At 61.3% G+C, this 46,961-nt stretch carries 39 protein-coding genes; 11 read left to right on the forward strand and 28 right to left on the reverse strand.

The genetic code is table 11. The annotated features are described in order from the left end of the window. On the reverse strand, nt 1-211 hold a 211-nt coding region (locus DFP86_RS19620), incomplete at its 3' end, for a flagellin N-terminal helical domain-containing protein (protein WP_481848705.1). 332 nt (nt 212-543) lie between these two features. Between DFP86_RS19620 and DFP86_RS11400 the strand changes: the two genes are divergently transcribed. Continuing rightward, on the forward strand, nt 544-1,782 hold the full coding sequence (locus DFP86_RS11400) for a glycosyltransferase family protein (RefSeq protein WP_133681273.1): 1,239 nt from the start codon (nt 544-546) through the stop codon (nt 1,780-1,782). Between the two features lie 66 nt (nt 1,783-1,848). Here DFP86_RS11400 and DFP86_RS11405 read toward each other — a convergent pair whose 3' ends face one another. The 15 genes from DFP86_RS11405 to DFP86_RS11475 form a co-directional block, all read right to left on the reverse strand. Next, complete coding sequence (locus DFP86_RS11405; RefSeq protein ID WP_133681278.1) at nt 1,849-6,369, reverse strand: glycosyltransferase; 4,521 nt, start codon at nt 6,367-6,369, stop codon at nt 1,849-1,851. A gap of 91 nt (nt 6,370-6,460) precedes the next feature. Then, nucleotides 6,461-7,852, reverse strand: a complete 1,392-nt coding sequence (locus DFP86_RS11410) for a radical SAM/SPASM domain-containing protein (RefSeq protein ID WP_133681280.1) — start codon at nt 7,850-7,852, stop codon at nt 6,461-6,463. A gap of 45 nt (nt 7,853-7,897) precedes the next feature. Continuing rightward, complete coding sequence (locus tag DFP86_RS11415) at nt 7,898-8,956, reverse strand: alpha-ketoacid dehydrogenase subunit beta (RefSeq protein ID WP_133681282.1); 1,059 nt, start codon at nt 8,954-8,956, stop codon at nt 7,898-7,900. After that, complete coding sequence (locus DFP86_RS11420) at nt 8,953-9,909, reverse strand: thiamine pyrophosphate-dependent dehydrogenase E1 component subunit alpha (RefSeq protein WP_133681284.1); 957 nt, start codon at nt 9,907-9,909, stop codon at nt 8,953-8,955. The genes DFP86_RS11415 and DFP86_RS11420 overlap by 4 nt, the downstream gene beginning before the upstream one ends. Before the next feature lie 10 nt (nt 9,910-9,919). After that, nucleotides 9,920-11,020: a radical SAM protein gene (locus tag DFP86_RS11425; RefSeq protein WP_133681286.1), complete on the reverse strand. Its 1,101-nt coding sequence runs from the start codon at nt 11,018-11,020 to the stop codon at nt 9,920-9,922. Nucleotides 11,021-11,038: 18 nt separating this feature from the next. After that, nucleotides 11,039-12,556: a PfkB family carbohydrate kinase gene (locus DFP86_RS11430; RefSeq protein ID WP_133681288.1), complete on the reverse strand. Its 1,518-nt coding sequence runs from the start codon at nt 12,554-12,556 to the stop codon at nt 11,039-11,041. Then, complete coding sequence (locus DFP86_RS11435; RefSeq protein WP_133681290.1) at nt 12,553-13,125, reverse strand: D-sedoheptulose-7-phosphate isomerase; 573 nt, start codon at nt 13,123-13,125, stop codon at nt 12,553-12,555. The genes DFP86_RS11430 and DFP86_RS11435 overlap by 4 nt, the downstream gene beginning before the upstream one ends. Then, nucleotides 13,122-14,114: an SDR family oxidoreductase gene (locus tag DFP86_RS11440; RefSeq protein ID WP_133681292.1), complete on the reverse strand. Its 993-nt coding sequence runs from the start codon at nt 14,112-14,114 to the stop codon at nt 13,122-13,124. The genes DFP86_RS11435 and DFP86_RS11440 overlap by 4 nt, the downstream gene beginning before the upstream one ends. Before the next feature lie 67 nt (nt 14,115-14,181). Next, nucleotides 14,182-14,919 carry an S-methyl-5'-thioinosine phosphorylase gene (locus DFP86_RS11445; RefSeq protein WP_133681294.1) on the reverse strand — a complete coding sequence of 246 codons (738 nt, stop codon included), beginning with the start codon at nt 14,917-14,919 and terminating at the stop codon, nt 14,182-14,184. A gap of 155 nt (nt 14,920-15,074) precedes the next feature. Beyond that, nucleotides 15,075-15,617: a hypoxanthine-guanine phosphoribosyltransferase gene (locus DFP86_RS11450; protein WP_133681296.1), complete on the reverse strand. Its 543-nt coding sequence runs from the start codon at nt 15,615-15,617 to the stop codon at nt 15,075-15,077. A gap of 65 nt (nt 15,618-15,682) precedes the next feature. Next, nucleotides 15,683-16,546 (reverse strand): UTP--glucose-1-phosphate uridylyltransferase GalU, encoded by an 864-nt coding sequence (gene galU / locus DFP86_RS11455; protein ID WP_133681298.1) that lies wholly within the window; start codon nt 16,544-16,546, stop codon nt 15,683-15,685. Between the two features lie 147 nt (nt 16,547-16,693). Further along, nucleotides 16,694-18,085, reverse strand: a complete 1,392-nt coding sequence (locus tag DFP86_RS11460) for a tetratricopeptide repeat protein (protein ID WP_133681300.1) — start codon at nt 18,083-18,085, stop codon at nt 16,694-16,696. Then, complete coding sequence (locus DFP86_RS11465; RefSeq protein ID WP_133681303.1) at nt 18,082-19,530, reverse strand: tetratricopeptide repeat protein; 1,449 nt, start codon at nt 19,528-19,530, stop codon at nt 18,082-18,084. Before DFP86_RS11465 ends, DFP86_RS11460 begins: the two co-directional genes overlap by 4 nt. Continuing rightward, nucleotides 19,527-21,662, reverse strand: a complete 2,136-nt coding sequence (ligA, locus tag DFP86_RS11470) for an NAD-dependent DNA ligase LigA (RefSeq protein WP_133681305.1) — start codon at nt 21,660-21,662, stop codon at nt 19,527-19,529. The genes DFP86_RS11465 and ligA overlap by 4 nt, the downstream gene beginning before the upstream one ends. Before the next feature lie 49 nt (nt 21,663-21,711). Next, entirely contained in the window at nt 21,712-22,854 is a 1,143-nt protein-coding gene (locus DFP86_RS11475; protein WP_133681307.1) for a cell division protein ZipA C-terminal FtsZ-binding domain-containing protein, read from the reverse strand. A 285-nt stretch (nt 22,855-23,139) separates the two neighbouring features. Between DFP86_RS11475 and DFP86_RS11480 the strand changes: the two genes are divergently transcribed. From DFP86_RS11480 to DFP86_RS11495, 4 genes are read left to right on the forward strand one after another with little or no spacing between them, the layout of a single operon-like run. Beyond that, nucleotides 23,140-23,607 (forward strand): MarR family winged helix-turn-helix transcriptional regulator, encoded by a 468-nt coding sequence (locus DFP86_RS11480; protein WP_133681309.1) that lies wholly within the window; start codon nt 23,140-23,142, stop codon nt 23,605-23,607. Further along, nucleotides 23,594-24,154, forward strand: a complete 561-nt coding sequence (locus DFP86_RS11485; protein WP_133681311.1) for a cytochrome b — start codon at nt 23,594-23,596, stop codon at nt 24,152-24,154. The genes DFP86_RS11480 and DFP86_RS11485 overlap by 14 nt, the downstream gene beginning before the upstream one ends. A gap of 2 nt (nt 24,155-24,156) precedes the next feature. Continuing rightward, entirely contained in the window at nt 24,157-24,702 is a 546-nt protein-coding gene (locus DFP86_RS11490; protein WP_133681314.1) for a YceI family protein, read from the forward strand. A 24-nt stretch (nt 24,703-24,726) separates the two neighbouring features. After that, nucleotides 24,727-25,293: a YceI family protein gene (locus DFP86_RS11495; RefSeq protein WP_133681316.1), complete on the forward strand. Its 567-nt coding sequence runs from the start codon at nt 24,727-24,729 to the stop codon at nt 25,291-25,293. Here DFP86_RS11495 and DFP86_RS11500 read toward each other — a convergent pair. Genes DFP86_RS11500 through smc form a run of 3 tightly spaced genes read right to left on the reverse strand, consistent with a single transcriptional unit; the run spans nt 25,287 to nt 30,887 of the window. After that, complete coding sequence (locus DFP86_RS11500; RefSeq protein WP_133681318.1) at nt 25,287-25,955, reverse strand: energy transducer TonB; 669 nt, start codon at nt 25,953-25,955, stop codon at nt 25,287-25,289. The genes DFP86_RS11495 and DFP86_RS11500 overlap by 7 nt on opposite strands. A gap of 5 nt (nt 25,956-25,960) precedes the next feature. Then, entirely contained in the window at nt 25,961-27,340 is a 1,380-nt protein-coding gene (locus DFP86_RS11505) for an MFS transporter (RefSeq protein WP_133681320.1), read from the reverse strand. Between the two features lie 55 nt (nt 27,341-27,395). Continuing rightward, on the reverse strand, nt 27,396-30,887 hold the full coding sequence (gene smc, locus DFP86_RS11510) for a chromosome segregation protein SMC (RefSeq protein WP_133681322.1): 3,492 nt from the start codon (nt 30,885-30,887) through the stop codon (nt 27,396-27,398). A 131-nt stretch (nt 30,888-31,018) separates the two neighbouring features. On the opposite strand from smc, the gene DFP86_RS11515 reads away from it, so the two are divergent. Then, the gene (locus DFP86_RS11515; RefSeq protein ID WP_133681324.1) at nt 31,019-31,579 is read left to right on the forward strand and encodes a YqgE/AlgH family protein; all 561 of its coding nucleotides are present in this window, start codon (nt 31,019-31,021) and stop codon (nt 31,577-31,579) included. Beyond that, nucleotides 31,572-32,000: a Holliday junction resolvase RuvX gene (gene ruvX, locus DFP86_RS11520; protein ID WP_133681326.1), complete on the forward strand. Its 429-nt coding sequence runs from the start codon at nt 31,572-31,574 to the stop codon at nt 31,998-32,000. The genes DFP86_RS11515 and ruvX overlap by 8 nt, the downstream gene beginning before the upstream one ends. A 19-nt stretch (nt 32,001-32,019) precedes the next feature. On the opposite strand, the gene ylqF is transcribed toward ruvX, so the two are convergent. The 6 genes from ylqF to DFP86_RS11550 form a co-directional block, all read right to left on the reverse strand. Further along, the gene (ylqF, locus tag DFP86_RS11525) at nt 32,020-32,952 is read right to left on the reverse strand and encodes a ribosome biogenesis GTPase YlqF (RefSeq protein WP_133681328.1); all 933 of its coding nucleotides are present in this window, start codon (nt 32,950-32,952) and stop codon (nt 32,020-32,022) included. A gap of 2 nt (nt 32,953-32,954) precedes the next feature. Beyond that, the gene (locus tag DFP86_RS11530; RefSeq protein WP_133681330.1) at nt 32,955-33,167 is read right to left on the reverse strand and encodes a DUF3820 family protein; all 213 of its coding nucleotides are present in this window, start codon (nt 33,165-33,167) and stop codon (nt 32,955-32,957) included. Nucleotides 33,168-33,462: 295 nt separating this feature from the next. Further along, nucleotides 33,463-34,098, reverse strand: a complete 636-nt coding sequence (locus DFP86_RS11535; protein WP_133681332.1) for a hypothetical protein — start codon at nt 34,096-34,098, stop codon at nt 33,463-33,465. A gap of 326 nt (nt 34,099-34,424) precedes the next feature. Next, nucleotides 34,425-36,047, reverse strand: coding sequence for an electron transfer flavoprotein-ubiquinone oxidoreductase (locus DFP86_RS11540; protein ID WP_133681365.1), 1,623 nt, complete (start codon nt 36,045-36,047; stop codon nt 34,425-34,427). Between the two features lie 161 nt (nt 36,048-36,208). Then, nucleotides 36,209-37,402 (reverse strand): CaiB/BaiF CoA transferase family protein, encoded by a 1,194-nt coding sequence (locus tag DFP86_RS11545; protein WP_133681334.1) that lies wholly within the window; start codon nt 37,400-37,402, stop codon nt 36,209-36,211. A 16-nt stretch (nt 37,403-37,418) separates the two neighbouring features. Then, nucleotides 37,419-38,606, reverse strand: a complete 1,188-nt coding sequence (locus tag DFP86_RS11550; RefSeq protein ID WP_133681337.1) for an acyl-CoA dehydrogenase — start codon at nt 38,604-38,606, stop codon at nt 37,419-37,421. Nucleotides 38,607-38,695: 89 nt separating this feature from the next. Here DFP86_RS11550 and DFP86_RS11555 point away from each other — a divergent pair, with 89 nt between their 5' ends. Then, nucleotides 38,696-39,496: an IclR family transcriptional regulator gene (locus DFP86_RS11555; protein ID WP_133681339.1), complete on the forward strand. Its 801-nt coding sequence runs from the start codon at nt 38,696-38,698 to the stop codon at nt 39,494-39,496. Nucleotides 39,497-39,503: 7 nt separating this feature from the next. Here the strand turns inward: DFP86_RS11555 and DFP86_RS11560 are convergent, their stop codons facing one another. Beyond that, nucleotides 39,504-39,938: a CBS domain-containing protein gene (locus DFP86_RS11560; protein ID WP_133681341.1), complete on the reverse strand. Its 435-nt coding sequence runs from the start codon at nt 39,936-39,938 to the stop codon at nt 39,504-39,506. An 80-nt stretch (nt 39,939-40,018) separates the two neighbouring features. Continuing rightward, a complete protein-coding gene (argB, locus tag DFP86_RS11565; protein WP_133681367.1) occupies nt 40,019-40,843 on the reverse strand; it encodes an acetylglutamate kinase in 825 nt (274 codons plus the stop codon). A gap of 198 nt (nt 40,844-41,041) precedes the next feature. Between argB and DFP86_RS11570 the strand changes: the two genes are divergently transcribed. The 3 genes from DFP86_RS11570 (at nt 41,042) to gabD (ending at nt 45,248) form a co-directional block, all read left to right on the forward strand. After that, nucleotides 41,042-42,373 (forward strand): TolC family outer membrane protein, encoded by a 1,332-nt coding sequence (locus DFP86_RS11570; RefSeq protein WP_133681369.1) that lies wholly within the window; start codon nt 41,042-41,044, stop codon nt 42,371-42,373. Nucleotides 42,374-42,515: 142 nt separating this feature from the next. Next, nucleotides 42,516-43,775 carry a 4-aminobutyrate--2-oxoglutarate transaminase gene (gabT, locus tag DFP86_RS11575; protein ID WP_133681343.1) on the forward strand — a complete coding sequence of 420 codons (1,260 nt, stop codon included), beginning with the start codon at nt 42,516-42,518 and terminating at the stop codon, nt 43,773-43,775. 12 nt (nt 43,776-43,787) lie between these two features. Beyond that, nucleotides 43,788-45,248 carry an NADP-dependent succinate-semialdehyde dehydrogenase gene (gene gabD / locus DFP86_RS11580; RefSeq protein ID WP_208108312.1) on the forward strand — a complete coding sequence of 487 codons (1,461 nt, stop codon included), beginning with the start codon at nt 43,788-43,790 and terminating at the stop codon, nt 45,246-45,248. Between the two features lie 62 nt (nt 45,249-45,310). Here gabD and DFP86_RS11585 read toward each other — a convergent pair whose 3' ends face one another. Next, nucleotides 45,311-46,708, reverse strand: coding sequence for a hypothetical protein (locus DFP86_RS11585; RefSeq protein WP_243729370.1), 1,398 nt, complete (start codon nt 46,706-46,708; stop codon nt 45,311-45,313). Nucleotides 46,709-46,961 lie beyond the last annotated feature (253 nt).

The following is a 46,961-nucleotide window of genomic DNA, read 5'->3' on the forward strand; positions in this document are numbered from 1 at the left end:
CGTCGTTGGCGTTGCGGATACCTTGGTTGTTACCGTTGATCTGCATGGTCATGGTTTGCGAAATCGCCATGCCGGCAGGATCGTCCGCGGCGCTGTTGATGCGCAGACCGGAAGACAAGCGTTGCAGCGAGGTCTTCAGGGAATCCGTCGAGTTCGACAGGTTGCGCTGCGCATTGAGCGATGCAATGTTGGTGTTTACATAGATAGCCATTTTGAGCCTCCATCCTGTCTGACGTATTCAGCGTGCTAGGTCGGTACGTGATGCTCGAATCGTTTCGAGCACCGCTTACCTCACTTATCGACAGGTGCGCGCGACACTTTAGAGTCGGTTTATGGTCTTTTTTCACCGATGAAGCGCTTCTATATGGGGGCCGCTTCGAGTACGATACCCGTTAAGCATTCTGCTGGTACTCGGTTCATGACTTCATCACGTCCTGAAGTCCGCGCAAGGGGGAAACAAGGTGCGCCGGCCCAGATCATCGATGCTCCCGCCGAGCACCTGCGGCTCGACGATATGTCTGTCTTTGTCAGCTAGGGTCCAACATGTCTGTCAATAAAATCGCATTGCTGGTGAATTTTCAGCACAACACTTATCTGTTCAATATCATGCGCGCCCTGTCGCAAGCCTTTCTGGACGAGGGCGTAGATACCCAGATCGTCGATTGCGGCAAAAAGCCGGAGGGTATCAAGGAACAACTGGAAAACCTCAAGCCGGATTTTATCTTCGAGATCAATCGCACTCGATGGCAGACGCAGGCGGCCATTCCCGAAGACATTCCGCATGTAGCTTGGATTCAGGATGCCTGGCGCGAGCCCAGAGGAGGCGAGCTGCCTCAGCTGCACTACACCGATCAGAATTTCGGCGGCAGCGAATTGATCTACACGCTGGTCGATCCCGAGTATTTCGGTTTCACCCATCATCTGGAGCAGGGGGTTTGGGGCCGCTTGCACACCGGGATCGACCCGCGCATCCATCACGCCAAACCCGAGGTCGAGGCGGTCTCCAACAGCGCGGCCATCTGCGGTTATATCCCCATGCCGTTGCATGTGATGAATACCGAGTTTCTACAGAATGCGATGGCCTGGAACAATGGCAAGAAAATGCGCGTCGACCAGATGGCCAACTTCATGCTCAACAAGGCCAAGGTTTCGGTCTGCCAGCATAGCTACCCGCAACTGCACCAACTGATGGTCGACGAGATCAATCGTTACCTGGATATCCAGATCACGGTCGAAGAGCACATCGCCTCAATGGATCGAATCCCCTACATACAGCTGCTGGACACCGAAATGCCGCGTATCAACGACCGGCTGGCGCTGGCCGGCGCCACGTTGGAGGCGGGGCTGGATCTGGAGATCTATGGCCACGAGTTCTGGCGCTACTGGCCAAAGTTCGCCTCCTATTACAAAACCAATCTACGCTGGGGTTCGGATCTCGCCGAGATTTATCGTCGCACGCAATTCAATGTACATAACGGTTGTTTCGGCATGCACTCCCGCGTATTGGAATGCATGGGTAGCGGCGGCAGCATCTTCGTCTGCACCGGCCGCTTCAACGACACCGAATACGACATCCGCCGTCATTTCACGCCGGGCGAACACTATGTCCCCTTCGACATCGAAACGGCTGCGGACACCTTCTCCCAGTGGCGTGGACAAGACAAAGCACTGCACGACATCGCCATGAATGCCGCGGAGCAGACCCGGCAGCACCACACTTGGCGTCATCGCGCCCAGGAGATTCTGTCCGACATGACCGCCGTACAGCACATGTACCAGTAAGCCGTGATTTGAAAAAAACCGGCCCGATGTTTTGCATCGGGCCGGTTTTTTTCGGATAGACGTGGATTATTTGCCGTAGGCGCGCAACCACTCTTCCAGATGGTCCTCCAGCATGTAGTGCTGTTTAACCCAGGCACGGAGCGCGTCGCCCTCGCGATAGGTCGCATCCAGATCGTGCACCCGCTCGCGGATGGCCTCGATCCAGGCTTCCGGCGTGTTCGGCACTCGCTTCACCGGCGCACCGTTGGTCTGATACGGCATGATGTCGCTAGCGATCACCGGCCAGCCCAACACGCCATACTCAAGCAGGCGTAGATTGCTCTTGCTCTCGTTGAACGCATTGATCTCCAGCGGCGCGACCGCCAAGTCGAGATTCATGCTGGCCACTGCCTGCGGATAATCCTTGAACGGCACGCTGGCGCGTTTTTCGCGGATGCAGTCGTCCACGCCTTCCGGCCACATGCCCATGAAGACCCAATCCACCTCGTCCGCGGTGGCGCGCACGACTTCCTGGATCAACTCCAAGTCGCCCTTGTGCTGTTGAGCGCCAACCCAACCGACGCGCGGTCGCCTTCCCACGCTGCGGTTGGTGGCCAGGTTCTCCCACTTGGCCTTCGACAGCCGATTGGGCACCACCTGGATATCGCCGATGAATTCGCTGGCGAACTCGGCCAACGGTGCAGTCGATACCACCAGGCGATCGGCCATCGACAGGCAAGTACGCAAGCGGCGGCGCGCATCGCGGAAGTTGGACTTGATTTGCTTGTAGAGCGAGCTCTTTTCCGGCAGATCGGTCAGCAGATCGTCGAGCGTCACGACACGTCGCTTATCGGCGAAGTACTTCTGGTAGTAGCGCATGGTTTCCAGGTGGGCATCGCTAATGCCGTTCTGCGACACCAGCACATCCGGGTTCATCCGCTCGATTTCCATCGGCTTGAGCATGCGGTTGCCGTTACGGATCGCGCGCACGGTGCAGACTTGAGCCAGACCGCCGACCGCCAATGCGGTGAGCGGCTCGACCACGCGATATTCGCCGCTGCCGCCAGGAATCGCCGTGGCCAGGATCTTGGGCCGCTCATTAAACGAGGGATCCCAAGTAAACGGAACAGCCTGCTCGATGGAGAGCGGCGTGCTCTGCAGGCTCAAATTGCGGTTATAGGCCGGATCGCGCGCCAACACCGACAGCCAGTTGTCCAGCATATACTCGTGCTCGCGCTTGCTGCGCTCGGCAAAACGTCCTTGCTCGACCGGATCCTTCAACTTGTCGTTGACACTCATACCATGGTGGTGAACCAGCACCGCGTAAGGGGTCCAAAGCATCTTGTAGCCGGCTTGCGCGGTACGCAGGCAGAACTCGACATCGTTAAACAGCACGCTGAGCTCTTCGTTCATGCCGCCAAGCTCGGTATAGACCTCGCGCCGCATCAGCAGGCAGGCGCCGGTCAACGCCGACAAATACATCTCGCACTGGTTACGGTTCATGTAACCCGGTTCGTCGAGCTTGCACTCCATGCCATAGTGGGTCGCCACATCCAGCAACAGCGGCCCCGTTCCGAGTGCGATCCCGCCATGCTGCACCATGCCGGTTTCCGGATACACCAACTTGGCGCCAACCATGCCGACCTCAGGGCGCTGGGCATGCATCAACATCCGCTCCAACCACTCGGGCTGCACGATCTCGATGTCGTTATTGAGCATCAGCACGTACTCGCCTTGCGCCATGCTGACGCCGAGGTTGCACTGCGCAGAGAAATTGAACGGGGCATCGTATTCGATGACTCGCACCCGTGCAGGCTCGCTGGCCTGAATTTCGCGATAGAAATCGATGACATCCGGGTCGACGCTTTGGTTGTCGATCACCAGGATTTCGAACTGCTGGTAGCGGGTCTTCGCCAGCAAAGTCTCGATACAAGGCTGCAGGAACTCCAGCTTGTCGCGGTTGGGGATAATGATCGAAACCAGCGGCGTACCGGCAATCGGATAGGCAACCTTGAAGGTGTCCTGCATGGCGCCTTCCTGCACCTCCGCCTCGCGGCCAAGCCGCGCCAGGTGGCTCGATACCGCCACGCGATGGGCAGCGCGAGAGAGATCGGTCTCTTGCTGTTTGGGCAAATGCACCAGCGGATAGGCCAGATGGCCCACGCTGGCCTCGCCGAACTGATCGGCCAGACGCAACAGTAGCTCGTAGCCTTCTTTGCCCGGGTAGGCGGCAAAGCCGCCGACACTCATGACCGACTGCTGGTTGAACCAGCATGCCGCTTCGATGTAGTCCCAGTTCAACAGATATTCGAGATTGAAATCCGGCTTGAACTGCGGATCGGCGTAGCACCCCGGCAACAACATGCTGTCGTGGTCGGAGTAGACGACGGACAGCTTGTCGTCTTGCTGCATATAGTCGGCCAGGCGCAGCAGGCAATCGGGCGACAATTCGCTGCCGGGAGGCAGCAAACCGATCCAATCGCCGGGCAAGTCGGTGACGATCGTATTCAGCGCCTGAGCCAGAACTTCCACGTCGCTCAGATTCTCGACCTGAATCCAGCCTAGTAGATCGGTACGGTTGAAAATCGGATCCGGGGCCGGGAAGTCCGCCAACACAACCAGTCGCCACGAACCGTAAAGTTGCTGCTGCAACGACTGGATCGTCCCGCCAAGCGCCTCGAGCCAAGGCCGGGTCACCTTCATGATCAGGGTAATCAACGGGCGGCGATGCCACTTGGTGACCATGCGTTCGGCCAAAATTTCGGCATCGACCTCGCGCAGCCCATGCGCATCCTGCCAGGCTTGATAGCTCATCGAGCCCAGCGAAGCCTGAATGGGATGCTCCGCCGCCAGCACGGCGGCACGGCCAACGCGCACCGCCGGCTCGCCCAGATCGTCGTAGCGCTCGTACAAACGGCGGAATAGATCGTGCAGATTGTCGAACTGCCGTCCGGTCTGATGACCGCCACGATCTTCCAGACGCTGCCGGACTTCGACCGTGTTGCGTTGAACGTGAACGAACGGCGCCACGCGAGACAGTCGGATCAGCAAATCCCAGTCTTCCAGCGCCAACAGCGATTCGTCGAACAAACCGATATGGTCGAGCAGTGCACGCGCATGACAGAACGTGTTGATCGGGATGTAGTTGCAGACCTGCAAACGCAGCTTGTCGTACTCTTCGTGCGCATAGGGAACATAACGCTTGCGCTCGATACGCCGGCCGCCCTCCAGCGACTCGGTGACATACTCCGCGGTGGTATAGACCACGGCGTTGGGCGTCAGTACCAACTGGTCGCGCAGCGTTTCCAGGTGATTGGCACGCATCAGATCGTCGTCGTCCAGGTAGACGACATAACGCCCGCGCGCCAGCTTCAGCGCGGCGTTGCGCGCACCCGACGGACCGCGGTTGGGCTGGCGCAGATAAGTGACGCGCTCGTCGCGGCCGATCCAGTCCAGCGTCGACTCCATCAGCGGGCCGCCATCGTTGACCAGCAAGATTTCGAAATCCTGACAGGTCTGTTCCAACACGCTAGCCAAGGCATTTTGCAGCAGCGCCGGACGCTGGAAGGTCGTCAGAACGACAGAGAACATCGGCCCGGTAGCCGCCTGTTGCGCTGCGCCCGAGAAATGCAGCGCCTGTCCGGCATCGAGCACCGCCTGCAGCACCGGGGGCATGACCGACGTCTGATCCCTCCGCAACAGCTGTTTGAAACGCTCGCAACACACCTTGAAACGTCGACGGATATGTTCATCGATCCACGGCGCCGCGGGATTGGCATGCTCGATGTAAAACAAAAATTTGCCGTACAACAGACTGAAGATTTGCGCCAACTGGCCGGCGCAACGCAAGCGCGTTTCTTCGGTCAGGTAGCGATCCAACAACTTCATATGCTCGGTGACAGCCACCCCGCTGGCGCTATAGTTATCGATGCCGGAGGCTTGGCGCGGGTGCTGGCGGAAAATCGAAATCTGTTCGTTGAGGAATGCGCCCCTTACCTCGTTGAGGCTGAGATACAGCATCAAGTCCCAGTCGGTGGCGCGGAAAAAGCGTTCGCCCTCGAACGTCCCCAAGGTGAGATCGAAGAACGACTCCCGCATCTTGACGGTGGCACGTCGAAACAACGTGGCGCCGATGTTGATATAGCAATCGAAACTCAGCAGAGGCGCAAATTCGTCGCGCGTGCCGATATAGCTCCGATCGAGCCAGCCCGGATGTTGCAACGTCAAGATCCGCCCATCGGCCGTCTCGATATTGTAACGACCGTAGGCATAGCCGCACTCCGGATGCTGATCCAGCGTTTCCTTCAGCTTAGCCAATACCCCTGGCACCAGATAATCGTCGGCGCCCAATACCAGAATGTAGTCGCCATGCGCGAGGCTAGCCGCGTAGTTGATATTGAGCCCTGCGCCCAAGTTCACCAGGTTACGATAGCCATGCACGCAGGAATGTGCGGCTTCGTAACGGGCAATGACTTCCGCCGTGTTGTCGGTCGACGCATCGTCGCACACCAGAATCTCGAGATCATCGATACCCTGCGCCAACACGCTATCGATCGCTGCGGGCAAATAGTCCGCGTAGTTATAGGCCGGAATGACGACGGAAATCATGCACCCTCCCGAGCGCGCGCTCTGAATTATTATTAGAACCTGGCGAAGCTCGAACGCATGGCCAGGTTCTTATGGTTCGGCTCTCGCCGATTTAAATGAAATTGATATGTTCTGGCGGATTCTTCAGATCCCACAGGAACTTGTTCACATAGTCCTGCCGACAGCCGACTGCGCAATCCTTGTGAACGTCCACCGACTCCGATACGTCCTTGTGCACGGCCCAGTACCGGTCGCCCATCACGATATCGAAGAACGACTGCTCATGCAGATCGCCGATATAGAACCGCTCTTTATTGAAGAACGGACCGCACGGATAAATCTTGCCGTTACCCGAAATCTGCAACAAGAACGGGGTTCCGTAGCAGACATCATATTTTCGGAAACCATCCTTGTACAAGGCGGATTCCGACGCGGCATTGATCTTGTTCCATTTGGCTTGCACCACATAACTGTCGGTGGAATAGCTTTCGGCTTCCTTCAGTACATCCTGGATCGTCAGGTAGTCTTCGTACTGAATACCGATTTCCTTGTATTCGGAATCGGAACAATGCTTGATGACGAAGTAGTCTACGCCTAGTTCGGCACCCAGTTTCGCTTCTTTCAGCACTTGATCGAAACATTCCGGAATCAACACCATCTGCAGGCCCAGCGTGCAGGGGTAATTGTTTTCCTTCTTGATGCGTACCAGCTCGCGGATCTTCTCCACCAGCTCGTCGAAGTTCTTCTCTTTGGACTGATGCACACGGCGGAAGCCGTCGCGATCGCCCGCCGACAAGTTGAAGCGGATCCAACTCATGTTTTTCAACAAATCGTGCGCACGATCCATGTCCAGCAATAGGCCGTTGGTCGCCATCGAGGTGTCGATGCCGACTTCGCGCGCGCGAACCACCGCGTCGTAGAGCGCCGGATTCAGGGTCGGTTCGCCATCGCCGATAAAGCCGATCGAACGCACGCCCAGGCGACCGCAGTCATCGATATAGTTCAACAGCGCATCGCGCTGGATCATCGTGCCCTGCGTCATATTCTGTACCACGGCATAGCAATAGATGCAGGCGGTATTGCAGAATTTGGTCAGGCCCATGTCGATGTGAATGGGTGCAAAACGCTCGCCGCGCTGCCAGGCTTGCAAGCGGTCCAGGTGATGCATCATCTTGTGGCCGTCGAAGCGGAAGCGCTGCGGCGGGTTACGGTAGCTCGGCCCGGTGAACTGGTTGGGCACGCTGGGCACTTCCTCGCCCTCGGTCAGGCGCATCACGCCGATCTGGTTGCCTTCGCTGACGAAGTGAATTTTCTGACCGGTCATCTTGTCGAGCTTGTAGCTGTCGATCTGCTGTTGCTCGTCGGTCAACGCCGCGCGGTTGACGATGACGTTGGACGTGCGCAGCTTGTGCCCCGGGTTGCGCTTAAGCGGCGCATCGTCCGGAATGGAGGTGGTGGTCTCGTAACCGAAGCGGTTAACATCCTTGTGCTTGTTGTCACTCATGATTCTGTCTCCTAGGACCCTTATCCGCATGCACGCGGCGTTAACTCAAAACGGCCCGCTAAACCAGACGCCCGGCACATCGTGGTGCGAGTGGCGCTGGGGCAGGAACTCCAGCGGCAAGCGGGACAGGCCCAACATCTTGCCGATACATTGAACGATTTCTTCCGCGCCCGGGTAGAACTGCCGGGTCAAGCCGTAACTGGTCGGTTCCGGGCAGTCCGGCAATGCCAGCCGAGCCGGCGCCGCTTTGAGCGCCCCCCAGCAATCCATACCCACGCGCGCCACAATCTCGCCGGCAATCGAGCCGGTCGCCGCACCGGTATCCAGTGCCAGCAATCGCCCGGTCCGACGCACCGAGGCGAAGACGGTATCCCAGTCGATCGGCTTGACGGTGCGCAGGTCGATCAGCTCGCAGTGAATGCCGATCTGCTCCAGCGCGCGACAAGCATGCAGCGCCTCCACCACCATATACGACGCCGCCACGATGGTGACCGCGTCGCCGGACTGCCGGACGGCTGCGCGACCCAGCGGTACGCGCACGTCGCCCTCTGGCACCTCGCCCTGGGCGAAGTGCAGCCAACGATGCTCGAGAAACACCACCGGGTCGTCGTCGAAAATCGACGACAGCAACAACCCTTTGGCATCGGCGGCATTGGATGGCATGACGACCTTCAGGCCGGGCACATGGGCGAACCAGGCTTGCAGATTCTGCGAATGGGTCGGCCCCTGCCCCCAGCCGCGCCCCATGATCAGTCGAATGGTCAGCGGTACGGCACGGCCGAAGGTGTAGTGCCACTTGGCGGCGTTGTTGACCAATTGATCCATCGCCAGCAGGAAGAAATCGAGACGCTGGTGGCACATCACCGGTCGCATGCCAGCCAAGGCGGCGCCGATGGCGATACCGGTCATGCCGTTTTCCGAAGTCGGGGTATCGAACACCCGGGCCGGGCCGAAGCGCTGCTGCAGACCGGCCGTGGTATTGAAAATCGCCTTGGGGTCGTCCACCCCCAGTCCGAACTTCAGCACCCGCTCGTCCTGGGCCATAGCCAGGTGCAAGGCCTCATTGATTGCCTGGGCGGCGTGGATGGTCGAATCGCGGCTCATGACGACAACTCCGTGCGATAGATTGCGTCGAACACAGTCGACTCGTCGGGATACGGCGCGGCAAGCGCCAATTCAAATGCCCGATCGATTTCGGCGCCGATCTCCGCGATCATGGCCTGGCGATCCGTGTCGGTGAGCGCCAGTTCGGCCGCCAGTCGCGGCAACGGATCGCGGTCCTGCCAGGCGGCAAGCTCGCCCGTCGGCCGATAGCCCAGATCGTCGTCGAAATGCGGCCCGCAATGTTCGCGCCAGCGATAGGTCATGCATTCGATAAAGCGCGGGCCGCCACCGGCGCGAATTTCCGCCGCCGCACGTTGTGCGACCGCCAACACCGCCTGAGCGTCGTTGCCGTCGACCTGCTCGGCCGGCACCCCAAGCGCCCGCGCCAGCGTGCACAGATCGCGCTCGGCCGGCTGGCGCTTGGACAGTGGGGAGTACACCGAATACAGGTTGTTCTCACAGACGAACAGCACCGGCAGATGACGTAGCGCGGCAAAGTTGGCGGCCTCGTAGAAGGCGCCCTCCTCGGTCGCGCCATCGCCGAGGAACACGCAGGTCAACGCCGACTCGCCGCGCAATTGCTGCGCCAGCGCCACGCCGACACCGACCGGAATGCTATTGCCGACGATCGCCGTGCTGGCCAGGAAGCCCGCCCGTTCGTCGCTCAGGTGCATCGAACCGCCGCGGCCGCCGCAACAGCCCGTCGACTTACCGTACAGTTCGGCGATCATCTTCTCCAGGTCGCCACCCTTGCCCAGGTAATGCGCGTGCGAGCGATGAGTGGACATCGCCCGATCGTCGGCCGAGAGCGCCAGCCCGAACGCCGCCGCCGGGGCCTCCTGTCCGATGGAGAGGTGCACCGGGCAGCGCATCTGTTGCTCCGGGTAGCGACGAGCGATTTCTTCTTCGACCATGCGGATTCGCAGCATGGCGCGATAAAGCGCGGTCTTCATTCTGCTCACCCTAGATGAAGTTGATGTGCGGCACGCTCTGGTTCATCAGCCGGTCGAGATAACGGTTGACTTCATCCATGCGGCAATTCTTGCGGCACTCGTGGATATCCAGTTGATGCCGCACGTAATGGAAGTTCTCGCGCCGTTTCTCGCCCTCCCAGATTTCCTGGAAGGTGTTCTGGTTGATGTTGCCGTATTCGAAGCGCTGATCGAGCAGATAGGCGCTGCAACCATAGACTCGGCCGTCGGCCATCACATAGCCCCACAGGAACGGGGTGGAATGGCATTTCTTGTAACGGGTTTCCGGGTCTTCCTGATACTTGCGCATGGTGTGGGCGCGAAACACCACCTGGAAGGTCTCGGTGCTCATCGGCTCCAACTGTTCGGCCAATGCCAGATAGCCCTGATAATTGACGTTCTCGTACTCGTGGGTTTCACTGAACAAATGCTGCGAATACGGTTTGATCACCAGATAATCGGCACCGATTTCGTCGCGGCAAATACGGGCCAACTCGACCATCTCGTGTGCGTTTTCCGGCAAGAGCAGCGTCTGCACGCCGATCACCGTATCCAGCCCATGCGCGCGCTTGTATTCGGAGGCCGCGCGCAGGTTATCGATGACGCGTTGAAAATCGCGATCGCGGGTGCGGTGGATGGCGGCATAGCTCTCTGCGCTGCCGGCATTGAGCGACACCTTGATCCACGACACTTTGTCGAGAGACTCCTCGACGAAGCGTTGGTTGAGCAGCACACCGTTGGTGGTAAACGCCACATCGATGCCGCTTGCTTTGGTCATCGCGACGATCTCGTTGATCTTCTTATGCAGCAGCGGCTCGCCCTCGCCGGCATACATAATGCTCTTGACCCCCAGCCGGCCCATTTCCGGCAAACGCTCGGCCAACATCGCCTCGTCGAGCATCACCGATTTGTAGCCGATATAGTCGACCGCGCAGAACGTGCAACGATGATTGCAGGCCCCGACCGGCGCCAACTCGAGATAGATGGGGTAGACCGACTTGGCCCGCTCCCATTCGTCGCCGACATCCAACAACTGCGCGACGCGCTTGGGGTGATAGATCAGCTTGTGGCTATCGATCAGAAACTTGTCCATGGCTCGGTCCTTCCCGCCCTACTTGAGCAACGTGGTGGCGTATTTAAAGAACAATACCGGGTCGACCGGCTCGCGGTTACATACGATCTGAACGTCCAATGCGGCGGAAATACTGCCGGCCAGTACGGCGACTTCGGGCGGCAAACCCGCGCCCAGGCAAGTGCCGGCCAGCGACAAAAAGGCATCGCCCGCACCGATGCGGTCGACCACTTTGGACGATAGCGCCGGGATCGACAGCATACGATCCTGACTAACCAGTAGCGCGCCCTGGCTGCCACGGGTAATGGCGGTCGCTTGAGCGGACAGGCGCCCGTTGAGCTCACCGGCAATCATGTCCAGCGGCGATAGGCGGTCGTGCGCCGCCAAACGCGCCTCGGGTTCGTTCAGGCACAGGAAATCGGCGCGCGGGTAACGGGTAATCACATGGTAGCCACGGTTGCCGCTATTGATCTGGGTGTTGACCGCCAGGAAGCGGGCATGCTGCGAAATAGCGTTGGCGATGTCGCGCGAGATCATGCCGTTACCGAAGTCGGGCACGATCACGGTATCGAATTCGGCCGCGTGCGCCGACAGCCATTGGCACACTTGCTGATCCAACGCACTGCGCTCTTGTTCCACACCGCCGAAATACACCTCGAACAACCGCTGCAGATCCTGGTCGACGAAGCGGCGCTTGATCAAGGTCTGTGCGGTCGGAAAATCGATATGCGGCAGACTGACGTTAGGTCGCAATTTCTCGGTGACGTATTCGCGCGTCCCAGGCTCCTTGCCCAGCGCCGTCAACAACGTGACCTGCTGGCAGAAGCCGGCCACGTGATTGGCGACGGCGATGGCGCCGCCGGCGAAGCGCTCCTCGGAGGCATAACGCACAGCCAAGGTATTTCCCTTGCCGGTCTGCCCCAAGGTGGAAACATAGTGATACTCGTCGATGATGGCGTCGCCGACCACCAGCACACGCTGCGACTTGAGATCCTTGATCCTGGCGATGAAGTCGTCGAGCGGAAACTGTTGCTTGAAGTCGGCCAAGAAAGCGCGCGCCTCGGACGAGAAGACATCGAAGTGGTTGTTCAGCAGGCTGGTGGAGCTGAAGGTGATTTCGTCGGTGAAATGCACGTCGCCGCCATGCTCGCGCACCGCGGCGACCTCGCGGGCGATATTGCCGGTCAGGTCGGTGGCCGCATCGATGTAATCGCTGCCCTTGATATACAGCGACGGCTGCAACGCGTGGATGACGTTGATCGCCGTCTCGGCCTGATTGATCGCCACATGATCGACGCAGGCTAACGCAGCCAGGTTCTCGGCGCGCAATTCCTCACCGAACACGGGCCGCCCGGGTCCCTTCCTCACGAAGGTATCCCCGGTCAGCGTCACCACCAGCACGTCGCCCAATTTACGCGCGCTTTGCAGGTGGCGAATGTGGCCGGTATGCATCAGGTCGAAAGTGCCGTGGCACAGCACGACACGGCGGCCCTGTTGCTTGAGCTGGGCGACAATGGCCGCCAGGTCGTCGAGAGAATGGATCTTGTGCTCGGTCATGTCCGCTCCGCCAGGCAATCGGCCACGTAATGCAACAGGAACAGGTGGGAAACTTCCACTTCACCGTAATCGCCGGACGGGCTCCAGAAATTGATGTCGCCCAACTCGGACAGCGGATTGCCTTCGGCAAAACCGCTCAGCGAGATCACCGAAGCGCCCGCCTCGCGCGCCGCGGCCACCGCCTGCAGGATGTTCGACGATTTTCCGGAGCTGCTGATGGCGACCAGCATGTCGCCCTTGCGGGCGTATTGCCGCACCAGGCGCGCATAGGCCTGGTCATAGCCGAAGTCGTTACTCATGCAGGTCATCAACGACGGCTCGTGCAGCACATGGGCGCGCAGTTTCCCTTTGTTGACCAGATCGTTCTGGATATGCGCCGCGACGGCGGCGCTACCGCCATTACCGATGATGAAAAGCGATCCGTCGGCATGTCGTAGCGTCACCAGCATATCGAGCAAGGTAGCGATCGCTTCGTCGGCAGATAGGACACGGCCGGCATGGCTGCTGCGGATGCCGGTCATGACGCCGGCGAAGCGTTCGCAAGCGCCGGACAGGGTTGCGCTATTCATGATTGAGCTCCCAGGTTGTCGAACCAGCTCTTGGTTGCCTGCTCGATGCTGGCCGGTGTCCACAGCGGGGCATCGCGCCAATCGTCGAGGCAGGCCAGCATATTGGCCACGCCCTGCTCCAGCGGCACTTCCGCCCGCCACCCCAGCAATCGCGTGATCTTGTCGGTATCGGCGAACGTGCAATCCGGCTCGCCAGGCCGTTTCGGGATATAGGTTTTCTCGCCGCCCAACAGGTCGACGAGTCGATTGACCTTGTAATGACCGCCACTACCGACATTCATGATCTCGCCGCTGATGTCGGAGGCGCCCGCCATCATGAAGGCGCGCGCCACGTCGGTGACGTAGGTGAAATCGCGGCTTTGTTCGCCGTCGCCCACCACGGTGAACGGCAGTCCCTTGAGTTTCTGCGCCAGGAAGACGCCGAATACCGCGCCATAGGTGCCGGCCGTGCGCGAACGCGGGCCATAGACGTTGAACAACCGCAGCGACACTACCGGCAGGTGATAGACCTTGCCCCAATGCAACACCAGCTCTTCGCCCATGGCCTTGGTCAGCGCGTAGGGGTATTCCGGTGCGATCGGCGCCGTTTCGGGCGTCGGATAGCACTCGGGGATCCCGTAGCAAGAGGACGAGGCGGCATAGACCAGGCGGCGCGCGCCATGCCGGCGCGCGGATTGCAGAACGTTCAGCGTGCCTTGTACATTGACGGAGAAGTAGGTTTCCGGATCGTCGATCGAGGGCACGATGTCGGCGCGACCGGCGAGATGAAACACTTGGTCGACCCCGGCGAAACAGGGCTCCAATGCCGCGCGGTCGCGGATATCCACCTGATGGAATTCGCAGCGTCCCCGCGCAAGCAGGGTATCGATATGAGCGCGTTTACCGGTTGACAGATCATCGACCAATACCACTTCGGCACCTTGCGCCAGCAGCATTTCCGCCAGATGACTACCGATGAAGCCGGCAGCGCCGGTGACAAGAGCTTTCATCTTCCACAACACCTGAATGAATAGTTGTTTTATCGGCCCGAAGCGTCGTTACTTGAGCCGGCCGGTCTCAGGACTGCAGCAAGCGCTGCAGGATACGCTCAACCGAACGCAGCGAACTATCCAGCACCGACGAGGCGCCGGAAAAGTCGACCTTGTGTTCGCTGTCGCCGCGGCCGGCCGCATAGTTGGCCACCACGGTCAACATGGCGTAAGGCAGATCCAGTTCGCGCGCCAATGCCGCTTCCGGCATGCCGGTCATGCCGACGATGTCGGCGCCATCGCGCTCCAACCGGTTGATCTCGGCGGTGCTTTCAAGTCTTGGTCCCTGGGTGCAGGCATAGATCCCGCCATCGACGATCTCGATGGCTTCCGCCTGTGCCGCTTTTTTTAGGCCAGCGCGCAGATCGGGACAATAGGGGTGCGTGAAATCGACATGCACCACCGGCTTGTCGAGGCCTTCGAAGAAGGTGTGCTCGCGCCCCGAGGTATAGTCGAGCAGATCGTCGGGCAGGACGATAGCGCCCGGCCTCATATCGGGACGGATGCCGCCCACCGCGCCGATGGCGACCACACCTTTGATGTTCTGTTGTTTGAGCGCCCAGATATTGGCGCGGAAATTGATTTCGTGCGGGGCCAACGAATGGCCGTAGCCATGTCTGGCAATGAATACCACGTTGCGGCCGCCGACCAGACCGAAGGTCAGTGCGCAGGAGGGGTCGCCATACGGCGTACGCACCACTTGGCGATGGGTGACTTCCAAGACCGACAGTTGCGCCAGACCGCTACCGCCAATGATTGCCAGCATGTTAGCCTCCCGTAATAAAGTATGTTCGGATACTAGCTATGGGAGTGTAACGGCTTTGACGGGCAAGGGATAGGGGAAAAGGGGCGGGGACGGAGGCCGGTTCCCGGCAGTCCTGAACGGACTTGCGCCGGAAACCGGAGGACGGGATACGCCGCTTACTTCAAGGCGTGAATCGCCGGCAGATTGCGCCAGGCGCCACGCACGTCCATGCCGTAACCGAACACATAACGGTCCGGCACGTCGATACCGACGAAATCGGCGAGGATCGGCTTTTCCTTGGCGATGATCTTATTGGCAAAAACGCCGCTGAAGAACGCCTTGGCGCCCATGTCCATCACCTTGTCGCGGATGGCCGCCATGGTATGGCCCTCATCCAGGATATCGTCCAACACCAGCACGACGCGGTCCTGTACTTCTTCCTTCGGCGCCTGTTTCCACACCAGCTCGCCGCCATGCGTCTTGTCGCCGTAGCGGGACACGTGCACATAATCGAAATCGAGCGGGAAATGCAGTCGCGGCAGCAACTGGCCGGTAAACACCACGGCACCGCCCATGACGGACAGCACCAGCGGATAGCTTTCCCCGAGTTTGGCGGTGATTTCCTCGGCCATGCGATCGACAGCGCTATCGACCTCTTCGGCGCTAAACAGAATGTCCGAGCTATTCAAAATGCCCAGGGCTTCGGCTACGTTTGCCATGCTGACTCCTTTACTTCAGACCCCCGCGCCGCAGGCAGGACGCAGAAGGATTGCAATGATTCGTTTTAGCGGCGGGCAAGATAGTCCGCAAATGCAACGCCCACCTCGTGATGCTTCAGACCATAGCTGACGGTCGCCTTCAGATAGCCGAGCTTGGAGCCGCAATCGTAGCGCACGCCGGCAAACGGCAGCGCCAGGATGTCTTGATCCTTGAGCAAGGCGGCGATGCCGTCGGTCAACTGGATCTCGCCGCCGGCACCCGGCTTGGTGTTGATCAGCTTGTCGAAGATTTGCGGGGTCAGGATGTAGCGTCCGACCACGGCGAGATTCGACGGCGCCTCTTCCGGACGCGGCTTTTCCACGATGCTGCTGACCAGAAGCCGGCCGCCGGCCTGCTCATTGACCTCGACGATACCGTAGGAGCCGGTTTCGGATGGCGCGACGGTTTCCACGCCCAGCACCGAGCTGCCGGTTTCGTCGTAGAGCTTGACCATCTGCTCCATCGCGCCCGGCTCGCCGTCGATCAGATCGTCGGCGAGAATCACGGCGAACGGTTCGTTGCCGACCACCGGCTGTGCGCACAGCACCGCATGACCAAGGCCCAACGCCTCGGGCTGGCGGGTATAGACGCAAGTGACCGAACTCGGAATGATGCCTTGCACCATATCCAAGAGCTTATGCTTGCTCTTGATTTCCAGTTCGGTTTCCAATTCGTAAGCCTTGTCGAAGTGGTCTTCGATCGAACGCTTGTTGCGGCCGGTGACGAAGATCAGCTCGGTAATGCCCGCGGCCACGGCCTCTTCGACGGCATACTGGATCAACGGTTTGTCGACCACAGGCAACATTTCCTTCGGGCTAGCCTTGGTGGCTGGTAGGAAGCGCGTGCCAAGACCGGCGACGGGAAACACTGCTTTGGTTATTTTCTTCATTGGCGTTAATAGCTTTCTGAATTTGACCGGCCGTATTCTAGCGTGCCGCTGTCGGCGGCTCTAGCGATTTACCGATTATTTGCTGTTTTTCCACGCGATTTGCCGCATTCCGGCATATTCCTTGCCGCGAGGCGACATGACATCGTTTTATGGCTTTTTCGCCAAGCCGCCGATCCATGCCGGCAACGCCGGCAACACGCTTTGCCAGTCGCGCGGAGCGTGCTGACGCAATAGCCGCATGCTCGGATACCACGGCATGGTCTCGCCCTCGGCCGGAAACAGGTTGCCGCCCTGTGCCGACATCAACACGATGGTCGGCACGCCCATGGCGCCGCCCAGGTGCGCGGCGGCGGTATCCACCGACACCAGGGCATCCATTTGAGCCAACAGCGCGGCGCTGTCCGCAAAATCCTCGATCCGCCCGGGCGAGCGCATCATGGCCTGCAAATCGACCGGCAGCGGATCGGCACCGTACTGCAGGTCGATCCAGTCGGCCGACATCGCCGATAGCAATTGGCGCAGGGCCGTTTCGGACAAGCTGCGATCCTGTCGATCGCGCTCGTCGGCCCCGACAGCGGCCTGTCCGGATTGCCAGACCACCCCGATACGCGGCCGGTGGTCGCGCGCGCCCAATCGAGCGGCCCATTGCTTCGTCAATGCGGCATCGGCCGCCAGATAGGGCAACCATGCCGGAAGCGTCTGTGGCGTGAGGTGAAAATGCAACGGCAGCGACATGAGAGAAAGATGATAGTCGGCAGCGGGCGGCGGCTCACTCGCGTCCACCACGCCGTCGACGCCATCTATACAGGCAAACAGGCGCAGCAATGCCGGACTGACACGCAACAGCAACCGGCAGCCCGGCAAGCCGGCTCGCAAGGCCGGCAGCAGACGCACCATCTGGATGGTGTCGCCCAAGCCCTGCTCGTTCCACAATAGCAGCGTCTTGCCGCCGAGCGGCTCGCCCCGCCAGGCAGGTACCGCCGCCTCGATTTGCTGGCGCTGCGCAGCCAACCTGGGCAAAGCCCAACGGGATTCGTACCAGCCGAAACCGCGCGCCCAATCGCCGGACTGGATCAGCGCGATCGCATAGTTGAAGGTCAGCGCGGCGGGCCGCTCCGGCGATGCCATGGCCCGGCGGTAGATTGCCAATGCTTCGGCCAACCGCCCCTGGGCCTTCTCAAGCAGACCCAGGTTGGTCAGCACCTCGGCATTGTCCGGCGCCAGCAGCAAGGCGTCATCCAGACATCGACGTGCCTCGTCGTAACGCAATTCGTCGCGGTACAGGTTACCTAGGTTGTTCAGTGCATCCAGGTAGTCGGGCTTGAGATCGAGGGCTTCGCGCAACAATTGCACGGCAAGCGCACGCTCGCCCAGCAGTTTGAGTAGCACCGCCAGGTTGTTGCGCACCTCCCACGAGCCTTGATTCAGGTCCAGCGCCTGGAGATAGTGTTCGAGTGCCGCAGAATAATCGCCGAGCGTATAGCATTGATTGCCGAGCTCGAAGCAGGCGAGCCAATCCGCGGCCGGGGGCGTGTTCATCGCGTGCCGGATTGACGCGACGCCAGCATGACCGCCACCTGGGCCAGCACCGCATCCCAATTGCCGTGCTCGGTCTGGCGCAGCACGCGGGCGCTCGGATACCACGGAGCGGTTTCCCCCTCGACACCGAAGAACGGTGCCCCCTCTTGCCGCATCAGCACCCAGACGGGGCAGCCCATGGCCCCCGCCAGGTGTGCGACGGCGGTATCCACACTGATCACCAAATCGAGATTGGCGATGATGGCGGCGCTATCGGCGAAATCGCGAATCACTGGCGCGAACAGCCGGTCGCGTAGCACCTCCGGCAATGGCTCGGGCTGCAGACAGACAAAGTCGGCCAACGGCAAAAGCGGTAATAACGCTTCCGCCTCGATCGACTTCTGTTGCCGCATGAGGTCACGCACACCCACGCCCCAAACACCGGATTGCCAGGCCAAGCCAACACGCAACCGGCCGGTTTGCCGGGCCGGCAACCGGGCAGACCATTGCGCGGCATCGGCAGATTGCGGCGTAAAGTAAGGCGCCAGCGGCAGGTTGTCGATGCGGGCGTCGAACACCTCGGGTAACGATGCCAACGGCAACTGCCAGTCGAACTCCGGTTGCGCGTCGGGCGCCAGCAGTTCGATATCGGCAAGGTCGGCGAACAGTCGATGCAGGCTGACCGGGCAGGAAAACAGCAAGCGCGCCGATGGATGCGCCGCGCGCAGGCGCGGAATAAAGCGTGCCATTTGCAAACAGTCGCCCAGACCCTGCTCGCTCCACAGCAGCAGCGTCTGCGCCTCAAGCGGCTCGCCCTGCCAGCGCGGGCCGGCAAAACTCGGCGTCAAAATGGTCCGCCAACGGGATTCGTACAACGGCCATGCTTCGGCATAGCGGCCAAGCATGAACAAAGGAATGGATTGGTTGTAGCTCGCCTCGTGGAAGTCGGACTGAAGCGCCAGCGCCTGGCGATAAGCGTCGATCGCATCCGGTAGGCGCAGGCTACCGGTCAGTGCGTTACCGAGATTGGTCCAGCGTGCCGGGCTCGCGCCAGCGAGCTCCATGGCGCGGATGTGGCAGGCGGCCGCATCGTCATAACGCCGCTGATGCTGCCGCACCAGCCCTAGATTGCTCCAGCCGTCGGCATGATCCGGCACGAGCTGCAGCGCCTGAATCAGCAGGCCCTCGGCCGCCCCCAACTGCCCCAATTCTTTCAACAGCGCAGCCAGATTGATCAATAGCCCCGGCGCTTTCGGCTGGCGGTCGAGCGCTTGGCAATAATCGTCCAGCGCCTGATCGAAGCGCCCCAACCGATGGTAGACCACCGCTCGGTTGGCCAGCGCTTCCCAGTCATCCGGTCGTTCGGCCAGGACGGCGTTGAAGTCCTTCAACGCGGCATCCCACAGCCCTTCCGCCACGTGTTGACAGCCTTGTTCGTATGCCGCATCTGCGCCAAGTAGGATCATGTGTCTTGCTCCAGTAAAGCCATCAGCCCTGCCTCGTCGAGGATTGTCACGCCAAGGGCCTGTGCTCGGTCGAGTTTACTGCCGGCCGCTTCGCCGGCCACCAGATAATCGGTCTTGCCTGACACGCTGCCGGCCACCTTGCCGCCGGCGGCTTCGATCAACGCTTTGGCTTCGTCTCGGCTTAGCGTCGGCAGTGTGCCGGTCAACACCAGCGTCTTGCCGGCCAACGAGCGCGGGCCGGTTTCCGGCGCCGCTTCCTGAGGCCAATGCACGCCGACGGCCAACAGCGCCTCCACCACCTCTCGATTGTGCGCTTCGGCGAAGAAGTCGAGAATCGACTCGGCCACAACCGGCCCCACGTCCGGCACGGCCATCAAAATATCGAGCGAGCGGGCACGCGCCAACGGATCGTCGATCCCCTCGGCCAGCGCGCACAGCGCGCCAAAATCGCCGATATGGCGCGCCAGATCGCGGGCGGTCGCTTCGCCGACATTACGGATGCCCAGCGCGTAGATAAAGCGTGCCAGCGTGGTGTGTTTACTGGCCTCGATGGCGGCCACCAGGTTGTCGGCGCTCTTTTGCCCCATGCGCTCCATCCCGGCCAACTCGGCCACCGCCAACCGATACAAATCGGCCAGGGTGCGCACCATACCGCGGTCGACCAACTGATCGATCAGCTTGTCGCCCAGCCCGTCGATATCCATCGCCCTGCGCGAGGCGAAGTGCCAGAGAGCCTGTTTGCGCTGAGCCGAGCAGAACAGGCCGCCCGTACAACGCGCGATGGCCTCCCCCTCCAACTTGGCGATATGCGAACCGCACACCGGGCAATGGGTCGGCAAGCGGTATGAGGGATACACCGGCTCCAACGTCGGCGAAAACAGATCGCGTCCCGCCGCCTCGCGCATGGGACGCTTTTCCAACACCACGGACACCACTTCCGGGATGACATCGCCGGCCCGGCGCACGATGACCGTGTCGCCGATACGCACGTCTTTGCGTAGCACCTCGTCCTGGTTGTGCAATGTGGCATTGGTGACGGTGACGCCGCCGACGAACACAGGCGCAAGCCGCGCCACCGGCGTGATGGCGCCCGTGCGACCAACCTGCTCCTCGACCGCTTCGACCACGGTCAGCGCCTCTTCCGCTGGAAATTTGTGGGCAATGGCAAAACGCGGCGCGCGCGCCACGAAGCCTAGCTGCTCTTGCTGATCGCGCCGGTTGACCTTGTACACCACGCCATCGATGTCGTAGGGCAGCTCGGCGCGACGCGCCAGGATCTCTTCGTAATAAACCACCAGTCCCGTCAACCCGCGCACCGCCGGTCGCAGGGCGTCCTCCACCACCGGCAGACCGAGCGTGGCGAGCCAGTTCATCTCGGCCTGATGCGTATCGGGCCATTCGGCACCCTCGATACGGGCGATGGCATAAGCAAAGAAGGACAGCCGGCGTTTGGCGGTGATGCGCGAATCCAACTGACGCAGACTACCGGCGGCGGCATTGCGCGGATTGGCGAAACGCTTCTCGCCGAGTGCGTCCTGCGCCTGATTCAACCGCTCGAAATCGGCTTTGAACATCAGTACCTCGCCGCGCACCTCCAGCAGGGACGGCAAGTTGTCGCCAGCAAGCCGCAGCGGCAGGCTGCGCACGGTACGCACATTCTCGGTGACGTTCTCGCCGGTGACCCCGTCGCCGCGCGTTGCCGCCTGCACCAAGACACCGTCGCGATACAACAGGCTGATGGCTAAGCCGTCGAACTTGGGCTCGACCGCGTACTCGACCGGCAATACCGCCAGTTCGCGTGCCACCCGTTCGTCGAATTGAGCCAATTCGGCATGCCGCTCGACCGGCGCTTCAAGCTGCATATCGGAGAAGACATTGTTGAGCGACAGCATCGGCACCGCATGGGCAACTTGCTCGAAGGCATCGAGCGGTGCGCCGCCGACGCGCCGAGTCGGCGAATCGTGCCGTTGCAGTTCCGGGTGGCGCGCCTCCAACGCCATGAGTTCGCGCAACAGGCGATCGTATTCGGCATCGGGCACCGTCGGCGCATCGAGTTCGTAATACTCACGTCCATAACGGTCAAGCAGAGCACGCAATTCGGCGGCGCGCTGGATATCGTCGGTCGGTGTCATATCGAATCGGAAAGGGTTCGGGGCCGGCGAATCGCCGGCCCCGCAAGTATCAGGCAAACAGGCGCAGGGCGGCGACACTGCCCGGGGCGATGCCGCGGTCGTCCATGCTGCCGTAGATGGTTTTCAGCTGATCGCGGATGCGGGCGAGGCCGACATCGGTCAGCAGTCGACGGTTGTCGTCGACCAGTTGGGCGTCGAACTCCTGTGCCAGTTGGCGGGCGAACTGGATGGCCCGGTCGAAAACCTCGACACCGCCAGCCACGCGCGGTACGTCGAACAGCAGACACAGGGCCGGGAAGCTGTTGTCGAGCAGAGTATGCAATGTGAACGGCATCTGATCGGCCGCCATCAGCGAGTAGAGTGTGTTGCCGGAATCCGCCAGGTAGTGGAAAGCGCCATCCGGTTCCAACTGCATGCCGTTGGATTCGACGAAACTACGCAGCCGTGTGCCTTCGATCGCCAGTCGTGGCGCGATATTGAGACCGATCAGCACATCGACGTCGGCGCAAAAGCGATCGAGTTCGCGTGCGGCGACCAGCTTCTGCTGACGTTGCGGGAAGCTCACCGCGGCGCCGTATTCCTCGGCGAAGTGCGATACCTGCTGGCAGAAGCTGGCAAGCTCCTGCTCGGTGACCGCGCCGCCGCGGTCGACCAATTGCAGGCCAATGTTGATTTGCTTGTAGCGGATGCCTGGCAGCACTTCGGCTGGCTTCCACAATCCCTTTTCGGTGCGTCCGATGACCTGCACGCGCTTAGCGACATTGAAGCGCGGCATGTTGACCAGCTCAAGCGGCTGGTGGAACACCACTTCGCAGATGAAATCCAGCGACGGATCGAGCATGGCCACCACCAGCGCCTGGTGGTCGGCCGAGTCCAGAGCGGCATCTTCATCCTTGACCGCGGAGGGCGCGTCGGGCGCAATCGGCGCAGCCTCGTCCTGCGGCAGCTCGACCTCGAAGGGCTCGGGCAGGTCGACGCGACCGGCATCGAGCAACACCGGCTCCAGACGATCGGCGCGCACGCCGTCACGCACGTTATTTTTCGGCACGGTCAATAACGGATCGTCCTGCGTGCGCACGAACGACTGGCGCATCCTGCGACGGAAGCGCCACTCTTGCACCACGTTAAAACCGTACACCAGGGCGACAATCGACCCGCCCAATACCAGTAAACCTATTTGCAATTCGCTCATCAGCCAGTCCGCAAGGGCGAATAAATCCGTGGGTAGTATAACGAATCGTCGATCAGGCGACACCTGTGTAGGCGAGAAACATTCGGAAAAGCCTTACATTTCGGCTTTTGCCAGCCGCACAGCTCAAAAAAGAGCACCAAATAGACGCCATTCTCAAGCATGCCACCAGCGATGGTTTCTAGTCGATACATTACTCATTATTTGTGCTAGATATTCATGCAGAGGGAATTTTGCAATTAGTTCTAATACGAACTATCATCGCTCAAAACAAAATATGGAGACCTCATGAGTCAATCGCCCCGCGAGCCCTTCTTACCAGTGATCCGACTTCTGGCCCAAACTTATCAGGCCTTCGAGCAATTCTCGGCCTTCCACGTGCGCCAGATGGGCCTGACTCCGCCGCAGTTCGACGTCGTCGCCACACTGGGCAATACCCGTGGCATGAGTTGCAAGGAACTTTCGGAAAAGACCTTGATCACCAAAGGCACACTGACCGGGGTGGTCGACCGGCTGTGCGATAAAGGCATCGTGCAACGCACAACGATGGAGCATGACCGTCGCAGTGTGTTCGTCGCACTGACCGCGCGCGGAGAAGCGCTGTTCGAGGAGGCCTTTCCGGCCCACCTGATGCACATGCGCCAAGCATTCACCGCCTTCGATAGCAAAGACTACGACCTTTGCGCCACCGAACTGAAGCGATTGCGCGACGCATTCACGGTCGCCATGGCAGAGGTGCCCGATGAAACCTGCTAATAATGCCCGTTATGCCGCACCGATGGTGCTGCTACATTGGTTAATGGCCATTCTGATCGTCACGGCCTTTGCCGTCGGCCTGAAGATCTGGAGCCTGCCACTGTCGCCGTTGCGGCTAAAACTCATCCTCGGCCACAAATCGGCCGGCATCGCCGTCTTGCTGCTCTTGGCGCTGCGCGTCATCGTCCGGCTCGCATCGCACGTTCCCCCCTTGCCCGCGCATATGTCGCCGATCGAGCAGCGCCTGGCGCATCTCGGTCACCTGGCCTTGTATGTCTTGATGCTGGCGGTGCCCTTGTCCGGCTGGGCCATGAGCTCCGCCTACGGTATTCCGGTGGTGTTCCTTGGCGTATTGCATCTGCCGGAATGGATCGCCAGCGATCCGACACTCGCCGAACAGCTCCGATGGTTGCACCGCGGCCTGAACCTGCTACTGGCGCTGACGATCGTCGGTCATGCGTTCTTCGCGCTGAAACACCACTTTTTCGACCACGACGGCATGCTCAACCGCATGCGCCTCGGTGGTTCCCGATCCATGGAGAAATAAATATGAAGCCTTACCTCGCAGCCTGCTTGCTGGTCGCTAGCGCACCGCTCTTGGCCGCGCCGATCGACAGCGGCCAAAGCCGTATCGATTTCACCCTGAAGCAGATGGATATTCCCATGCAGGGACAATTCAAGCGCATCGGCGGCGACGTGACGCTGGATCCGGCCAATGCCGCCCAAGGTCGGGCCAATCTGACCATCCAGATCGCCAGCATCAGTCTGCCGACGGCGGATGCCACCGCACAGACGAAACAGCCGGCATGGTTCAATGCCACCCGCTTTCCGACCGCACAACTGATCACCAGCAGCATTAAACCGCTTGGCGGCAACCGTTTTCAGTTCAGCGGCAAACTGACCATCAAGGGCACGACCCGCGATGTCTCGGCGCCATTTACCCTGAGTCGCCAGGGCGCATTATCGGTCGTCGACGGTACGCTGCCAGTGTCGCGCCTTGCATACAAAGTGGGAGAAGGCGAGTGGGCCGATACCGACACGGTGGCCGATAGCGTGCTCATCAAATTCCACATTGCCTACCCGAGCAGCAAATAATCACCAAAATCAAGGAGAAACTGCATGAAACAACTGTTGATCGCAAGCGCGCTGGCCATGGCGAGTGCCGCCACCTTCGCCGCACCCGCCACCTATACCGTGGATCCGAGCCACACCTTCGCCGGATATGAAATCAATCACCTCGGCTTCTCCAATCAATCGGGCACCTTCTCCAAAGTAAGCGGCGCAGTGGTGCTGGATATGGCGAAACATACCGGCTCGGTGGACATCACGGTCGACACCAACTCGCTACAGACTTTCTGGCCGGCGCGCGACAAGCATCTGAAGAGCGAAACGTTCTTCAATGTGGGCAAATTCCCGACCATGACCTATAAGGCCAGCTCGCTGGTGTTCGATGGCGACAAGCTGACACAAGTACAGGGCGACCTGACGCTCTTGGGCGTGACCAAACCGGTCACCCTGACGGTGACCAACTTCCGCGGCGGTAAGAATCCGATGCTGGGCAAGGAAGAATACGGCGCCAACGCCACGGCACTGATCAAGCGCAGCGATTTCGGCATGATGGCCTTCCTGCCGGCCATCGCCGACGAGGTGACCTTGAACCTGACGATCGAAGCCATCGGTCAGTGAGCAAGTCGGAACGGCACAGCCATTCTGAGCCTTGACGCCACCGCCACGCCGGCGCGCTGCGCCGGCGTGTAAGGCCCCTTGCGCAACAGGTCGAGCGCGGCCTGATCCAGTTCATCGAAACCGCTGGAGTGCAGCAAAGCCACCTCCTGCACCCGGCCGTCCACCGCGACGGTCACCATCGCCTCGACCCGTCCTTCCACGCCCCGCTCCCGCGCCCGTTCCGGATAAGGTGGATGCTGTGCATCGCCCAAGTAACGCGCCGGGCTGATCGCGCTCGCTTTGCCGTTCGTTTGACCGCCGGCGCCGACCGGTAGAGGGACGTTGGTCGCGGCGCTCCCCGTCGCGGGCGATACGGCGGGCGTGGCGACAGCCGGGGAGAGAGAGGGAGCGACAGACGGGGCAGTCGTCGGCACCGCCGACTTAGCGGCATCCGCGCTGGGGGGCGAGATCGCCGCAATCCGCGGCTTAGCCGTCCGTGCCGCGACGCTCGGCGCCGACCGAGCGCCGCTACCTGGTGGCTGACCGGTACCCACTGCGGTGGTCAGCACCACCTGCAGCACCGGCGGTTCGCTCGAATGCGGCGCGGACAACACGCTTAGCAATACCCAATGCGCCAGCAGCGACAGAACAAGGGCCAGGATCAGCGTACGCGCGGACTTCATACCGCTTAGCAACGCATGGCGGCGCTACGCCGGGTGTAACACAACCAGGCAATCAGCGTGGAGAGAACATAGAACAGAAAGAACAGCGCGAAGGCCGGCACGAAACTGTTGAACCAGGTCAGCGAGTTGCCGAACGATTTGGGGATAAAAAACCCGCCGAAAGCCGCGCCGACCGAGCTGATATTCATGGCCAGCGCGCCGTTTCGACCGCCGCGCGCATAAGCTTCCGCCTCGGTCTCGCCGCGTTCGGCCGCCTGCTGCAGGGCCTCATGCATGAAGACCTTGGGGGCCAACTGATAGGAGGAACCGTTGCCGATGCCCGCGGCGGCGAAGATCAGTTGCACCATGCCCAGGAACAACCAAAACGAGCCGCCCCCCGCCTCTCCCGGCATGCTCGCCAACACCCCCGCCGTGCCGACGGCCATCAGCACATTGCTGATCATCGTGGTGATGCCGCCGCCGAGGTGATCGCCGAGCCAGCCGCCGAACGGGCGCACCAGCGCGCATAGCATGGGGCCGATAAAGGCGTAGCCCATGGCGTTATGCAGTGGAAACAACGCATGCGACAACAGCGGAAACGCCGCCGACAGACCGAGGAACGTGCCGTAGCTGCTTAAATACAACAGGCAAATCGTCCAGGTGTGCCGATGTTTCATCGCCGTAAGCTGATCGAACGGGGTCAGGCGCAGGCGCGGCATGTCGTGAGCGTAGAGCAGACAGATCAGCGCCATGAGGGCGATGAAGGGTGTCCAGCAGTAGCCGGCATTTTGCAGCCACACGGCGTGGACATCGCCGCCCTGCCCCCAGATCTGCGGCTCGCCGCCGGACCAACCGAACAGATTGACCGAGATCAGCAGCGCGATCACCAGCTGCGACACCGATACGCCCAAGTTGCCCAGACCGGCATTGATGCCCATGGCAAAGCCCTTGGCTGCCTTGGGAAAGAAGAAGCTGATGTTGGGCAGATGCGAGGCCGAGGCCCCGCCACCGATGCCGCAGCAGGCGGCGATGAACAGCAAGACAGGGAACGGCGTGGCGATATCCTGCACCACATGCGCCACCCCCAACGCGGGGAGCAGCAGGAACAGCGTGGACAGCGCCATCCAAGTACCGCCGCCGACCCAGCTCCAGGCCCAGGAATAGGCGATGCGCATCAAGGCGCCGACCAGGCCGGGGATCGACACCAGCAAAAACTGTTGCTGACTAGTGAGCAGAAAACCGACGGCGGGCAAATTGACCACCACCATGCTCCACATCATCCAGATATTGAAGTTGAGATGCAGCGCGCAAGTGGACAAAATCAGGTTGCGGTTGGCGATGCGTCGACCGTGCGTCAGCCAGAAAAACATGTTTTCCGGTTCCCAACGCTTGATGCGTATGGTCATTCCAGATCGTCCATAAGCCTAAAAGCGAGCATTGTACCCGATCCCATCGGCGACATCAGGCGGTCTCGCGCATTTGCAGCGCTTCGACAATATCCACCGCCACCACCCGGCTGACGCCCTTTTCCTGCATGGTGACGCCCACCAGCTGCTCGGCCATTTCCATGGTCAGGCGGTTATGCGAAATATAGAGGAACTGAGTTCGTTCGGCCATTTGCTTCACCAGATCGCAGAACCGGCTGGTATTGGCGTCGTCCAACGGCGCATCGACTTCGTCGAGCAGGCAGAACGGTGCAGGATTCAGGCTAAACAACGAGAAAACCAGACTCATGGCGGTCAGTGCTTTCTCGCCGCCGGAAAGCAGATGGATCGTACTGTTCTTCTTGCCTGGCGGCTGGGCTATGATCTGCACGCCGGCATCGAGCAGATCTTCGCCGGTCAACATCAGTTCGGCACGACCGCCGCCGAACAGCGTCGGGAAGAACTCGCTCATCTTGGTGTTGACCGCATCGAAAGTGGTTTGCAGAATCGCACGCGACTCGCCGTCGATCTTCTGAATGGCGGCCTCCAACGTGGCGATGGCTTGCTGCAGGTCGTCGCCCTGCGCGCCAAGATATTCGCCCCGTACCCGCGCCTGCTCAAGCTCTTCCAACGCCGCCAGGTTGACGGCGCCCAAGCCCTCGACCGCTCGTGCCAGCCGCGCGATTTCGTTCGCCAACGCACCCGGCTTGACGCCGGCGCCCAGATCCGCCAATAACGCCGCTTCGTCCGCCTCGGCCGCACGCAACTCTTCGGCATAGCGCTCCATGGCGATGCGCGCCTCCTGATGCGCCAGCAGCGCGTTCTGGCGCGCTTCGCGCAGCGCGGGCAGCGACAGATTGATATCGTGTTGCTGGGTCGAGAGCGCGCGCATGCGCTCGGCCAGCCCATTGAGCAGGTCGCGCGCCGCGGCCAGTTCGCCCTCGGCCAACTCGCGCGCAGCCAACAAGGTCTGCAGCGCCTCCTGCATATCGTCCTCTTCCAGCGCGATGGCCTCTTCCGCCAGACCGGCCAAGCGCTCGGCCAGCAAGGCATCGCGTTCGTCGCGCGCTTCATCGCGCCGGGCGAGTTCGGCCACCTTCTGCTCGGCGGCCTGCAAGCGCAGACGGATATCGTGTATCTGGCGTTCGGCTTGCCGCGCTCGTTCGCGCTCTTCGGCCAAGGTGCTCTGCGCCTGGCTGCGTGCCGCGCGCACCTCGCTGATCTGTTCCTCCAACGTTTCGAGCTCGATGGCCACCGTTTCGATGACTTGGCCCGCTTCGAAGATCTGCTCCTGAGCCATTTCCAACTCTTCGCGCAACGTCGCGCTTTCGCTCAGGATGGCATCGCGCCGCGTACTGCCCTGGCGCGCCGCCTGATCGAGCCGCACATGGGCGACAGTCGCGGCGTTCAGTTCGCCGTCGAGCCGGGTGACGGCGCCTTTCTGACCGCGTACGGCCTCGGCCAACATGCCCATCTGGCCGGCTACGCGCTCGCGCTGGCTTTGCGCCGCCGCCAACGCCGGGGCCAATTCGGCCGCTCGCGCCGCGGCTTGATCGAGTCGGGCTTTTTGCGCCATCAACCCGTTCTCGCTCGCCTCCCCGTGGAATTGCACACTGTGCCGGCCTAGGCGGTGCCCCTCGGGTGTGACCAGCCATTCGCCGACGCCAAGTTGCCCGCGACGAGACTGAGCCGCTGTCAACGTATCGGCCAAATAGACGCCGGCCAGCCAATCGTCGAGCGCAGCGTCGAACGGTGCCGGCGCTCGTACCTGGTCGCGTAACGACGGCAAATCGGTGCGGCCGGCAGCGCTGCCGCCAGCCGTCGCCTCGACCAGCGCCAGCGGCGCCGGCGGCGGCGGCGCTTGCGCCGGCAGCACACCCGCGCGCGCCGTCAGTCGTTCCGCCAACACCGCTTCAAGCGCCACGCGCCAGTTCGACTCGACCTGCAGCGTCTGCCACAGGGCCGGCGCGTCCTGCAAACCATGCTGCGCCAACCAGTCGGCCAGTGCGCCGGCATCCCGCTCGCGCGACAGCAGCGCCGACAATGCCGAAACTTCGGCCTCGGCACGCGCCATCTCGCCGCGTAAGCGATTAAGGGTTTCATCGAGCTTTTCGCGCTCGCGGGTCAAATCGGCGAGTTTGGCTTCGTCGGCCACCACGCGCTGCCGCACCGCCTCCAACGCGACGCGCGCATCGTCGACCCCCTTGGCCGCTTCGCCCAGCGCTTCTGGGCTAGGTAGATTGAGCGCAGTCTGTTCCTGGCGTAACGCCTCGAGCCGAGCACCGGCCTGCTGCCGCGCGGCTTGCAGATGCTGGACGCGCTGACTGGCCAAGTCGCGCTGGCGCACACGCTCGCCGTATTGTTCGCTCAAGCGGTTTTGTCGAGTTTCTTGCTCGGCATGCGCCGTCTCGACGTCCGGCAGTCGGCCGCTATCGTCCTCATGACGCAACATGGCCTCTTCCAACTGCAGATGCAGCTCTTCGCACTGTTGCCGCCATTCGTCGCGCTCTTCGGCAATGCCGGACTGCTCGGCGGCAAGCCCCGCGCGGTCGTTGCGCGCCTGCACAAGATCGCGTTCGATGCGCGCGCGCGTCTCCTGGCGATGCCGCTGCTGCTCTTCCAGACGCGCCAGTTGGGCGTTGGCGTCGAACACTTGCTGTTGCGCCGCCTGCACGCGATCCCCCGCCGTGAAGTGGCCGTCGCGAACAGTCTCCAGTTCGGCGTCCAACGACGACAGCGCCTGCGTCAATCGCGCCTCCTCGCTCTCCAGTCGCGCCAACTCGACACGGGCGGCGGCTTCGTCGCGGGCGGCCTCTTCGCGCCGCGCCAGCGCCAGCAGATTTTGTTTGTGGGTCAACGCCGCGCGTAGGTCATGGTATTGCGCCGCCACCGCAGCCTGTTCGGTCAGCCGGTCGACCTGACGCGCCAGTTCCTGCCGCAGATCGTCGACCCGCAACAGATTGTCGCGGGTGTCGGCCAGGCGGTTTTCGGTTTCGCGCCGCCGATCCTTATAACGCGATACGCCGGCGGCTTCTTCCAGGTAGACCCGCAATTCCTCGGGCCGCGCTTCGATGATGCGCGAGATCATGCCTTGCTCGATCACCGCGTAACCACGCGCGCCGACGCCGGTGCCGAGGAACAGATCGGTGATGTCCCGGCGCCGCACGACTTGGTTGTTGATCAGGTAACTGGATTCGCCCTGGCGTGTGAGCACGCGCTTGATGGCGACTTCGGCATATTGCCCCCAGGGTCCGGCAAGCTGGCCGTCCCCGTTGTCGAACACCAGCTCGACCGAGGCGCGCGAAACGGGTTTGCGCGTAGTGGAACCATTGAAGATGACGTCCTGCATCGACTCGCCGCGCAACTGCTTGGCCGAGGACTCGCCCAGCACCCAACGCACGGCATCGATCACGTTGGATTTGCCGCAGCCGTTCGGGCCGATGACCGCCACCAACTGCCCGGGGACAGGAATGGCAGTAGGATCGACAAACGACTTGAATCCAGATAGCTTTATATGCGTTAACCGCACGACACCCTCGCTCGCGAGACGCTCGAAACCGTTAGTTTAACAAGGCTGGTCGCGACGTGTGGCGTTCGATTCCGCCCCGCCGCCTGGGCGTTGTAAACGCCTTTGCGCACAGCCTGTGCCATAATGCAAAAATGAAACCGTTATCGCTCGCAGACCAGTTTCTCATTGCCATGCCCAACATGGCCGACCCGCTTTTCGCCCGCGCACTGGTTTACCTGTGCGAACACGGCGAACACGGTGCCATGGGGCTGATCGTCAACAAGCCTTCCGGCATTGCGATGGCTCAACTGTTCGACCAGATCGACCTGCCGATGGAGCCCGGCCCGCTCTCCGGCGCCTCGGTGCTGTTCGGCGGCCCGGTTCAGCCCGACCGCGGCTTCGTGCTGCACAGCCCGATCAGCGACTGGCAGTCCAGCCTGCGCGTCACCGACGACATCATGCTCACCACCTCCAAGGACGTGCTGATCGCGGTATCCGAGCACAAGGGGCCTGAGCGTATCCTGATCACCCTGGGTTATGCCGGCTGGTCGAGCGGCCAGTTGGAAGAGGAAATCGCCAGCAATGCCTGGCTGACCGTCGAGAGCGACCCGGCCATCATGTTCGACCTGCCGGCCGAGGAACGCTATGACGCGGCCATGGCGCTTTTGGGCTTCGATCCGTCCCTGCTTTCCGGGGACATCGGTCATGCCTGAGGGTTGTGCATTGGCCTTCGACTTCGGCGAGCGCCGCATCGGCGTCGCCGTGGGCGAATCGCTGGTCGGCATCGCGCATCCGCTGTGCACCATCGATAGCGAAATCACCGACGAACGCTTTACGCGCATTGCGGCGCTGATCGACGAATGGCGGCCGCAGTCGCTGGTTGTCGGCCTGCCCACCCATGCAGACGGCACCGAGCACGAAATGACCCGCCTGTCGCGCCGCTTCGCCAACCGGCTCAAGGGTCGGTTCGCGCTGCCGGTATGGCTGGTGGACGAACGCCACACCTCGTTGTTGGCCGAGTCGCTGCTCAGCGAGGCTGGTCTCAAAGGGCGCAAGCAGAAGCCGGTGCTGGATCAGGTGGCCGCCCAGGCGATCCTGCAGACCTGGTTCGACATGTCCGGCGAGTCGGTCTGACCCTCCTGGCCCCAATCCCTCACTCGGCCGTTTTTTTCCCTTGCTTTTCCTTTTCGCGCGCCTCGCGCTCGGCCTGGCGTCGCGCTTCGCGCTCGCGCGCGGTTTTCAGCCATTCCGTCCACTCTTCCGGCCGCTCGAGCGTCATGCGCCCGGTGGCGCCAGCGCGAAAATCGGTTAACACCACTTCGGCGGCCTTCTGGATATTGACCCGGCCGCCGGGGAGCATCGCCCCGCGCTTGCGACCGATGGCCTCCAGCACATCGATGTCCTGCAGACCCTCGATGCTGGCGAGCTTGTAGCGCTGACACAGCGCGTCGGCATAACGTCGCATCAGATAGTTCAGCAACATCAGGCTGACATCTTCCTCGTCCATGGCATTGCGGCCGATGGCACCGCTGGCCGCCAGGTTGTAGCCGCCCTCTTCCACCAGGATTTTCGGCCACAGCATGCCCGGCGTGTCGAATAGTTCGAAATCGTCGGCCAACAGAATGCGCTGCTGCGCCTTGGTAATACCCGGTTCATTGCCGGTCTTGGCGGCTCGGCGGCCGGTCATGGTGTTGATCAGGGTCGACTTGCCGACATTGGGAATACCGCAGATCAACACGCGCAGCGGTTTATCGAGCCCACCTCGAGCCGGCACCAGATCGCGGCAGGCAGTAATCAGTTTCTGGGTCGGTGCACGATCGCCGGCATCGAGCGCCAGCGCGCGGGTATTCGGCTGCGCGTTGTAATGGTCCAGCCACAGACGCGTCACTTGGGGGTCGGCCAGATCCTGCTTATTGAGAATCTTCAAGGCGCGCTTGCCGCGCGTCAGCTGCGCCAGCATCGGGTTGGCGCTGGAGGCCGGCAGTCGTGCATCAAGCATTTCGATCACAACATCGATATCGGGCACACGCTCGGCGATGGCCTTCTTCGCCTTGTTCATGTGACCGGGAAACCATTGAATTGCCATGCTTAACGCTTTCTAAGAGGGTCCAAAAGTGACATCAATCCATTGTGCTGCAGCTCGAAAGCCAAGGCCAATAGTCTGCCGATCTCCCCTTGCGGGAAGCCTTGGCGGTCAAACCACGACAAATAGTGGAGCGGCAAGTCGGCAATCAGCCGCCCTTTGTATTTACCGTAGGGCATCTGGCGGGTGACGAGCAGCATCAGGTCTTCGGTCTGCATGGTGAAGAATCTCGGCAAGGATGCGCATTGTGCCAAAGTTGGCGCGTCATGGCCATGAAAACGCTTTATTTACAGCTGTTTGTTGGATAGTCATCAGCCTCTAGCCCCATCATGCGTTTGACATGGCTCAAGCGAAGCGGGGGTTTGCGCGGACAAGACGCTCGCAGCCGGCTAGCATGGGGCCAGTCACCATCTTGAACCCGGTTGATCCCTCTCCGGCATGCATTCAGGTTGTTGGCAGCATGGGCAAGTTGCCCGGATTGACGGTTCGCGCAGAGCCGCTGGGGGCATCCCGTCAGGATGCCCCATTTTTATTGCCAGCGCTCAATGCCGCCATCAGACCGGCCAGCCGTACCCGGCAGCGTTGGCGCAGTATCCGCGACAACTGCGTACCGGCATCGGACGCCGACAAGGCCGACAATTCCCCGGCCGGCGGCAATGCCCCCCAAGCTCGCAGCACCATGGGCTGAGACGGCACGGAGCCACTGGCACGCAACACCGGTTGCAGCACACATCGATCCTGCGACATGCGGCGCCCCAAGCGGAGCAAGCGTTGATTGGCTTGCTCCAATACTGCCAACTGTCCGAGTGTGACCTCGACATGCGTCACGCCGAGCAGGAACGCGCGCGCGGCCAGCCAATCGGCATCGTCGGCAAAATGATTGGGGGAACGGGGACAGTGTTCGTCAAGCCGCCCGGCGGCCAACAACATGGCCAAGCAGCGGATTTCCGGCAGCGCCGACTCCATGACCACATGGCCGGCCTCGGTCTGGCGCAAGCGCGCAATCTGCGGCGCCACCTGGGCATACGGGCGATAGGCGGCCGACAACGCCTGCACGTCGGTCACGAGCGCCACCGACCAGAGCGCCTGCGGGCGCTCTGTCAGCGTCGAATCAATCGCGACCTGTCGGTCGCCCATCCATTCTTCCATGGTCAAGATCCCCTCTGTCGGTTCAGGGCCCTTGAACGAGTTCTTCAGCTCGTTCAGCGGACTCCCCGGCCCAGGAGAGCATCTGTGTCGTCACTGTGTGAAAAAACAAATGCCGCCCAGGTCCAGGCGGCATTTGTCGGTATTTTGTCGCTGCTTCGTCAAAACAGACTAGTACCTTGGTGCCGCGCGGAGCTGCGGTACCAATAGCAATAGCTGTTGTAGGAAAAGGACGAAGTCATCATGAGGCGTATCGTGACCCGCGCAGCGGGGGGCTGTCAAGTCTAAAGTCAGGGGCCGAACAGCTCGGCCCCCAATCCTTGCCGTCGCTACATGTTCGGATAATTCGGCCCACCGCCACCTTCCGGCACGGCCCAGACGATGTTCTGCGTCGGATCCTTGATGTCGCAGGTTTTGCAGTGCACGCAGTTCTGCGCGTTGATTTGCAGCCGCGCCTTACCGCTTTCCTGCACGATCTCGTACACCCCGGCCGGACAGTAACGCGTTTCCGGCGCGGCATACTTCGCCAGATTGATGTCGATGGGCACCGACGCATCTTTCAGCCGCAGGTGGATCGGCTGATCTTCGCTGTGGTTGGTGCTGGACAGAAATACCGACGACAAGCGGTCGAAGGTCAACACGCCGTCCGGTTTCGGATAATTGATCGGTTCGACCTCGTCGGCCGGCCGCAGACACTCGCTGTCCTTGTGCCGGTGATGCAGCGTCCACGGCGCTCGACCGCGGAACAGGTAGGTATCGATGGCGGAGTAGAGCATGCCGGCCCACAGGCCATAGCGGAACGACGGCCGAATATTGCGCACACGGTACAACTCGTCGTACAACCAGCTTTTCCGGTACGCTGCCGCATAACCGACTGCCTCGGCGCCCTCTACCGGCTCAGCTTGCGACAACAAGGCAAAGACGCTTTCGGCAGCCAACATGCCGGACTTCATCGCCGCATGCGAGCCCTTGATTTTCGGCACGTTCAGGAAACCCGCGGTATCGCCGATCAGTGCCCCGCCCGGGAAGATCAGCTTCGGCTGCGACTGCAGGCCGCCTTCGTACAGCGCGCGTGCACCGTAGGCGATACGACGGCCGCCCTCGAACACGTCGCGGATGGCCGGGTGGGTCTTGAAGCGCTGAAACTCCTCGTAAGGCGACAGGTAGGGATTGTCGTAATCGAGCCCAATGACAAAGCCCACCGCCACCAGGTTGTCTTCCAGGTGATACAGGAACGACCCGCCATAGGTACTGCGATCCAGCGGCCAACCGATGGTATGGGTGATCTGGCCCGGTTGATGCAGCGCAGGCTTCACCTCCCAGAGTTCCTTGATGCCGATACCGTAGGTCTGCGGATCGCTGTGGGCGTTGAGCTTGAAACGTTCGAGCAGGGTCTTGGTCAGCGAACCGCGACAGCCTTCGGCGAACAGGGTCTGTTTGGCCCATAGTTCCATGCCAGGTTGCCAGGCGTCGGTCTTCTCGCCGCCACGGCCGATCCCCATGTCTCCGGTGGCGACGCCCTTGACCGAACCGTCATCGTGATACAGCACCTCGGCGGCGGCAAAACCCGGGTAGATTTCCACCCCCAGCGCTTCTGCCTGCTGTCCCAGCCAACGACAGAAATTGCCCAGACTGACGATGTAGTTGCCATCGTTATGCATTTGCGGCGGCGTCGGTAATTGGATCGACTCGTTCTGGGTCAACAGCAGAAAACGGTCTTCGCGCGCCGGCGTATTCAGCGGCGCGCCCTTCTCTTTCCAGTCGGGGATCAGTTCGTTGAGTGCGCGCGGTTCGACGATGGCGCCAGACATAATGTGCGCGCCGACTTCGGAGCCTTTCTCCAGTACGCAGACGCTGATTTCGCGTTCGGCCTGGGCGGCCAGCTGCTTGAGGCGGATGGCGGCGGCAAGACCGGAGGGGCCTGCGCCGACAATCACCACGTCATATTGCATCGATTCGCGTTCCACCGTTTCTCCTTTGTGCATCGCACTCTGTGGCCCCTTCGCACCCATTGTTTGTCTTGGCAAAAAATGACGGGATCATGGAGCCTATGACTTATCTGCCCCCAATCATGCTATGAACCCACCTAGTTCGTCAAAAATCAAACAAACGTTTAAATGATTTCACTCGCTCGAAGTTGTGCGATGGAAACAGCGTCGTAGCCCAATTCGGCCAGGATGGCATCGGTGTGTTCGCCGAGTTTCGGCGGCACGCGCGCATAGGACACAGGCGTTTCGGACAGCTTGATCGGGCAGCCCACCATCGGCACATCCAGACCGGCATCGTCGACCATATGGATCTCCAGCCCACGATGTCTGAGCTGCGGATCGGCGAAAGCTTCATCGATGGTATTGATCGGCCCGCTCGGCACGCCGATGCGGTCGAGGATGCCCAGCCAATCGTCGCGACGCTTGCGGGCAAATTCGGCAGCCAGCAATGGGATCAATGTCTCGCGGTGCTTAACGCGCATGGGGTTACTGACAAAACGCTCGTCGATTGCCCACTCCGGATGGCCGAGACATTCGACCAATGCGGCGAATTGCCGATCATTGCCGCATGCCAGGATAAAGTGGCCACCGCCATCGCAAGCGAACACCTGGTAGGGCACGATGTTGGCGTGGGCATTGCCCAGCCTTGGCGGTACCTTGCCGCTGACCAGCCAGTTCGAGTTGACATTGGCCAGCATGGCCACCGCGCAGTCGAACAGCGCCATGTCGATATGCTGGCCAAGCCCGGTGCGTGCGCGCGCCAACAGCGCCGCCATGACGGCATTGGCGGCATACAGTCCGGTAAAGACGTCGGTCACCGCCACGCCGACTTTATGCGGCTCGCCGTCGGTCGGGCCGGTGATACTCATCAAACCGGACATGCCTTGCAAGATATAGTCGTAACCCGGCAACTCGCTATACGGCCCATCCTGGCCGAAGCCTGTGACCGAGCAATACACCAGCCGGGGATTGATGGCCGACAGCGACGCATAGTCGAGGCCGTACTTGGCCAGACCGCCGACCTTGTAGTTCTCCAACAGCACATCCGCCTCAAGCACCAGTTGGCGCACGATCTCCTGTCCCGCTGGCGTCGCGATATCGACGGTCAACGAGCGCTTGCCGCGGTTGGTGCAGAGAAAATACGCCGCGGTGCCGTCCGCCAATGCCGGCGGCGCCCACTGACGCGTATCGTCGCCGCTGCCCGGGCGTTCCAATTTGATCACCTCGGCGCCAAGATCCGCCAGCAGTTGGCCAGCCCAAGGGCCAGCCAATACGCGCGACAAATCCAGCACCTTAATGCCTTCCAATGCACCGGCCATGATCTTATCCCTCCGCTTAGCCGAAGGCCTGGATGCCGGTCTGGGCCCGCCCCAGAATCAACGCGTGCACGTCATGCGTCCCTTCATAGGTGTTCACCGCCTCCAAGTTCATCACATGGCGAATAACGTGGAATTCGTCAGCGATACCGTTGCCGCCGTGCATGTCGCGCGCCACTCGCGCAATCTCCAGCGCCTTGCCGCAGTTGTTGCGCTTGATCAGCGAGATCATTTCCGGACTGGCACGCCCCTCGTCCAATAAACGGCCGACGCGCAGCGCGGCCTGCAGCCCCAGCGAGATCTCGGTCTGCATATTGGCGAGTTTGAGTTGCACCAGTTGGGTAGCGGCCAGCGGACGACCGAACTGCTGCCGATCCAAGGTGTACTGCCGCGCGGCATGCCAACAGAACTCGGCCGCGCCCATGCTGCCCCAGGCAATACCGAAGCGCGCTTTGTTCAAGCAGCCGAACGGCCCTTTCAGTCCCTTGACGCCAGGCAGTAGCGCATCGTCGGCGACCAATACGTCGTCCATCACGATTTCGCCGGTAATCGACGCCCGCAGGCTGAATTTGCCGTGGATCTTGGGCATCGACAGCCCCTTGAGCCCGCGCTCCAGCAGAAAACCGCGGATCTCGCCCTCGTCGTCCTTGGCCCACACCACGCACAGATCGGCGATCGGGCTGTTGGTAATCCACATCTTGCTGCCCTTGAGGACATAGCCGCCGTCGACCTTGCGAGCTCGGGTTTTCATGCTCCCCGGATCGGAGCCGGCATCCGGTTCGGTCAAGCCGAAACAACCGACCAGTTCGCCGCTCGCCAAGCGCGGCAGGTATTTTTCTTTTTGCTCCGCCGTGCCGTAAGCCCAGATTGGGTGCATCACCAACGAAGACTGCACGCTCATCGCCGAGCGGTAGCCGGAATCGACTCGTTCAACCTCGCGCGCCACCAGGCCGTAGGCGACATGCGACAACCCAGCACAACCATAACCGTCGATAGTGCAACCGAGCAGGCCAAGCTCCCCCATTTCCGACATGATCTCGCGGTCGAAACGCTCTTCGCGGTTAGCGCTCAACACGCGCGGCATGAGCTGCTCCTGGCAGTAATCGCGGGCGGTATCGCGCGCCATACGCTCGTCATCGGTTAACTGTTCGTTCAACAGCAGAGCATCGTCCCACGCAAAGGCCGGGCGCTGGGTGGATTGGGCCATCTGTTTTCTCCTCTGTTCTGCACTGCAGAATTATGTTTTACTATGCAAAACAAGCCTAGCAACCCAACACCCTACTTGTAAAGTACTTGATGACAAATCAATCGCTTGCCGACAATGTCGACTTCGAACCAGCGCAGGATCGCCACTTCGTCACCGCACTGGCGCGTGGCCTGCAAGTTCTGGCCGCTTTCCGCCCCGGCGAAGGCGCACTGTCCAACCAACAGTTGGCAGCGCGCACCGGTCTACCGAAATCGACGGTGTCGCGCTTGAGTTACACCCTGACACGGCTTGGCTATCTGGCACAAGATGCGGAAACCGGCGGCTACCGCCCCGGGCTCGCCGCACTGTCGCTCGCCGGCGGCATGCTCGGCAGCTTCGACATGCGCCGCGTCGCTGCACCGCTCATGCGCGCCTTTTCGCTCGAACACACCATCTCCGCCAGCCTGGGTCTGCTCGACGGCACCGACATCGTCTATCTGGAAACCTGCCGCAGCCAGGCTCGCGTCTCGGTGCAGCTGAGCGTCGGCTCGCGCGTGCCGTTGGCCACCACCGCCATCGGCCGGGCCTGCTATGCCGGACTGCCGCCGGCCGAACAACAAGCCCTACGGTCGCTACTAAAGGCACGCTACGGCGAAGGGTGGCCAACGCACGAAGCCCGTTTGGCAGCCGCCTGCGACGAATATCGCCGTTATGGCTTCTGCACTTCGTTCGGCGAGTTCGAGCCGGATGTCATGGCGGTAGGCGTGGCATTACCGCCCTTGACAGCAGGTCAAGGTGCCATGTGCCTGAACGCCAGCGGCCCGGCCTTCGCCTTCGATGAAAAAGAAATGGCCGGACGTATCGGTCCGGCCCTGTTGGCACTGCGCGACCAGATCATGCCGCGCGGCTGAACGCCTCTCAGGCGTTCTGAATGTAGCGAACCAATTGATCGATGAAGAACTGCTGTTCGGCGATGGTGGCGCGCACCAGGTCGCCGATCGATAACATGCCAATGACCAGGTCGTCCTCCATCACCGGCAGGTGACGGATATGGCGCTCGGTCATCAGTGCCATGCACTCCTGCAGCGTGTTCTCGGGCTTCACGTAAACCACCCGGCTGGTCATGATGTCGCGCACCGGCGTCGTGACCGAGGTTCGGCCTTGCAGCACGATGCGCCGGGCGTAATCGCGCTCGGAGAAAATACCTAGCACATCGCCCATTTCCATCACCAGCACCGCGCCGACATCCTGCTCCGCCATCACCTGCAGAGCCTGGTATACCGTCGAATCGGGACTGACCGTAATCAGCGAACGATGCGATTTTTCGTTAAGTAGCTGTCGAACCGTATGCATGCCTTCTCCCATTGTCTTTGTGATGTCACGGGCTGTGTCATCACTATAGATCAATGAGAACGGATGTCATCTATGGTTCCCTAAGCGTGAATCATGGTGCCGCAATGGCTGTCGGTCAGCAGCTCCAACAGCAATGCATGCGGCACGCGCCCATCGATGATATGCACGGCGCCGACGCCGTTTTGTGCGGCCTCCAGCGCCGATTGAACCTTGGGGATCATGCCGCCGTACAGCGTGCCGTCCGCCATGAGCGCCTGGATGGCCGAACCGGATAGCGCGGTCAGCAGCTCACCGCGCTGATCCAACACGCCGGGCGTATTGGTCAACAACATCAACTTTTCCGCGCAGAGCGTCTGCGCCAGGCAGCCCGCAACCAGATCGGCGTTGATGTTGTAAGCCTCGCCATGCTCCCCGACGCCGATCGGCGCAATCACCGGGATGTAGCCACCCCGCGTCAGACATTCGATCAGCGCTGGCTCTATGTCGGCAACCTCGCCCACCTGCCCGATGTCGACCGGCCGCCCCTGCTCGTCCTGCATCGAGAGCCGACGCGCGCGGATGGCATGCCCATCCTTGCCGGTCAAACCGACGGCCTGGCCGCCATGCAAATTGATCAGCGAGACGATTTCTTTGTTGACCTGTCCGCCGAGCACCATCTCGACGATGGCCATGGTCTCGGCGTCGGTCACGCGCATCCCCTGCACGAACTGGCCTTGTTTGCCGACGCGCGCCAGCATGTCGTTGATTTGCGGCCCGCCGCCATGAACCACCACGGGATTCAGACCAAGTTGGCGCAGCAAGACCACATCGCGCGCGAAATCCGCCTTGAGGACATCGTCGGTCATGGCGTTGCCGCCGTACTTGACCACGATGGTCTTACCGGCCAGCCGGCGAATGAATGGCATCGCCTCGGCAAGCACCCGGGCCTTGTTCTCTACAGTCAGTGTCACGCCAATCCCCTTGATATTCTCTTGCCCTCTATTCTAACGGCATGGGCCGCGTTATGGGGCGCACAGTCGCGCGTTAAAGGTACAATCCTGAGCTTGGCTAAAGATTGATACGTTACCCTTACCAACCATGTTCCGCCCAGGATGTTGTCCGTGATGAAATCCCCCGCCGCTCTGACGCTGAGCCTGATGGCCGCCAGCCTTGCCGCCCCCGCGTTTTCCTTCGACCTGATGGAGGCCTGGCAAGCCGCCCGTCAATACGACGCCGGCTATGCCGCGGCCAGATCCGATTACCGCGCGGGGCAGGAACAAGGCGCCTTGGGCCGCGCGCAATTACTGCCACAGGTCAATCTGACCGGCACCTATAGCCAGAACCATCCGATCAACCAGGCGGCGGCAAGTGGCAGCGGCAGCGATCCCGGCGGCGAAACCCACGGCTTCGGCGTCAATCTGACCCAGCCGTTGTTCGACGGTGCGCGGCTGGCACAGTATCGCAAAGGCCGTATCGGCCAGGCGCAGGCAGACACGACGCTCGACGGCGCCGGCCAGCAGTTGATCGCCGATGTGGCGGCGGCTTATTTCAATGTGCTGCAAGCACAAGACACCCTGGCCGCCACCGAGATCGCCAAAAAAGCCTATGCCAGCCAACTGGCCCAGGCCAAGACGGAATTCGAGATCGGCACGGCCACCATCACCAATACCAACGAGGCTCAGGCCGGCTACGACAGTGCGGTGGCAGATGAGATCCAGGCACAAAGCGACCTGGAACTCAATCGCAATGCGCTTGCGCGCCTGACCGGGTTGTCGCCGCTGGCGCTGCAGCCGCTGGTCAGCGTTTTTCCGCTCGATCGTCCTTCGCCCGACAATCTGGACAACTGGCTCGAACAAGCGCAGCGCAACAGCTTGAAGATCCGCGCCAAGGAGCAAGCCGTGGCGCAGGCCGAGCAAAACCTGGCGGAAAAGCGCAGCGGACACCTGCCGGTGGTACAGCTCACCGCCAGCTATCAGGACAACACCACCAACGACCCTGCCAGCACGGTCATCGGGCAGGCGCGCACTCGCGGCAGCACCATCGGCGTCAGCGTCACGGTGCCGCTGTTCGCCGGCGGCGGCATCAATGCCCAGGTGCGCGAAGCGGCCGCCCAGCTTGACAGTGCCCGCGACCAGCTGTTGGACACGCAGCGCCAAGTGCGTGAAGACGTACGCCGCGCCTGGCTTGGCGTCACCAACGGTGCCGCCTCGGTGCGAGCCCAAGGGCAACGGCTGACCTCGGCCAAAAGCAAACTCGACTCCACACAGCTCGGCCGTGAAGTCGGCATCCGCACCAATCTCGACTTGCTCAAGGCGCAGCAAGAATACAGCGACGTGCTCAAAGACCTGGCCGCCGCCCGCTATCGCTTCCTCAATGCCCAGTTACAGCTCGCCCAGGCGGCCGGCCAACTGGACGAGCAAACCCTGGCTCGCGTCAACCGCGCCATCCGACACTAAACTCTTTTGATGCTATTGCCATGCAGCATGTGCATGGCACGCAACAAGTGTTTAATTTATTCACCTCTCTGTAGCTTTTTGCTAAACGCGTTATTAGAATCAGATAATCTATTACAGGGCACAGCCTACAGAGGAGAACCAGATGTCGGATTTGCTGAAGCGCAAAGCACAAGCCACCCCGCGCGGCGTCGGGGTCATGTGCGATTTCTTCGTCGAACGCGCCAAAAACGCCGAGTTGTGGACCACCGACGGCAAGCGCTATATCGATTTTGCCGGCGGGATCGGTGTATTGAACACCGGTCATCTACACCCGAAAGTTCAAGCGGCGGTCAGTGCGCAACTACAGCAATTCAGTCATACCTGCTATCAAGTGGTGCCCTACGAGTCTTACATCTCGCTAGCCGAAAAGATCAACCAGCGCGCCCCGGGTGCGGGTGCGAAGAAAACTGCGTTCTTCACCACGGGTGCGGAAGCCGTCGAAAACGCCATCAAAATCGCTCGCGCCGCCACCGGCCGGCCGGCGGTCATCGCCTTCGGCGGCGCCTTCCACGGCCGCACGCTGCTGGGCATGGCCCTGACCGGTAAGGTCGTACCGTACAAGGTCGGCTTCGGCCCCTTCCCATCCGACATCTATCACGCCCCCTACCCCAATGCACTACACGGCGTGAGTGTCGACGACGCACTAGCCGGGGTGGAAAAGCTATTCAAGTACGATGTCGACCCGAGCCGCGTGGCGGCCATCATCTTCGAACCGGTGCAAGGAGAAGGCGGATTCTATCCGGCACCGACCGATTTCGTGCAGCGGCTGCGTGCACTGTGCGATCAACACGGCATTTTGCTGATCGCCGACGAAGTGCAAGCTGGCTTTGCCCGCACCGGCAAATTGTTCGCCATGTCGCACTACGCCGCGGCGGCGGATCTGACAACGCTGGCCAAGAGCCTGGCCGGCGGTTTTCCACTATCGGCCGTGGTCGGGCGCGCCGAATTGATGGATGCCCCGGCGCCGGGCGGCTTAGGCGGCACGTACGCCGGCAATCCGCTGGCATTGGCCGCGGCAGAGGCCGTGCTGGAGGTCATCGAGGAAGAGGATTTGCTGACCCGCTCGGCTCAGCTTGGCGCGCTGCTGCAGGAAAAACTGCGCGGGCTGAAGCACAGCGTACCGCAGATTGCCGACGTGCGCGGATTGGGCAGCATGGTGGCCGTCGAATTCATGAAACCCGGCACACACGAGCCGGATGTCGATTTCACCAAGAAAGTGCAGGCCGAAGCGCTAGCGCGCGGTCTGATCCTGCTGACCTGCGGCACCTACGCCAATGTCGTGCGCTTCCTGTTCCCGCTGACCGTCGAAGACGCCGTGTTCGACGAAGCCCTGGATATCTTGGAACAAGCACTGAAGGCCTAAGAGGAGCTCCGCATGCTGAATTTGAAAGATCCGACCCTACTGCGCCAGCAGTGCTACATCAATGGCGAATGGCAGGATGCCGACCACGGCGCCACCATCGAGGTGACCAACCCGGCCAGCGGCGAACGAATCGCCTCCGTGCCGAAAATGGGCCGGCAAGAGGCCGAGCGCGCGGTGGCGGCCGCCGAGCGCGCACTCCCCCTATGGAAAAAGAAAACCGCAAAGGAGCGCGCCGCTATTCTGCGCCGCTGGTATGACCTGATGATGGCCAACCAGGAGGATCTGGCCATCATCCTGACCGCCGAGCAAGGTAAGCCGCTGTCCGAGGCCAAGGGCGAGATCGCCTATGGCGCCTCGTATATCGAGTGGTACGCCGAAGAGGCCAAGCGCGTGTACGGCGATACCGTCCCGACCAGCCAGGGCGACAAGCGCATCTTGGTGTTGAAGGAACCGATCGGCGTCACCGCCGCCATTACACCGTGGAATTTCCCCAATGCCATGATCACCCGCAAGGCGGCTCCGGCCCTTGCCGCCGGGTGCCCGATGGTCGTGCGCCCGGCAAGCCAGACACCGTTGTCGGCACTGGCCATCGCCGTGCTGGCCGAACGCGCCGGCGTACCGCCGGGGGTGTTCTCGGTTCTGACCGGCTCCTCAAGCGAGATCGGCGCGGTATTGACCGGCGCAGACGCCGTACGCAAATTCAGCTTTACCGGTTCGACCGAAGTCGGCCGCCAACTGATCGCTCAATGCGCGGGCACCGTCAAGAAAGTCTCGATGGAGCTTGGCGGCAATGCGCCGTTCATCGTTTTCGACGATGCCGATCTGGATGCCGCCGTCGAAGGCGCAATGATCTCCAAATACCGCAATGCCGGCCAGACCTGCGTCTGCGCCAACCGCATTTATGTGCAAGACAGCGTACACGATGCCTTCGTGGAGAAATTTATCGCCGCCGTCGGCAAACTGAATATTGGCAATGGGCTGGAAAACGGGATCACCCAAGGCCCGCTGATCGACGAGAATGCCGTACGAAAGGTCGAAGAGCACATCGCCGATGCGGTCGGCAAAGGGGGCAAGCTGCGCCTTGGCGGTCAGCGCCACGCATTGGGCGGCAGTTTCTTCCAGCCCACGGTCGTGACGGGTGTAACGCGCGACATGAAGGTCGCGCGCGAAGAAACGTTTGGTCCGCTGGCACCGATCTTCCGCTTCAAAACGGAAGAGGAGGCATTGCAATTGGCGAACGACACCGAGTTCGGCCTAGCGAGTTATTTCTATGCTCGCGATCTGGGCCGGATCTTCCGTGTCGCTGAAGGGCTCGAATACGGCATGGTAGCGGTCAATACCGGTATCCTGTCGAACGAAACGGCACCGTTTGGCGGCGTCAAACAGTCCGGCTTGGGACGAGAAGGCTCGAAATACGGCATCGAAGACTATCTGGAAATCAAATATCTGTGCCTGGGTGGTATTGACCGCTAACTTCGAGCAATAAAAAAACCGGCGCTAGCCGGTTTTTTTATTGCTGAGGAAGACCCCAGTGCTCAATGCAATCGCGATAACCGTTCCGCCAATGGGATGCCCGCCTCCGCTAGGCAATGAGACAGATCCCCCCAGGCACGCGCGCGATCCGGCGCGACATCCGGCACCAGCAGCCAAGGTAGCCGCGCAACAGCCTCGTCGCGTCCGATGCGGTACAGCAAGACCTCGTAGGCCTGGTGTTCGGGCTGATATTCCGCCTCAGCCCGCAATTCGGACACGCGGCCGCCATGCGCCACCGCCAATGCCAACGTCAGCGACAAGTGCTTGCGGTTGATGCCGCCGACACCGCCCGCCAGGGCTTCCCACCAAGGCAGCGGCGCAAATAGTTCGGCCTCGCCGTACTCCATTTCTGCACCGACCGCATCCTGAACAAATGGCATCACGGCATCCAATGCCTTACGGGCATGACGACGGGCCTGTTCCTGCGACAAGGTGCCGCGTTCGACCAGAAACGGAATGAAGGCCAGCATCAGCCGCGGATCCTTCGTCTGCCGCGCAGCCTCGTAGGTCGCGCGAGCATCTTCCGGGTTCACCGGCGCGTAGTCGCAGCCCAGATCCATCACCGGCGCTAGATGCACCAAGTCCTGGCAGGCACGTTCGTTGAGCATTTCGATTGTGAATGCAGTGGGCGACATCCACAGCGTCGCCTTGGGGGGCAGTTCGAGCGCATCGGCCAATACCGGCTCGGCGCGCTCCATCATCGGGAAATGCCACCATGCCCCACCCTGAGCACGCGAGAAGGCGAATGGCATTGCCCACAGCTCGAACGACAGGATCGAACCATCCTTGCGTACCACCTCCGGAAAAGCGATGCAGTTCCGCGCCGTAGCCAGCAACAGCTCCCGCGCCGGCGGCATCGACAGCAAGCCCAGCTGCGCTTCGGTCAAGACCGCCTGATCGCCTCCGGCCATGGTCTGCTGAACCAGGCCAGTCAGCTGCAGCTTGCTGACCGGGCGCTCGCAAGCTTCCTGCGCCAGTGACTTTAGATTTGCCACCGCTGCTGCGCGCTCGCCCGGTGGCAGCGGTTTGATCGGGAATACACGCATCTCCCGTGCAGGCAGATCGGCATCGCGTTCGCGATAGATTTCCTGCAGTTGCAGGTAGATCCGCATCGCGTCATCGCAAATCCCTTGCAATTCGCCGGCCGTCGGCACGAGATCGCGGAAAGAAAAATCAAACAACCGGAAGCCCTGGTTGCAGACATAGATCGACACGTTGTCAGCCTCGTCGAACAACACGGCGCTGGCAAAGGCCTCCTGGTCGTCGCCATCGAACGGCGTTTCATCATTGCCGACCAGGCGACATATGAAAGCGGGCGATTCGGTGTGAACCACGTATTCGCAAGGCTCAAGGCCTTGCTCATCGATGGCGTCGCCAAAAATGAATCGATTTGGGAGCAAGGCGGAACCCTTGACACGGGCATTGTGGGGGTACTGCTTCATCATTTCGTCACATTCGATACTGGCTAACCATGAATTGTAGCCTGATTTGCCTGGTAAGAGTGACCCACCCATGCGATTGCCGGCTGAGCCCGTAAAAGCAAAAAGCCCAGACCTTGTGGTCTGGGCTTTTCTCAAGAGGCGTCTGGCAGTGTCCTACTTTCACACGGCGAATGCCGCACTATCATCGGCGCTAAGGCGTTTCACGGTCCTG

Source organism: Paludibacterium purpuratum, from assembly GCF_004363805.1.
In the GTDB taxonomy this organism is placed as follows: domain Bacteria; phylum Pseudomonadota; class Gammaproteobacteria; order Burkholderiales; family Chromobacteriaceae; genus Paludibacterium; species Paludibacterium purpuratum.

Bases quoted from the DNA above. Each gene is read 5' to 3' on its own strand.
- DFP86_RS11445 (WP_133681294.1), bottom strand. From the start codon at position 14,919: ATGCTGGCAATCATTGGCGGTAGCGGTCTGGCGCAACTGTCGGTCTTG.
- DFP86_RS11450 (WP_133681296.1), bottom strand. From the start codon at position 15,617: ATGGCAAACGTAGCCGAAGCCCTGGGCATTTTGAATAGCTCGGACATT.
- DFP86_RS11485 (WP_133681311.1), top strand. From the start codon at position 23,594: ATGAAACCTGCTAATAATGCCCGTTATGCCGCACCGATGGTGCTGCTA.
- DFP86_RS11555 (WP_133681339.1), top strand. From the start codon at position 38,696: ATGACAAATCAATCGCTTGCCGACAATGTCGACTTCGAACCAGCGCAG.
- DFP86_RS11560 (WP_133681341.1), bottom strand. From the start codon at position 39,938: ATGCATACGGTTCGACAGCTACTTAACGAAAAATCGCATCGTTCGCTG.
- DFP86_RS11505 (WP_133681320.1), bottom strand. From the start codon at position 27,340: ATGACCATACGCATCAAGCGTTGGGAACCGGAAAACATGTTTTTCTGG.
- DFP86_RS11400 (WP_133681273.1), top strand. From the start codon at position 544: ATGTCTGTCAATAAAATCGCATTGCTGGTGAATTTTCAGCACAACACT.
- argB (WP_133681367.1), bottom strand. From the start codon at position 40,843: ATGCCATTCATTCGCCGGCTGGCCGGTAAGACCATCGTGGTCAAGTAC.
- DFP86_RS11535 (WP_133681332.1), bottom strand. From the start codon at position 34,098: ATGGAAGAATGGATGGGCGACCGACAGGTCGCGATTGATTCGACGCTG.
- DFP86_RS11460 (WP_133681300.1), bottom strand. From the start codon at position 18,085: ATGAACACGCCCCCGGCCGCGGATTGGCTCGCCTGCTTCGAGCTCGGC.
- DFP86_RS11500 (WP_133681318.1), bottom strand. From the start codon at position 25,955: ATGAAGTCCGCGCGTACGCTGATCCTGGCCCTTGTTCTGTCGCTGCTG.
- ylqF (WP_133681328.1), bottom strand. From the start codon at position 32,952: ATGGCAATTCAATGGTTTCCCGGTCACATGAACAAGGCGAAGAAGGCC.
- DFP86_RS11550 (WP_133681337.1), bottom strand. From the start codon at position 38,606: ATGGCCCAATCCACCCAGCGCCCGGCCTTTGCGTGGGACGATGCTCTG.
- DFP86_RS11475 (WP_133681307.1), bottom strand. From the start codon at position 22,854: ATGAGCGAATTGCAAATAGGTTTACTGGTATTGGGCGGGTCGATTGTC.
- DFP86_RS11490 (WP_133681314.1), top strand. From the start codon at position 24,157: ATGAAGCCTTACCTCGCAGCCTGCTTGCTGGTCGCTAGCGCACCGCTC.
- DFP86_RS11430 (WP_133681288.1), bottom strand. From the start codon at position 12,556: ATGACCGAGCACAAGATCCATTCTCTCGACGACCTGGCGGCCATTGTC.
- ligA (WP_133681305.1), bottom strand. From the start codon at position 21,662: ATGACACCGACCGACGATATCCAGCGCGCCGCCGAATTGCGTGCTCTG.
- DFP86_RS11515 (WP_133681324.1), top strand. From the start codon at position 31,019: ATGAAACCGTTATCGCTCGCAGACCAGTTTCTCATTGCCATGCCCAAC.
- DFP86_RS11540 (WP_133681365.1), bottom strand. From the start codon at position 36,047: ATGCAATATGACGTGGTGATTGTCGGCGCAGGCCCCTCCGGTCTTGCC.
- DFP86_RS11410 (WP_133681280.1), bottom strand. From the start codon at position 7,852: ATGAGTGACAACAAGCACAAGGATGTTAACCGCTTCGGTTACGAGACC.
- DFP86_RS11545 (WP_133681334.1), bottom strand. From the start codon at position 37,402: ATGGCCGGTGCATTGGAAGGCATTAAGGTGCTGGATTTGTCGCGCGTA.
- gabD (WP_208108312.1), top strand. From the start codon at position 43,788: ATGCTGAATTTGAAAGATCCGACCCTACTGCGCCAGCAGTGCTACATC.
- ruvX (WP_133681326.1), top strand. From the start codon at position 31,572: ATGCCTGAGGGTTGTGCATTGGCCTTCGACTTCGGCGAGCGCCGCATC.
- DFP86_RS11420 (WP_133681284.1), bottom strand. From the start codon at position 9,909: ATGAAGACCGCGCTTTATCGCGCCATGCTGCGAATCCGCATGGTCGAA.
- DFP86_RS11405 (WP_133681278.1), bottom strand. From the start codon at position 6,369: ATGATTTCCGTCGTCATTCCGGCCTATAACTACGCGGACTATTTGCCC.
- DFP86_RS11530 (WP_133681330.1), bottom strand. From the start codon at position 33,167: ATGCAGACCGAAGACCTGATGCTGCTCGTCACCCGCCAGATGCCCTAC.
- galU (WP_133681298.1), bottom strand. From the start codon at position 16,546: ATGAAGAAAATAACCAAAGCAGTGTTTCCCGTCGCCGGTCTTGGCACG.
- DFP86_RS11495 (WP_133681316.1), top strand. From the start codon at position 24,727: ATGAAACAACTGTTGATCGCAAGCGCGCTGGCCATGGCGAGTGCCGCC.
- gabT (WP_133681343.1), top strand. From the start codon at position 42,516: ATGTCGGATTTGCTGAAGCGCAAAGCACAAGCCACCCCGCGCGGCGTC.
- DFP86_RS11465 (WP_133681303.1), bottom strand. From the start codon at position 19,530: ATGATCCTACTTGGCGCAGATGCGGCATACGAACAAGGCTGTCAACAC.
- DFP86_RS11415 (WP_133681282.1), bottom strand. From the start codon at position 8,956: ATGAGCCGCGATTCGACCATCCACGCCGCCCAGGCAATCAATGAGGCC.
- DFP86_RS11480 (WP_133681309.1), top strand. From the start codon at position 23,140: ATGAGTCAATCGCCCCGCGAGCCCTTCTTACCAGTGATCCGACTTCTG.
- DFP86_RS11570 (WP_133681369.1), top strand. From the start codon at position 41,042: ATGAAATCCCCCGCCGCTCTGACGCTGAGCCTGATGGCCGCCAGCCTT.
- DFP86_RS11435 (WP_133681290.1), bottom strand. From the start codon at position 13,125: ATGAATAGCGCAACCCTGTCCGGCGCTTGCGAACGCTTCGCCGGCGTC.
- DFP86_RS11425 (WP_133681286.1), bottom strand. From the start codon at position 11,020: ATGGACAAGTTTCTGATCGATAGCCACAAGCTGATCTATCACCCCAAG.
- DFP86_RS11440 (WP_133681292.1), bottom strand. From the start codon at position 14,114: ATGAAAGCTCTTGTCACCGGCGCTGCCGGCTTCATCGGTAGTCATCTG.